This is a genomic window from Streptomyces sp. NPDC001980 (assembly GCF_040296885.1).
Lineage (GTDB): Bacteria > Actinomycetota > Actinomycetes > Streptomycetales > Streptomycetaceae > Streptomyces.
Genome location: NZ_JBEOYD010000028.1, coordinates 55,511 through 111,107 on the forward strand (window position 1 = coordinate 55,511; position 55,597 = coordinate 111,107).

The window sequence follows — 55,597 nt, forward strand, 5'->3', positions numbered from 1 at the left end:
GGAGAAGCCGGTGACCACCCGGCTGATCTTCGGCGGCGTCTCGGGCGACTGGAAGCACTCGCTGCGCAACAAGCTGGTGCCCGGCGCGCAGAAGTACCTCGGCGACGAGTCGCTGCGCTGGCCGATGCGGAACATCGGGCAGATCAGCGCCGACGCCTGGACGGGCATCCCGACCTCCGGGTTCAACATGCTGTGGCTGCTGGACTTCCTGGACGTCAGCCCGACCCTGGACCTGATCGGCTTCGACTTCTACGAGAGCGGCGCCTACCGCGTGCAGGAGGCCATGAAGCTGGCCATCACCTCCGTGCACGAATACACCAGCGAGAAGGATTGGGTCATGCAGCGGGCCCAGAGCGTGACGGACATGAGGATCTCCCTGCGATGACGACCACCTTCACCTCGGCGATACCGAACACCGACGCGAGCGCCCTCACCAAGAAGCGCCGGATCGCGTTCGCGTCCTACGTGGACGAGAACTACCTGCCCGGCTTCCTGGTCCTGCTGCGCAGCCTCGCCCTGTCCAACCCGGGCGTCTGCGAGGACTTCGTCGTGCTCTACGACGACCTGCGCCCGGCCTCCATCGCCAAGATCCGCGCCCTGCACCCGCGGATCGTGCTGCAGCGGGTCAACGACACGCACTACGACTCGTACGTCAAGGGCGACCAGGACAACTACCTGGTCCGCAAGGCGTACTTCATCCTCGACATCTTCCGGCTGCGCGACTACGACACGGTCATCACCCTGGACACCGACATGGTCGTCCTCGGTGGTCTCGGCGAGCTCCTGGAGCTGCGCGAGGGTCTCGCGGCCGTCCCGCAGTTCTTCTACGGGCAGCACAAGCTGAACTCCGGTCTTCTGGTGATCCAGAAGGAGTACCTGTCCGACGAGTTCTGCGCGAAGATCGACAAGGCCGGCCGCAGCGGCGAGTACGAGCTGGACAAGCACGACCAGGGCATCCTGAACGCCGTCCTGGACGGCGACTTCGTGCGCCTCGACGCCAAGTACAACTTCGTCAAGCGGCGGCTCTCCGGCGACCTCCCGGTCCCGGAGGACACCAAGATCCTGCACTTCACCGGGCGCCACAAGCCCTGGCAGGGCGGCGAGGCCGGCTACGCGCAGGCCGAGGACCGCTGGCGCGAGTTCGAGCTGACCGACGCCGAGTTCCACGCGGCCTACTTCGCCTCCTCCGGCGGCCTCCACCACGACCTGGTCGTCCACTTCGGCGCCCCGCACGTCAAGCGCACCGGTGACGTCGAGATCGCCCGCAAGGTGGCCGCCGCGCACATCGCCTCCGGCGACTACCAGGACGCCGTCGACGTCATGAGCAGCGTCCGCATCCCGCTGGACGAGGCCTGGCCGCACGAGGTGCTCGGGCACGCCCTGATGAGCGTCTCGCGCTACGACGAGGCCAAGACCCAGCTGCTGCTCGCCAGCGCCGCCCCCAACCGGGCCGCGACCGCCTTCGCGCGGCTCGCCCAGATGGCCTGGGTGCACGGCGACAACACCGAGGCCCTCCGGTACGCCACCGCCGGCCTCACCGTCGACCCCACGCACCGCTCCAGCCGCCTGTGGGCCCAGCGCGCCGCCGCCGTCCCCTCCCAGGAGCAGGGCAGCGCCGAGGACCAGCTGGCGCACGTCGCGTTCTACATGGACCGGCAGGGCAACGCGGGCGACAAGCTGCTCCCGGAGACCGTCCGGCTCGGCTTCGGCCCGGACACCACCTCCCGGCGCTGGCACTCGGTGCACGCCCACCGCTACTTCGACAAGGCCGCCCTGGAGCGCGTCAACGCCCGCCGGGGCCTGGTCATCGGCGGCGGCGGTCTGTTCATCCCGGACACCATGCCCAACGGCAACAGCGCCTGGCAGTGGAACGTCCCGGACGAGCACCTGCGCGCCATCGACGTCCCGATCATGATCTACGCGGTCGGCTTCAACGCCTTCGACGGCCAGTCCTACCGTGCCCAGCGGTTCAACGAGAGCCTGCGGCTGCTGGTCGAGAAGTCCTCCTTCTTCGGCCTGCGCAACCACGGCTCCATCGCCAAGGTCCGCGGCATGCTCCCGCCGGAGCTCCAGGACAAGGTCGTCTTCCAGCCCTGCCCCACCACGGTCATGCGCCAGCTGGTGACCGGCTGGACCGACCCGGCGTACCGCGAGGACACGGTCATGCTCAACGCGGCCTACGACCGCGCCGGGCTGCGCTTCGGCCATGACTACGCGCACTTCCTCGCCGAGATGGCCAAGGCCGTCCGCAAGATCGGCGAGCACACCGAGGTCAAGTGCGTGGCGCACTCCCTCGACGACGAGAAGATCGCCTTCGACCTGCGCCGCGAGCACGGCATCTCGCTGCCGGTGATCCCGATGTACGACTTCTCCAACGACGAGATCCGCGAGACGTACGCCAAGACCCGCCTGGTCATCGGCATGCGCGGGCACGCCGGCATGATCCCGTTCGGGGTCGGCACGCCGATCATCTCGCTCATCTCGCACCCGAAGATGGCGTACTTCCTGAACGACATCGAGCGGCCCGAGTGGGGCGTCTCGGTGCACGAGAAGAACCTCGGCGAGATCCTCACCGAGCGCGCGATCGGCATCCTCGACAACCACAGCCGCACCGTCGCCGACGTGCACGACCGGCAGGAACAGCTGTGGAAGGTCACCCAGGACAACGCTGCCACGATCAAGAAGATCCTGGGCCGGTGACACCGAAGGGGCGGGTCCGCTCCGGACCCGCCCCATGGGCAGCGCCCCGTAAGGGGCGCGGGGAACTGCGCGACCAGCCACGACGGCGCCGCAGACGACATGCCACGGCGCTTCCAGCGAAGCGCTTGGCGAAGCGCCTAGCGGCGCACGACCCGGCGCAGGTTGCGTGCCTTGCGCGCCATCCGGCGGACGGTCGCGTTGCGCAGCGGGAACGTCAGCTGGGACGGCACCCCGCCGGGCAGCCCGAGCGAGGTCAGGCGCTTCCGCTTGAAGTAGCGAATGGTGGTGTCGTTCAGGTGCTTCGTCAGGTACCGCTCGGTCTCCGCGCGCAGCTGCGGGTAGATCTTCGGCTGCATCGCGAAGCCCACCGCGCGGATCAGCTCGCCGAGCGCCTCGACGCTCAGCCGCGGACGCTGCTCCTCGACCGCCTTGCGGTCGGTCAGCTCCGGGATCAGCGCGTCGACGACGGTGACCGGGACGCGGTTGCTGTTCTCGTACGGGGTGAGCTTGTCGAGCAGGGTGTCGGTGCCGACGCAGGCGGTCGGCAGGCCGTACAGCGCGGACGCGGTGAGCAGCGCGGTGGAGAAGCAGCCGACGACCAGGGCGGGACGCATCCGCTGGTAGAGCACCTCGGCGAGGACCGTGGTGTCCAGGACGGTGAGGTCGACCTTGAGCTTCTCGGCCTCCTGCTCCAGGGTGCGGGCGAACCGGGCCGGGGCGGAGGGGTGCGGCTTGAACACGACCTTGGTGTGGCCGAGTTCGACGGCGCCCTTCAACATCCGGACGTGCAGGTTCTCCTCCTGCTCGGGGGAGAGGATGCCGAGCGCGGAGAGGTACTGGCCGAGCAGCAGGGCCGGTTCCTCGATCTGCGGGAGCTCGTCGCCGCTGGGCGAGAGTTCGGCGAGCACCTTGGTGAACGCCGCGGTCGGCACGACCTCACCCTCGACGCCGAACTCGGTGAGCAGCATCGGCTTCAGGCCCGGCACCAGGTCGAGGTGGAGGACCCGGTCGACGCGGGTGCCGACCAGCGGGTCGATCTTGTTGCGGGTCGGGCCGTAGCTCATCAGGCCGTCGGCGTAGACCGTGACCGGGGCGCCGGTGAAGATCTGGGTGAGGCTGAGCGAGGGGTTGACCTGGATCGACTCGACGGCGAACTCGACGTCGTCGTCGCCCAGCTGCCACTCGTGGCGCAGGAAGCGTTCCCACAGCGGGAAGTCCTCCAGGCGCGGGGCCCAGCCGCCCGGGTGGAACGGGAAGATCGTCTCGTTGTACGAGATCACGTCGTCGAAGCGGTCGCGCAGCCGCTCGAAGCCGGGCGCCTCGTCCAGGCCCGGGGTGGTCTCGGGGGTCGCCGCGTTGTTGCAGACCAGCAGGATGCGCCGGTCGGCCGGGCGGAAGGCGCCGGAGTCCAGGGCGGCGGCCAGGGTGGCCGTGCCGTAGAGGGTGGACGCCTGGAAGATCTGGGTGGTCACGCGGCGGCTCCCGCGGGGGCGGGACGGCGGCGCAGCCGGCGCAGCTTGGTGGCGCGCTGGAGGTCCATGGAGTCCAGGGCCTCGTCCAGCACGTCCTGCGGCATGCGCCGCAGTGCGGCCGCACTCATGGATTTCAGCTTCTTCGCCACCGCGGGCTCGAACCTTTCGATGGATCCCAGGTGATGGGAAATGATGGCGCAGTAGGTACGGACGGCCTTCGGCAGGAGTTCCTTCGCGTCGGCGTCCTGTGCGGTTTCCTCGATCACCTGGTCGAACGCGCGAATGAAATCGAGCTGACGGACGTCGCCGATCTGCGTGAGTGACGAGGCTACGCCACGCCGGTAGAAGACGCCGAGCAGGTTCACCGCCGCGAAGGACCCGGCCTCCCGGTGCAGCTTCCAGATCCACGGCCGGTCCTCGGCCGTGCGCAGCCCGTCCGTGAAATGGACGAGCCCCTTGTCCACCAGACGGCGGTGGTAGACGCCCGCCCACGCGTAGGCGTAGTCGACGGAGGTGGACCGGTCGGCGGGCAGGATGGCGTCCCGCGGGTTCATCACGACGTTCCGGCGGCCGACCGGCACCCGGGTCACGACCCGGGCGCGCGCGGTGCACTGCACATGGTCGGTGCGGACGAAGTCGCAGCCCAGCGACTCGATTGCGTCGACCAGCTGGGGGTAGTAGCCCGGCGCCAGCCAGTCGTCGCCGTCCAGGAAGGTCACGTACTCGCCGCGCGCTTTGTCGATGCCGGTGTTGCGCGCGGTGGCCAGACCTCCGTTCAGCTCGTGTCTGACATGGACCGCGCCGGGGAGCTCGCGCTCGGCCCGCGCGAGAATCTCTGGTGTCCCGTCGGTCGAGCAGTCGTCGACGAGAATGAATTCGAAGTCCTCACGCGCGTTCGCGCGCAGGCTCCTCAGGGTGTCGGGCGCGTATTGCTGCACGTTGTAGAACGGCACGATGACGGAGAGCTTGACCACGTGGAGGACGTTAGGCGGACGCCCGTCATCCGTCTTGACTGTCGCCTTGAATCCAGGTGAACGACGCGTGGCGAAGCTGTGAACCAGGCAATTTTCTGGGCTTATCCCGAGCTGATTCCCCATCCGGAGATGTGTTGTTAACCTTTTGTTGGATTCGGGTTCGGGAGTTCCTCGGAATCGCTTCCTAGCGTCTTGGATGTGCCAGCAAGTGCAACGAAGTCCCTGCGGGTGGCCGTCCTGGCGGATTCCGATACTCGGTGGAAGTGGGGGGCGCTCACCGCGAAGCGCCTGATTCCCAACGAAAACGACAATTCGGACATTCGGCTCGACGGCTACCTCCTGCGCGGCCGTGCCACCCCGACCGCCCGCCAGCTCCAGGAGGTCGGCGTCCACGCGGACTCGCTCCGCGAGGTCACGGCCGTCGAGTTCCTGAGAGAGATGGACCAGCAGTCGTACGACATCCTCGTCCTCTCCCTCGTCGGTGGCGGGACGCAGGCCATGCTGCACGGGCTGCGCAGCGCGTGGGCCGGCCGGGAGAAGCGGCCCGTCGTCGTCACCGGCTATGTCGGAGTCGTCTACGAGAAGCTCGCCGACGGTCTGCTGCTGCGGCACGGCGCGGACCTGGTCCTCGCCAACTCCCGCCAGGACGCCGACCGGTTCCGGGCGGTGTACGACGGAGTCGGCGCCGACTCCTCGTCGGTGACCGAGGTCGCGCTGCCGTTCCTCGGCGGGGCGCCCTACGAGGGCGAGCACGACCCGTACACCGTGGTGTTCGCCGCCCAGCCCTCCGTCCCGGACAGCCGCAAGGACCGTACCTACCTGCTCAACCGGCTGATCGAGCACGCCCGCAAGCACCCCGAGCGGGAGGTGCTGCTCAAGCTGCGCTCCAAGCCCGGCGAGCACACCACCCACATCGAGGAACTGCCGTACCAGAAGCTGGTCCAGGGCAAGGACGTGCCCGCCAACTTTCGGCTGGTCTACGGCCACATGGGCGAGGTCCTCGACCGCACCGACCTGCTTGTCACGATGAGCTCGACGGCCGCCCTGGAGTCCCTGCACCGCCGGATCCCCACCGTGGTCCTCACCGACCTCGGCATCCGCGAGGCGCTCGGCAACCACCACTTCGTCGGCTCCGGCTGCCTCGCCTCCTGGGACCAGCTCGACGCCGGACACCGCCCGGCGCCCGACGCCGAGTGGGTCTCGCGGCAGGGCGTCGCCGCTGACGGCAGCTACGCCACGGCCTTCGACGCGGCCCGCGAACGCATCGCGAAGCTGCTCGCGCGGCCCGGTGGGCTGCCGCCCCTGAACCCGTACTACACACCCGAGACCGCGTCCGGTTACCTGCCCGGCATCCTGGCCCGCCACCACCTCGGCCCCGACGGCGTCCCGCTTCCGGGCGCGCCCGCCGCCGACAAGGCCCCGGGCCCCGTCCGCCAGATCGTGCGCCGGGCCGCACGCGGCGCCTACCGCCACGGCGTCCAGCGGGTGGCCCCCGTGATCCGACGAATGGGAGAGCTGTGAGCGACCGGATCCCGCGCCAAGGAGCCTCGCTCCAAGCGTCCGAAGGAACTGAGCCGATGTCCCACCCCGAAGGGGCCGTAGTGCCCCGCGTCCTCGCCGTGATCCCCGCCAGGGGCGGCTCCAAGGGCGTGCCCGCCAAGAACCTCGCCCCGGTCGGCGGCGTCCCGCTGGTCGCCCGCGCGGTCCGCGAGTGCGTCGCCTCCCGCCTGGTCACCGACGTGGTCGTCTCCACCGACGACCAGGCGATCGCCGCGGCCGCCCGCTCGGCCGGCGCCGAGGTCGTGCTGCGCCCCGCCGCCATCGCCGGTGACACCGCCACCTCCGAGGCCGCCGTCCTGCACGCCATGGACGCCCACGAGGCGCTGCACGGCGCCACGGTCGACGTCGTGCTGCTCGTGCAGTGCACCAGCCCGTTCATCGTCCGCGAGGACATCGACGGGGTGGCCGGCGCGATCGTCGACAACGGCGCCGACACCGCCCTGACCGTGGCCCCCTTCCACGGCTTCGTCTGGCGCGACGAGGTGCACGCCCCGGTGCCGGTACCGGCTACGGGTGACGCCGACGAGGCCGCCGCCAGCGGCGGCTTCGGCGTCAACCACGACAAGTCGTTCCGCCCGCGCCGCCAGGACCGCCCCCAGGACTTCCTGGAGACCGGCGCCGCCTACGCGATGCGCGCCGACGGCTTCCGCGAGCACCAGCACCGCTTCTTCGGCCACACCGAACTGGTGCGGACCGACCCCGCGCGCGTCCTGGAGATCGACGACCCGCACGAGCTGGCCCGCGCCCGCGCCCTGGCCCCGCTCTTCGACGCGGACCGTCCCGGCGCGCTGCCGACCGCCGACGACGTCGACGCGGTCGTACTGGACTTCGACGGCACCCAGACCGACGACCGGGTGCTGATCGATGCCGATGGAAAGGAGTTCGTCTCCGTGCACCGCGGCGACGGACTCGGCATCGCCGCCCTGCGCAAGAGCGGGCTGAAGATGCTGATCCTCTCCACGGAGCAGAACCCGGTCGTCGCCGCCCGGGCCCGGAAGCTACAGATTCCGGTCCTGCACGGCATCGACCGCAAGGACCTCGCCCTCAAGCAGTGGTGCGAGGAGCAGGGCATCGCTCCCGAGCGCGTGCTCTACGTCGGAAACGACGTCAATGACCTCCCGTGCTTCGCCGTAGCCGGCTGGCCCGTGGCGGTCGCGAGCGCCCACGACGTCGTACGCGGCGCCGCACGTGCGGTCACCACCCTCCCCGGCGGTGACGGCGCGATCCGAGAGATCGCCAGCTGGATCCTCGGCCCCTCTCTCGATTCCCTCCCGAAGTAAGGACACCCCACAGTCATGAGCAACTCCCGCCTGCGCCAGTTCGGTTCCCGTGAGGTCGGCCCCGGCAAGCCCGTCTACATCTGCGGCGAGATCGGCATCAACCACAACGGTGAGCTGGAGAACGCCTTCAAGCTGATCGACGTCGCCGCCGAGGCCGGCTGTGACGCCGTCAAGTTCCAGAAGCGCACCCCGGAGATCTGCACCCCGCGCGACCAGTGGGACATCGAGCGCGACACCCCCTGGGGCCGCATGACCTACATCGACTACCGCCACCGCGTGGAGTTCGGTGAGGACGAGTACCGTCAGATCGACGAGTACTGCAAGAGCAAGAACATCGCCTGGTTCGCCTCCCCGTGGGACACCGAGGCCGTCGCCTTCCTGGAGAAGTTCGACATCCCCGCCCACAAGGTCGCCTCCGCCTCCCTCACGGACGACGAGCTGCTGAAGGCGCTGCGCGCCACCGGCCGTTCGATCATCCTCTCCACGGGCATGTCGACCCCGAAGCAGATCCGCCACGCGGTCGAGGTCCTCGGCTCCGAGAACATCCTCATGTGCCACGCCACCTCCACCTACCCGGCGAAGGCCGAGGAGCTGAACCTCCGCGTGATCAACACGCTGGAGAAGGAGTACCCGAACGTTCCGATCGGCTACTCCGGCCACGAGACGGGCCTGCAGACCACCCTCGCCGCGGTCGCGCTCGGCGCCACCTTCGTCGAGCGTCACATCACCCTCGACCGCGCCATGTGGGGCTCCGACCAGGCCGCCTCGGTGGAGCCGCAGGGCCTCACCCGCCTGGTCCGCGACATCCGCATCATCTCCGAGTCCCTCGGTGACGGCGTCAAGAAGGTCTACGACTCCGAGCTCGGCCCGATGAAGAAGCTGCGCCGCGTCACCGGCGTCGTCGCCGAGGCGGAGATCGCCGCGGCCGCCGGCGAGCCGGTCCAGGTCTGAGCCCGAGTCTGATTGATGTGTTACGACGACGGGACGGTCGTACGTCGATGAGCCCCCGCGCCGGGAACACCGGCCCCCACACACTCGCGTTCGTCGAGAGTCCGGTGCAGCTGCTGAACGTGCTGGAGTGGGCGCATGTCCATGCCCTGCGCGGGTCGGCGGACCCCGTGCCGACCGTACCCGGACAGGTACGGCGCCCGGCATCCGGCATATCTGCACCCGGCGCGGAACTCACGATCGTCGTCCTGTCCCCGACGGACCCCATGACCCGGGGCCAGCTGCGCCGCATGGCGGACCTGGCCCGGGACGAGGGATACCGGGTCCGCTGGGAGGAAGCACGGGGCGGCACCACCGCCCCCTTCCAGACGATCGGCGGCCTGGCGGGCTCCCTCCGCCGGGCCGACCGCATCGTGATGGGAGACCCGTTCTCCCGCTACGTACAGCTTCTGCTGACGATCACCCGCGCCCGTGACCTGGTGGTGGTCGACGACGGCACGGCGACGATGGAGTTCGTCGCCCAGCTGGCCCGTGGCGAACGCCTGGTCCGCTGGCACCGCAAGGGCGGCCGGCCCGGCGCCCGGGACCTGCTCTTCGCCCCGGTCTCCTCCTCCGCCCGCCGCCGCCTCACCCCGAGCGCCCGCCGCCGGGTGGAGGTCTTCTCCTCCATGCCGATGACGGAGACCCCGGCCGGCGTGACGGTCACCGCGAACGACTTCGGCTGGACCCGCGCCCGCTTCGGCCCGCCGCGCATCACCAAGGGCGCCGACATGGTCGGCACCTCCCTGGTGGAGACGGGCGTCGTGGACGGCGAGCGCTACCTGGAGGCCGTCCAGACCCTGGCCAAGGCGCACGGCGCGACCCGCTACTTCGCGCACCGCCGCGAGAGCACCGAGAAACTCCACCGCCTGGCCGCCGAGACGGGCCTGGAGATAGTCCGCCCGGACCTCCCCCTGGAACTGATCGCCCGCCGCGGCCCCATCGGCCGTACGATCCTCAGCTTCCCCTCGACGGTCGTGCACACCCTCCCGCTGGCCCTGGCCGGCACGGGCGTCCGCGTGGCCGTCTGCGACATCGACCCGGCGTGGCTGACGGAGAACGCGTCCCCGCGCGCCCAGGGCTTCCTGTCCGGGGTCACGGGGACGGCGAAGGACGTACACCGGCTGGCGACGGTCGCCGGCCCGGCCTAGGGCGCTCGGAGGGCTCGGCAGGTTCAGAAGGGGTAGTGGGCGTGCTGGGAGGCGAGGGTCACCCAGCGGGTGTTGGAGAACGCCTCGATGCCCCAGCGTCCGCCGAAGCGGCCGTAACCGGAGGCCTGGACGCCGCCGAACGGGGCCTGCGGCTCGTCGGCGACGGACTGGTCGTTGATGTGCACGATGCCGGTGCGGACCCGCCGGGCCACGGCCAGCCCATGGGTGGCGTTCTCGGTGATGATGCCGCAGGTCAGCCCCTGCTCGGTGGCGTTGGCGAGGGCGACGGCCGTGTCGTCGTCGGGGAAGCTCTCCAGCACGCAGACCGGGCCGAAGACCTCCGTGCGGTAGAGGTCCGCGGCCTCGGGCACGTCGGTGAGCACGGTCGCCGGGTGCACCGCGCCCTCCGGTTCCCCGCCGCCGGCCAGCACCCTGGCCCCCTTCGCCACCGCGTCCCCGACCAGCCGCGCCACGCGATGCGCGGAACGCGCGCTGACCAGCGGGCCGACGACGGTACCCGGATCGCCCGGGTCCCCTGCCCGCAGCGCGGCGACCTTCGCGGTGAACCTGCGGGAGAACTCCTCCGCCAGTGACTCGTGGACCAGGACACGGTCGCCGGACATGCAGATCTGCCCGGAGTTCATGAACACGCTGAAGGCGACCGCGTCGACCGCGTACTCCACGTCCGCGTCCGCCAGCACGATCACCGCGTTCTTGCCGCCCAACTCCAGTACGGCGGGCTTGAGATGGCGGGCCGCGAGGCCGCCGACGATCCGGCCCACCTCGGTGGAGCCGGTGAAGTTCACCGCCCGCACCCGCGGGTCGGCGACGAGCACCTCGGCGATCTCGGGCGCGTCCTCGCGGGCGTTGGTGACCACGTTCAGCACGCCGTCGGGCAGCCCGGCCTCCCGCAGCACGTCGGCCACCAGCAGCCCGCAGGCGATCGGCGCGTCCTCGCTGGGTTTCACCACCACCGTGTTCCCGGCCGCCAGCGGCGCCGCCACCGCCCGCACCCCGAGGATGACCGGCGCGTTCCACGGCGCGAACGCGGCGACCACGCCCAGCGGTTCACGCACGGCCAGGCCCAGCGCGCCCTGCTCCTGGGCGCTCAGCACCTCCCCGCGCGGGGCGGTGACCGCGGCCGCCGCCTCGCGCAGGATGTTCGCGCCGAGCGCGACGTTGAAGTACGCCCAGGGCCGGGTGCCACCGGCCTCCTCGGCCATCAGCCCGGCCACCTCCTCGCCCCGCGCGTCCAGCAGGTCGGCGGCCCTGAGGAAGATCGCCCGGCGGGCGAAGGGCGCGAGCGCCGCCCACTCGGCGAAGGCCGCGTCGGCGGCGTCCACCGCCCGCCGTACGTCCTCGGGACCGGCGGCGGCGACGGTCGCGTACACCTCGCCGGTGTACGGGTTGAGGTCTTCCTCGGTGCGGCCGGACGCGGCGGGCACGTCCTTGCCGCCGATCAGCAGGCCACGGGTGACGGTCATGCGAGCTCCTCGGGTGCGGGGCGTGAGTCGGGTGCGGGGCGTGAGTCGGGTGCGAGCGGCCGGTCGGGACGCACCGCCACCTCCAGCAGGAGCGGTGCGGCGCGGTGTGCCAAGTCCGGCAGCAGCGCGTCGAGTTCGGCGAGCAGGGTGGGCCAGTCGGTCACCCGGCGGGCCGGGCAGCCCAGCGAGCGGGCCAGTCCGCAGACGCTGACCTCCTCGAAGGCCGGCCAGGGCGGTTTGCCGCCGTGCCGGTCGGCGAGCTGGTCCATGACCGCGTAGCGGCCGTTGGCCAGCACGACGAAGAGCGCGCCGACGCCGTAGTGGGCCGCCGTCCACAGGGACTGGATCTGGTAGAGGGAGGATCCGTCGCCGACGACCGCGACCACCGGCCGCTCCGGGGCGGCCATCCGGATCCCGATCGCGGCGGGCAGCGCGAAGCCGAGCCCGCCCTGCGCCGCGCTGAGGAAGCCGAGCGGCTGCCGGGCCGGTACCAGCGCGTGCAGGTCGGGCCGGCTGGAGGGGGTCTCCTCGACCAGGACCGTGTGCGGCGGCAGCCGCTCGGCGAGGGCGGCCAGGACCTGTGCGGCACGCATTTCCTCGCCCTCGCGCGGGGGCCGCGGCGCGGCCGGCCGGCCGAGGGCGGGCATCGGGGTCTCGGATCGGTCCCGCACGCCGGCGGCCAGCTCGGCGCAGAACGCCGGCAGCGGTGCGACGACGGCCAGTTCGACGGGCGCGCGCTGGGCCTCGGCCGGGTCGTCGGTGACGATCGCCAGCCGCGTCCCGGCTCCGGCCAGGGGGCCGTCCTCGTACAGGTTCTGCCGCAGCATGGGTGCGCCCACGGCCAGGACCAGGTCGAACGGGGCGAGCGCGGCGCGCAGCCGCCCGCGTTCGGCGGGCAGATGCCCGGCGAACAGGGGATGGTCCTGCGGGAAGCCGGCCCGCGCCCCGAACGGCTCCTGCCACACCGGGCAGCGCAGCCGCTCGGCCAGCACGGTCAGCGCCTGCCAGGTCGCCACGTCGTCCGCGCCCGCTCCGACCACCAGTGCGGGACCGGCGGCCGCGTCCAGCAGGGCGGCCACCTCCCGGACCGCGTCGGCGTCGGCGCCGGTGGCCTGCCGCAGCGCGCTCGGGGCGGGCACCGGGAGGTCGTCCGCCGGCTGCGCCCAGTCGTCCATCGGCACCACCACCAGCGCCGGCCCCCGCCCGATGCGCGCCGCGTGGGCCGCCCGGCCGATCGCGCCGGGCACGTCCTGGGCGCGCACCGGCGTCTCCACCCGTACCGGATAGTCACCGGCAAGTCCCGCCAGCCGCCCGGCGAGGAAGGGCTCCTGGGCGAGGTGGCGGCGGTCCTGCTGGCCGACCAGCACCACCAGTGGGGCCCGGTTCTCCCGGGCGGTGGCCAGGGCGCCCACGGCGTTGCCGAGCCCGGCCGTGGTGTGCAGCAGCACCAGCGCGGGCTCCCGGCGGGCGACGGCCCAGCCGGTGGCGGCTCCGACCACCGACCCCTCGTGCAGGGCCAGGACGAAGTCGAGGTCGTCGGGCAGGTCGGCGAGCAGCGCCACCTCGGTCGAACCCGGGTTGGCGAAGAGGGTGGTGAGGCCGTGCAGGCGCAGGACGTCGAAGGCGGCGTCTCGCACAGTACGCATGGTGGGGGGTTCCTCTTTCGTGACGGGGATTCCGGTGCAGTGACGGGAGTTGTGGGACAGGGCGTCCATCAGGTCGGCGTTCCGCCGCCGCGGCGCGGGTCGCGTACCGGTATCAGCAGGCAGAACCCGGCGACGATGATCGCGGCGTCCAGCCACACGGCCGCCGTCCAGCCGCCGGTCTGGTCGCGGAGCACCCCGCCGACGGCGGGCGACAGCACGGCGCCCGTCTCGCCGATGAGGTTCTGCATGCCGAAGGCCGAACCGCGCAGCCGCGGCGGGGCGAGCTCGGCGGTGAGGGCGTGCCCGATGGGCTGCAGCGCGTTGAAGAACAGGCTCGCGGTGAACAGCAGCACGCCCATGACCAGCAGCGACGGTTTGCCGGCGGCGGCGAGGTACCAGGCGAACACCACGGTGAGCACGGCCTGTATGCCGGTGAAGGACAGCAGCATGGGCTTACGGCCCCAGCCGCGGCGCACCGCGAGGTCCGAGAGCCAGCCGCCGGCCGGGAAGCCGAGGATGCCGGCGCCCGCGTTGAAACCGGCGGTCAGCGCGGCGCTCGCGAAGGAGGAGTGGGCGGCGCCCGCGACGATCGACACCGACCAGAAGCTGAAGAACCACAGGTTCCACAGCACCGCGATGTACGAGAGGTAGATCAGGAAGAGGCTGCGGTTCTTCAGGACAGGACCGAGTTCCTCGCCCTTGCGGGCCAGGGCGAACAGCACCACGCCGACGGCGAGGACGACCTCCAGTACGGCGATCCACAGATCCGACAGACCGGCCTGGGTGCCCAGCTCGTAGACGGCCATGATCAGGGCGAGGGAGACCGCCGAGTATGCGGCCAGGTGCAGCGTGGCGCGGCCCACCACGCGGGCGTTCAGGTCCCTGCGGAACCGCCAGCCGAGGGCGACGGCCGCGAGCAGGGTGGCGGTGCCGAGGATGTAGAAGGTCATCCGCCAGGCGTCGACGTCGGGCAGCCACAGCTTGCCCAGGTCGATGAAGTTCGGTGTGAAGACGGTGGCGATGGTGATGCCGAGGGCCAGACCGGTGATGACCACGCCCAGGCCGAGGCTGCGCTCGCGTTCCGGGGTCGTCTCGGTGATGACCGTGCGGTCGTTGGAGTAGTAGGCGCCCTCCCCGAGGCCGGTGACGACGCGTACGACGATGAACGTCACGAGTCCGCCGACGAGCCCGGTGACGAGGGTGGCGACACCGGCCCAGACGAGGCTGACCACGATCAGCGTCCGGTGGCCGTACCGGTCGCCCAGGTAGCCGCCGGGGAACTGGGTGAGCATGTAGCCGGCGAAGAACAGGCCGCCGATCAGGCCGCCCAGCGCGTAGGGGCGGTCGGCGTGGGCGAGGAAGCCGACGTTGTTGTTGATCATCCAGGTGACGACGGGGCCGGTGACGGAGCGGTCGGCCGCGCTCACCGTCCAGCCGAGCATCAGCAGCAGCCACAGGCTGTGCCAGGGCTTGATCCTCCGGCCGGACGCGTCGGCGGCGGCTCCGTCGGGTTCGGCGGACGCCACGGGGGGTGGGTTGTCTGCGGTTTCGGACTGCATGGCGGCTCTCCAGGGCGGGCGGGGATCGGACCGGGTGGCAACCGGACCGGGCGGGGATCGGACCCGGGCGCGGACCGGACCGGGTGGGGACCGGACCGGGCGAGGACTGCCGGTGCCTTTCGTGGGCCCACCGTAGAAAGAACTCCCACGCTGCGGAACAACCTGAACTAGAGTTTCTGCTATGTCGAAAAACGACGAAGCCCTCGATGCCACCGCCCGGGACCCCTACGGCGCCGCCTCCGTGGCCAACGCCCTGCGCACGCTGCTGTTTCTGCGCGGGCGCGAATCCGTGCGGCTCACGGACGTCAGCGATCACCTGGGCATCGCCCGTTCCACGGCACACCGCCTGCTCTCCACCCTGCGCACGCACGGCTTCGTGGAGCAGGAGCTCGGCGGAAAGCGGTACCGGCTCGGTCCCGCGCTGCTCGCACTGGCGCGCGGCATGGTCGACGAACGGGCGCTGATCCGCATCGCGCGCCCGCATCTGGAGGCCCTGCGCGAGGCCACCCAGGAGACGGCCAACCTGCTGGTCCTCGACGGACCCGACGCCTTCTTCCTCGACGGGCTGGAAGGTCTGCGCACCCTGCGGGTCGCGCCGCGCACGGGCGATCACCTGGCCGCGTACGGCGCGGCCGGAGGCAAGGCGCTGCTCGCCGAACTGCCCCCCGAGGCGGTACGGATGCGCTACCCGCAGGGCCTCAGCCGCCTCACCCCCCACACCCTCCCCGACCTCGACGCCCTCCTGGCCGACCTGGCCGTCAGCCGGGCCCGGGGATACGCCCTCAACTTCGACGAGAGCGTCGCCGAGGTGCATGCGATCGGCATGCCGGTCCGGGACTCCGCCGGACTGTGCGTGGCCGCCATCACCGTCTCGGCACCGGGCACCCGGCTCGGCCACGCCGACATCGAGGGACTTCTTCCGCCGCTGCGCAAGGCCGCGGCCGACATCGCCGCCGACCTGGGGTGAGGCCCGCGGCGGCTGTCGGGCGTCCTCACCCCAGGTCGGCAGTGATGGGCCGCGGCGGCCGTCGGCGTCCTCACGCCACGGTGATCACGGCCTTGCCGCGGGCGTGCCCCTGCTCCACGTGCCGGACGCCCGCGGCCGTGTCGGCCAGCGGGTAGCTCCGGTCGACCACCGGAGCGAGCCTGCCGGCCCCGATGAGCGAGGTCACGGCGAGCAGGTCCTCGTGGACCGGCCCGTCCGGGACCGTGGGAACGAGCGGGCGCAGCCGCTGCCGGACGAACGGGTCGACCGTCGCCACCCGCAGCAGCGGGCCCATCGCCCCGAAGACATGACCGGGCGCCCCGCCGCCGTTGGCGACCAGCGTCCCGCGCGGGGCGAGGGCCCGGCGCAGCCGGCCGAGCGGACGGCCGCCCACGTTGTCGAGGACCAGGTCGTAGCGCTCGCCCCGGTCGGTGAAGTCCTCCCGCGTGTAGTCGACGACGTGCGCCGCGCCCAGCGAGCGCACCAGCTCGACGTTGCGCGTGCTGCACACGCCGGTGACCTCCGCGCCGAGGGCCACGGCGATCTGCACGGCGAAGGTGCCGATGCCACCGCCGGCCCCGTTGACCAGCACCCGCTGCCCGGCCTCGGCCCGGCCCACGGTCCGGATCCCGCGCAGCGCGGTCACCGCCGCCATCGGCACGGCCGCGGCCTCCTCGAAGGTGAGCCCGGCGGGCTTCGGCACCAGCAGGTCGGGAGTGGTGCACGCGAACTCGGCGAACGCGCCCCGGCAGAAGCCCAGCACCTCGTCGCCGGGCCGCACTCCGTGGACGCCGGCGCCGACCGCCGCCACCTTCCCGGCCGCGTCGATCCCGGCCACCCGGGACCTGGGCCGGGTCAGCCCGACACCGCCCAGCAGCCGGGCGACGTACGGGTCACCGCGGAGCATGTGCCAGTCGTACGGGTTGAGCGCGGCGGCGTGGACCTGAACCAGCACCTGGCCCGCGCCGACCTCCGGCGACTCGATGTCCGCCAGCCGCAGGACGTCCGGCGGCCCGAACCGCTCCTGAACGATCGCCTTCATCGGGATCTCCCCCCTTGTGGTGTACGGCGTACACCCCCTTGGTGGCAAGGTAGGTGTACGCCGTACACTCGTCAAGGGGTTGAGGAGACTCCCGGCGGTCCCGGGGGTCCCGGGGTCAGACAGTGTTGAGGCGCAGCCGCTCCAGGCCGTCCAGCGTCAGGTCCAGGGCGAACTCGAACTCGAACTGGTCGTCGCAGCCGGAGCCGACGATCGACTCCGGGTCGTGGGCGACCGCCATGGCCAGCTCGGTGAGGTGCGGGAAGCGCGCGGCCATCTCCTCGGCCGGCAGCGCGTCCGCGTCCGGGGCCCGGCCGGGCTTGTCCTCGAACAGCTCCTGCGAGAAGCCCAGCAGCCGGCTGCCCATCACATGCAGGGCGTGATGGACCAGGCCGACCGGGAACCCGCCGGCCCGGAAGATCCCGACCATCGAGTCCAGGTAGGCGAGGAGCGCGGGGGTCGGGGTGGCCCGCGCCTTCATCCGCGCCTCGATGACCTCGGGCGCCCACGGGTGGCGCAGCAGCATCCGGCGGGCCGACAGCACCCGCCGCCGGACGGCGTCCTTCCAGCCGATCCCGTCGGCCGGCGGGTCGATCTCCCCGACGAGGACGTCGATCATCCCGTCCAGCAGCTCGTTCTTGTTGGCCACGTGCTTGTACAGCGCCATGGGAACGACACCGAGCGCCTGCGCGATCCTGCGCATGCTGAGCGCGTCGACGCCCCCTTCGTCGGCGAGGGCGACGGCCGCGCCCAGCACCCGCGTCCGGCTCAGGGGCATCCGCGGCTGCGCGACGGCACCGGCCTGCGTGGCCATCTCGACCAACCCCTCTCACCAGGGAACGCGCTTCTCACCAGGGAACGCGCTCGCCCGACGAATCTACAGCGCCCGCCGAACGCGTCGGCCCGGTCACCGCCAGGTCGGCATGACCTCGGCCGGGTACCGGGAACCGGCCGCTCCCCGCGGCAGGATCTCCTGGATCCGGGCGAGGTCCCCGGGCGTCAGGTCGACGCACGCGGCGGCCACGTTCTCCGCCACCCGACGTGGGCTGCGGGTACCCGGGATGGGCACGATGTCGTCGCCCTGCGCGAGCAGCCAGGCCAGCGCCAGCTGGGTGACCGTGCAGCCCTTGCTCTCCGCCAGTCCGGTCAGCTCGCGGACGGCCGCGACGTTCTTCTCGTAGTTGCCGGGCCGCCAGCGCTCGTCCATGGTGTGCCGCATGTCGTCGGCGTCGTACTCCGCGGCCGGCTTGACGGCGCCGGTGAGGAAGCCGCGCCCGAGCGGGGAGTACGGCACGAAGCCGATGCCCAGTTCCCGGACCACGGGCAGGATCTCGGCCTCCACGGCCCGTTCGAACACCGAGTACTCGGTCTGGAGCACCGAGACCGGGTGGACGGCATGGGCGCGGCGGATGGTCTCGGGCCCGGCCTCGCTCAGCCCGAAATAGCGGACCTTGCCTTCGGCGATCAGCTCGCCGACCGTACCGGCCACGTCCTCGATGGGGACGTCGGGGTCCACGCGGTGCTGGTACAGCACGTCGATGCGGTCCGTGCCCAGGTGCCGGAGGCTGTTCTCGGTGACCTCCCTGATGTGCTCGGGACGGCTGTCCAGGGCGCGGCCGATCCGGGTCGGATCGGAGAGGTCGAAGCCGAACTTGGTCGCGATCAGGACCTCGTCGCGGTAGCCCTGCACCGCGCGCCCCAGCAACTCCTCGTTGCTGCCGGTACCGAGGCCGTACAGCTCGGCCGTGTCGAAGAGGGTGACCCCGAGTTCGTGGGCCCGGTGGAGGGTGGCGATGCTGCTCCGCTCGTCCGGGGTGCCGTACGCCATCGTCATGCCCATGGTGCCGAGACCGATCGCGCCGGCCGTGAGGCCCTGGGTGCCGAGGGTGCGCCGGGGAAGGTGTGTGGTGTGCTCAGCCATGCCGTCCACGCTAGGGACGAGCCGCCCGGGAAACATGGGCCGTCGCTCGCATAGAATTGCCTGATCCTCTCAGGAGCGGAGTGCACTGTGCTGGACCGACTCGTCGAGGCCATCGACCGGCACTGTGTGGCGTCGGGCACGGACACCGCGGTTCCCCGGCTCTCCCTGGCCGCGGTCGACGAGCCCGTCGAGCCCGCCCATCTCCTCTACGAACCGGCGATCTGCTTCGTCGCCGCCGGCACGAAGCGCACCACCGCGGGCGAGCTGGTCCGGGTCGCCCGCCCCGGCGAGATGCTGCTCACCACCATCGACCTGCCCGTCACCGCCGATCTGGAGCAGGTGCCGTACCGGTCCGCGTCCCTGCGTCTCGACGGCGAGGCGTTCACGGAACTGCTGGTGGAGCTGGACGAGACGGGCCGGCCCGACCCGGCGGCCGGCTCCGCGCACGTCGCCGCGCCGATGCCCCCCGAACTCGCCGACGCGGTCACCCGCTGGGTCCAGCTCCTCGACACCCCCGAAGACATCCGCCCGCTCGCCGGCCGTATCGAGAGCGAGATCCTCTACCGGCTGCTGCGCAGCACCCTCGGCCCCGTCCTGCGCCAGTGGTCGCTGGCCGACTCCACCACGACCCGGGTGCGCGAGGTGGCCCGCTGGATCCGCGCCCGTTACGCGGAGCCGCTCAGCATCGACGAGATCGCCGCGGCGGCGCACATGAGCGCGGCCAGCCTGCACCGGCACTTCAAAGCGGCCACCGGCATGAGCCCGCTCAAGTACCAGAAGCACCTGCGCCTCCAGGAGGCCCGGCGCCGCCTGGCCGTCGGCGACGCCACGGCGGCCCAGGTCGCCCAGGTCGTGGGCTATGTCAGCCCCACCCAGTTCAACCGTGAGTACCGCACCGCCTACGGCCTCCCGCCCGTCCAGGACGCGGCCCGCCTGCGCGCAGGACTGGCCCGGACCGGTCCCGCGCCGAAGTGACTGTGACCGCGCTCACGCCTCTCGTCGTCACATCTCCCTCCCCGGGTCCGTCGGTGCAGTGACAGCGGCACCGAAGCGCTCACTGAGGAGACGACGATGGAAGCACGTTCGATCACGACAGAGGTTCCGATGACCCCGCGGATGTCCGACGACCCCGCGCAGCTCGTCCCCGAGCTGGCGGACGTGTCGGCGGCACTGTTCCGGGCCACCGGCAACGGCTCGGTACCGCGCCCCACCATCAGCCTGGTCCAGCTGCGGGCCGGTCAGATCGTCGGCAGCACGTACCTGACCGTCCTGCACACCGGGTTCCTGCGCAAGGCCGGGGAGTCGGAGGAGCGGATCACGTCGGTGGCGTCGTGGCAGGACTCGCCGTACTTCACGGCCGCGGAACGGGCCGCGCTGGCCCTGGTGGAGGCGGTGCTCCAGCCCTCGGCGGACGGCGAGCGGGTCTCCGACGAGCTGTACGCGCAGGCGGCCGAGGTGTACGAGCCGAAGGCCCTGGCCACCCTGATGTTCGTGATCGGCCAGGTCAACTTCTTCGTCCCGGTCGCCCTGATCGCCAAGCCGGTACCGGGGCGGGCGTTCAACGCACCGTGGAAGTGAGGCGGTAACCCGGGCATGGCCGGCCGTGCGGTCGTCGTAGCCGTGATCGACGGCTTCCAGTAGGTCCTGTCGGAACGGCACGGTGGGCGGGCGCGTTGGGGGTACGCGCCTGCCCGTAGCCGTACTGACCGTATTGGGCATACTGTCGACCGATCGTTTGATCGCCGCGCAGTCGCCGTCGCCGTCCGGGGGGCCGGCCGGAAAGCGGTGGTCTCCGAAAACGCGCGGAGTGGGGGATTGCTGTGGGGCTGATGGACCGCATCCGCGGTGAGTTCATCGACATCATCGAGTGGACCGACGACGGCCGCGACACCATCGTGTGGCGCTTTCCGCGCTACGGCAACGAGATCAAGATGGGCGCCCGGCTCGTGGTGCGCGAGTCGCAGGTGGCCGTCTTCGTCAACGAGGGCCGGCTGGCCGATGTCTACCAGCCCGGCACGTACACCCTCTCGACCCAGAACATGCCGGTCCTGTCCACCCTGAAGGGCTGGAAGCACGGCTTCGAGTCGCCCTTCAAGGCCGAGGTCTACTTCGTCACCACCCGGCAGTTCACCGACTTCAAGTGGGGCACCCAGAACCCGGTGATCCTGCGGGACGCCGAGTTCGGCATGGTCCGGGTCCGTGCCTTCGGCACCTACGCCGCCCAGGTGGTGGACGCCGCCGCGCTGCTGCGCGAACTCGTCGGCACCGACCCGCAGTTCCGCACCGAGGAGGTCGGCGAGCACCTGCGGCAGCTGATCGTCTCCAAGCTGGGCTCCGCGCTCGGCTCGTCCGGCGTGCCGCTCCTTGACCTCGCCGCCCGGCAGGACGGCATCGGGCAGCAGCTGGCCAAGGCGCTGACCCTGGAGCTGTCCGCCACCGGCATCGCCATCCCCCGGTTCCACATCGAGAACATCAGCGTCCCGCCGGAGGTCGAGGCGGCGATCGACACCCGCTCCCGGATGGCGATCACCGGCAACCTGGACGACTACGCCAAGCTGCAGGCGGCCGACGCGATCCCGATCGCCGCCGCCAATCCCGGCACCGGCGGCGAGGCTCTCGGGCTGGGCGTGGGCATGGCGCTGGGCCAGCGGATCGTGCAGAGCACGTCAGGTGCGACCGCCGCCGCAGTCCCGCCGCAGCCCGCTCCCGCCCCCTCCGACGTCCCGCCGCCGCTGCCCACCGCGCCTCGCTGGTTCATCGCGGTCGGCGGACAGCAGCAGGGCCCGTACGACGAGAGCGCGCTGGCCGGGCAGGTGGCGGCCGGCCATCTGACCCGGACCACGCTGGTCTGGCGCAGCGGGCAGCCCGCCTGGCAGCCCGCGGACCAGGTCCCGGAGCTGACCCCGCTGCTCGCCGACGTCCCGCCGCCGCTGCCCCCGCAGGGCTGAGATCCGCCAACCGGACCCCCGGCAACAGGTCACAAGGAGAAGTGAGTTGACGGATCAGGACGTCGCGCCGACGCCCGACCGGGCGTTCCAGTGCGAGGCGTGCGGCGGGGTCAGCGAGTACGCGCCCGGGACCTACGCGCTGCGCTGCCCGTACTGCAAGCACGAGCAGGACATCACGCCGGTACCGCGGCAGGTGACCGAGCACCCGATCGAGGAACTGGCCGCGCTGCCCCGCCGGGCGGCCGCGCCGGGCCGGGTGAAGGTGTACACCTGCCCCGGCTGCCACGCGGTGACCGAGAGCGACACGCTCAGCGACAAGTGCCAGTTCTGCGCCACCCCGCTGGTCTCGGACGCCTCCGGTACCGAGCGTGTGGTGCCCGAGGCGGTACTGCCCTTCGGAGTGGGCCGTGAGCAGGCCCGTGAGGCGCTGGCGAAGTGGACCACGTCCCGCTGGTTCGCGCCCGACGAACTGAAGAAGGTCACCGAGGCGGAGACCTTCCGGGGCAGCTACCTGCCGCACTGGACGTACGACGCGCAGACCACCACCCGGTACACCGGCGAACGCGGCGAGCACTACTGGGTGGAGGAGGAGGACTCCGAGGGCCGCAAGCGCCAGGTGCGGCACACCCGCTGGCATCACACGTCCGGGACCGTCGGCCGGTTCTTCGACGACGTGCTGGTGCCCGGCAGCGGCCAGGTGCCGGTGAAGGAACTGGACAAGCTGACCCCCTGGCCGCTGGCGGAGACGGTTCCCTACCAGGAGGAGTACCTGGCGGGCTTCCGCACCGTCCGGTACGACGTCGAGCCGGAGGCCGGCCTGGAGGCGGCGAAGGCGCGGATGGCACCGGTGATCCGCGCCGACTGCAAGCGGGACATCGGCGGCGACGAGCAGCGGGTGCACTCGGTCTCCACCTCCTACAGCGCCCTCACCTACAAGCTGGTGCTGCTGCCGGTCTGGTTCCTGACCTATGTCCACGCCGGCAAGGCGTGGCCGGTGATGGTCAACGCCCGTACCGGCGAGGTCATCGGCGAACGGCCGTACAGCGCGCTGAAGATCACCCTGGCGTCGGTGGGCGCCGCGCTCCTGATCGCCCTGGTGGTGCTGCTCGTGGTGATGCTGCGCCATTGAGGACGATGATCCGGAGCGACCTGGTTCGCAGCGCATTTCGGGACCGTCGCCCACGCGGCCGACCTGACGGTAGCGTGATCGACATGACGGCTGAGGGCGAGACGGCAGCGGGCGAAGCCCTGGTCGGCGGCATGGTGAACGCGGGCGCGGTCTTCCGCCACGGTGCCGTGGTGGAACGCCCGGCGCCGCGCACCGCACCCGCTCTCCATGCCCATCTCCTCGCACTCGCGGAACACGGGTTCGATGCAGCTCCGAGGCCGGTCCGTCTCACCGCGGACGGACGCGAGCAGCTGACCTTCATCCCCGGCGACGTCGCGCTACCGCCGTTTCCGCGCTGGGTGATGACCGAGACCGCGTTGCAATCGGTGGGAAACCTGCTGCGGCGCCTGCACGACGCCAGCGCGGCCATCGCGGTCGACGAACGCGTCGAGTGGCCCCGATCCCTGGCCGACCCGGCGGGAGGAACGATGCTGTGCCACAACGATGTGTGCCCGGAGAACGTCGTCTTCCGCGACGGCCGTGCCGCAGCCCTGATCGATTTCGACTTGGCTGCCCCCGGACGAGCAGTGTGGGACGTCGCCATGACCGCCCGCTACTGGGTTCCCATGCTCGATCCCGCGTCCGCGGCAGCTCTCCATCCCGCGGGACTGGATGCCCCGACGCGACTGCGGATCCTCGCCGACAGCTACGGTCTCTCCCCACAGGAGCGCGGTGAACTGCCCGGCGTCATCGAACAGGCCACCGCATCCTGCCGGGCCTTCGTCGCAGCCCGAGTCGCCGACGGTGACCCCGTCTATACCCAGGCGCTGTCCGAGCGCGGTGGTTGGCAGAGGTGGGACCGCATCCAGAGGTGGCTGGTGGCTCACCGCGATGTTTTCACGGCTGCCCTGTTGGACGCTGTGGAACGATGATCGGCATGGCTGGTCAGGTCTGGGTGTCACTCATATCGGTGGGCGGCGTTGTCCTCGGCGGCGTGTTGTCCTACCTCGTCCAGCACAGGACTCAGCAATCCGCGGAACGTGCCGAACAGCAACGCCGGCGGATCGCGTTGTCGGAGACCCGACGGGCGGAACGGCTGGCGCTGCTGGAGCGGTTCATCGAGGTATCGGCAGAGGCGGATCGGCTCCTCCGCATCCAGTTCCCGCTGCCCGTGCACGACGCCGCACACGCGCCCTTTCTCGACCTCAACAGGACCGTGTGGCACGGCCTGCCCGACGGTGAGAGCGTGCGGGACCACCTGGAGGACAACCGGTCGGTGTTCCTCGACGCGGCCCGCGAGGTCATGGGGTAGCGCACCGCTGACTTCCGTGGATCTCAACCTCACATACGTCCTTGAGGGCTCCGACGAAGGGGGCGAAGGACGCGGGCGGGAAGGTGAGGGTGCCGGCGGTGGGGTCCTTGGAGTCGCGGACGGATATGCGGGTGGGGGAGTTCGCTATCTCTACGCAGGAGTCGCCGTCGCCGGGTCCGGAGTAGGACGACTTCCGCCAGGTGTCCATGCGGGGTGCCTCACAGCTCTTTCGCCAGCTTGCGGATGAAGTCACGTGACCGCTCGGGGTCGAGCGACGCGGCCTCCACCTTATGAAAGAGCGTTCGAAAGGCGCCCAGCTGTGCCTCGGAGTCGATGAAGGCGGCGCCGTGCGGGCCGTCGCGCACGACGGTGTCCAGCTTCGGTACGGCGCCTCCCGCGTAAGTCATGGCGCTCGCGGCGCTGGTGAACCCTTCCAGACGGAAGGGGATGACGCGGACGGTGACGTGTTCCGCTTCCGAAGACTCCACCACATGCGTGAGTTGAGTCCGCGAGGTGTTGCGGTCGCTGACCATGATGCGCAGCGCGGCCTCGTGGATGACTGCCTCGTACGGGGTCTGCGCCAGGGTTGCCGCGCGGCGCATGCGATGGCGAACGCGCAACTCGACTTCCTCGGCGGGGAGTTCCGGAACTCGATCGGAGAAGACGGCGCGTGCGTAGTCGGCCGTCTGGAGAGGCCCGGGAATGAACAGGAACTGGACCTCTTGCAGGAACGTGGCGTGGTGCTCAAGTTCTGCGAGGTTGAGGAACGGCGTCGGCAGCAGTCCCCGGTACTCCTCCCACCAGCCCTTGGTGCGGTCGGTGGCCATGGTCACCAACGCGTCGATCAACTCGGCGTCCGCGCAGGAGTAGTTCGCGGCGAGGCGGCGTAGCCGCTTCTCGCTCACGCCCGCGATGCCGGACTCGATCTGGCTGATCACCGGAGCGGTGACCCCGAGCAGAGCTGCTGCCTCCCGTGCCGTGAGGCCTGCCGCGTCCCGGAGCCTGCGCAGCTCGACCGCCAGTCGCAACTGGCGCGCTGTCGGCTCGCTCCTCAGTGCCATCGGCTGCCCTCCCAAAGCGCTTGAGCGCGTGGCTCGTTCGGCGTCACTTTACGGGAGCGGCTTGCGATGCATAAACAATTAGCCCTACCGTCGGTGACGTAACGCACACGCTGCGGAAGTGCACCGCACCGTTCTCGTGCGGCGATGCCACCGTGCGTGAAATCCCCTTCATCTGACCGGAGTTGATGACGCATGCCCGAGACCTGGGACTACACGCTCTACGTTCCCAACGACCCGAGAGCGGTGACGGTCTGCCGTCGCACCCTGCGTCTGATCCTGACGATGCACGGGTTGATCGGTCTCGCCGACACCGCGGAGCTGCTGGCGGCGGAGCTGGTCTCCAATGCCGTACGGCACACGAAGGGGCCGGCCGCGCTGAGGGTGCGGCGCTCCCCGGAGGGTGTCGTGTGGATCGGGGCGTGGGATGCGGATCCCGTGCCTCCGGAGCCGCCGGGGTCGTCGGGGGTGGTGACGGAGCTCGAAGAGGAGGGGCGGGGGTTGGGGCTGGTGGTGGCGTGTGCCGACTGCTGGGGCTGGCAGCCGTCCGCCCGGTTCGGGGAGCGGGGCAAGTACGTGTGGTGTGAGCTGGGGGTGGCGTGATGACGGTGGCGGAGCAGGTGCGTGAGGAAGGTCGTGAGGAATCTGGGCCCAGCGCGCAGTGCACGTCACGGACGCCGCGGAGCTGTTCGTCGGGGGGGGGTGAACGTCGGGCCCGGCCGGGGTTTGCGGGGCCGGGTGCTGCGTGCTTGCCGTCGGCTGACGGGCGCGGACGCGGTGGCAGGTGTCCGGTTGCCCGTCCTGGGAAGTCGGGGGGTGCAGCCCGTCGCGTACGGTCGCGGCGCGGACGGAGGGCGGCCTCACGTGCGTACCGTCGGAGTGGAGGAAGAGCTTCTTCTCGTCGACCCGGAGTCGGGTGAGCCCAAGGCGTCGGCCCCGGCCGTGCTGGCGCGGGCCTCGCTGGTCGATCCCGGGCAGGAGGTGTTCGAGAAGGAGCTCTACGGGCAGATGCTGGAGTTCGCCACCCGTCCGCAGTCGGACATGGCGGAGCTGGGGGAGGAGATCGTCCGGTGTCGTAAGGAGGCCGCCCGGCTCGCCGGGGAGCTCGGGTGTGCCGTCGTCGCGCTCGCCTCGTCGCCGCTGCCGGTCAGCCCCTCCATCAGTGTGAACCCGCGCTACCAGTGGCTGGCCGAGCAGTACGGCATCGCCACCCGGGAGCAGCTGGTGTGCGGATGTCATGTGCACGTTGCCGTGGAGTCCGACGAGGAGGGGGTGGCGGTTCTCGACCGCGTGCGGCCGTGGCTGCCGGTGCTCGTCGCGATCAGCGGGAACTCGCCGTTCTGGCAGGGCAGTGACACCGGGTACGCCAGCTACCGCAGCCGGGTGTGGTCGCGCTGGCCGTCCGCCGGTCCGGCGGAGCTCTTCCGGTCCGCCGAGCGCTACCACCGGCTGGTGGCGGACATGGTGGCCACCGGAGTGATCCTGGACGAGGGGATGGTCTACTTCGACGCCCGGCTGGCCCGGCGCTATCCGACCGTGGAGATCCGGGTCGCGGATGTCTGCCTGCGGGCCGAGACCGCCGTCCTCGTGGCCACCCTCGCCCGCGCGCTGGTGGAGACGGCCGTGCGGGAGTGGCGGGCCGGGCGGGAGCCCGTCGACCACGGGGTGGGGCTGCAGCGGCTGGCCGGCTGGCGGGCCGCGCGGTCGGGGCTGGGCGGGGAGCTGCTCGATCCCGGCACCCTGCGGCCCCGGGCGGCCCCCGCCGTACTGGAGTCACTGCTCGCGCACGCCCGGGAGGCCCTCGCCGGCAGCGGCGACCTGGCGGCGGTGGAGGAGGGCGTGGAACGGCTGCTGCGGCACGGCAACGGCGCCGACGAGCAGCGAGGGCTGCTGGCGGGCGCCGGGAGCCTGCGGGACGTCGTCACGGGGTGCGTGCACCGTACTCAGGGGTGAGGCACTGGAGCTCAGGGTTGAGGCACCGGAGCTCAGGGTTGAGGCACCGGAGCTCAGGGTTGAGGCACCGGATCGCCGCACCCCGGCCGGTGCCCGCTCAGCCCGGCTTGCGGGCCAGGACGAACGCCCGGGGCATCTTCTGCGACCCCACGGGCTCCCGGATCAGCGTCGCCGCCACCTCCAGGCCCGCCTTGGCGAGCATGTCGCCCACCGCGTACGCGGGGCGCCAGTAGTAGCGCAGGTCGATCTCGTGGCCGAAGCGTTCGGTGAGGTGGAGGCCGGGTGTGTCGCCCTTCTGGAAGGACAGCAGGACGTGGCCGCCGGGGACCAGGACGCGGTGGAAGCCGGCGAAGGTCGCGGGGAGGTGGTCGTCGGGGACGTGGATGATCGAGTAGAGGGCGAGGATGCCGCCGAGGGTCTCGTCGGGCAGGTCCAGGGACGTCATGGAGCCCCGGTGGAAGCGGACGGCGGGGTGGGCCTCGCGGGCCAGGGTGACCATGGCGGGGGAGAGGTCGATGCCGAAGGTCTGGACGCCCAGGTCGTTCAGGTGGGCGGTGATGTGGCCGGGGCCGCTGCCCAGGTCGGCCACGGGGGCGGTGCCGTTCGCCTTCACCAGCGCGGCGAAGGCGGCAATCATGGACATGTCTACCGGTAGGTCCGGGATGCCGGGGAAGGCGGCGGAGTAGTCCTTGGCGATCGTGTCGTAGGACGTACGGGTGGTCTGTATGAAGTCGGTCGTCTCCGAGTCCGTCACGGTCGCGCACGCTACCGGGCGGGCGCGGACCGCGTGGCGAAGTCGCGGTTGCGGCTCGGTCCCGTTTCGGTGGGTGGACAGGACGGGCGTGATCGTCGCCTGCCGTGGTATGCGTGGAAGAGGAAACATACGTGTTACCCAGCCACGTCCGAGGTCATGCGTCCGCGGTCAGATTTTCTTCCCCTAACGGGCTGAACTTTTGTTGATCTCGGGTCAGTTGACCCTTCGGGCGTCCTACCCTTCAGAGGGTGAAGCAATTGATGTCCACAGAGACCGAGGCCGACCTTCCCGGGGATGTGCTCCCCGGCGTGCTCAGCGAGGAACTGCACGCCGAACTCGTCGCCTTCCGCCGCGACCTGCACATGCATCCCGAGCTAGGCAATCAGGAGTTCCGCACCACGGCCGCCATCAAGGAACGGCTGGAGAAGGCCGGTCTCCGGCCGCGCGTCCTCCCGTCGGGGACCGGACTCATCTGTGACATCGGACCGCTCGGGGACGGGCTTCCGGTGCTCGCCCTCCGGGCCGACATCGACGCTCTGCCCATCCCGGACATGAAGACCGAGTGCTCGTACCGGTCCACCGTGCCGGACCGGGCGCACGCCTGTGGGCATGACGTGCATACGACAGTGGTGCTGGGCGCCGGACTGGTTCTCGCCGAGCTGCACGAGCGCGGGCAGCTGCCGCGGCCCGTACGGCTGCTCTTCCAGCCCGCCGAGGAGGTGCTGCCCGGCGGCGCCGCCGACGCCATCGAGGCCGGGGTGCTGGACGGGGTGGGGCGGATCATCGCCGTGCACTGCGACCCCCGGGTGGACGTGGGGCGGATCGGGCTCAGGACCGGCGCCATCACCAGCGCCTGCGACCGGGTCGAGGTGGCGCTGGACGGCCCCGGCGGGCACACCGCCCGGCCCCATCTGACGACCGACCTGGTCACCGCCGCCGCCCGGGTGGCCGTCGACGTGCCGGCGCTCATCGGGCGGCGCGTGGACAGCCGGAGCGGGCTCGCCGTGACCTGGGGCCGGATCGAGTGCGGGCACGCACCCAACGTGATCCCCCAGCACGCCGAGCTGTCCGGGACCGTGCGCTGCCTGGATCTGGAGGCCTGGCGGACCGCGCCGGACGTCGTGCACGCGGCGATCGACGAGGTCGCGACCATGCACCGTGCCAAGTCCGAGATCAACTACGTGCGCGGGGTGCCGCCGGTCGTCAACGACCCGGTGATCACCGAACTGCTGCGGGACGCGATGACCGCCCGGCGCGGCACCGACTCCATCGAGACCACCGAGCAGAGCCTCGGCGGCGAGGACTTCTCCTGGTACCTGGAGCACGTGCCGGGCGCCCTGGCGCGGCTCGGGGTGCGCACGCCGGGCGAGCGGACCGCGCGCGACCTGCACCAGGGTGACTTCGACGCCGACGAGCGGGCCATCACCGTCGGGGTGGAGCTGTTCACGGCCGCCGCCCTGATCGACGCGACCATGTAGTCGTATCGACGGGAGTCGTATCAGACGGCGGGAGAAACGGTCAGCTTCGCCGCACGTCACGCACGTCCCACAGGGGGCGGAGGGGTGCCCGGTCGGTACCCCTTCGCCCCCTTGTGTCACCCCGCCGTAACCGACGGCCGCCGCTTGTAACCCGGAGTCGGCACGGTTCGATAACGGCCCGGAGAAACCCCGTTCCCCTCCCCTTCTACGCGCGTTACTGTGCGCCGAAATCGCCACCGAGGGTGGACGGTTGGGGAAGCGGGCCGGCGACGGTGCCGTGGGGACGAAGGGGTGCTTGCTGTGCGTTATATCTCGGGTCGGAGGACTCGGTTCTCCCAAGCTGCGGTGACCGTTGCCGTCATCGCCCTCGCGGCCGCCGGGTGCGGCAAGTCCAGCTCGGACAGCGGTGCGACCAGCACCAACTCGTCCGGCAAGTACAACGGCAAGGGCATAGGCCTCGCCTACGACATCGGCGGCAAGGGCGACCAGTCCTTCAACGACGCCGCCTACGCCGGCTTCGAGAAGGCCGAGAAGGACTTCGGCATCGGCGGCTCGGACATCGAGCCGCAGGACGGCGAGTCCGACGCCGACAAGGTGCAGCGCCTCAACACGCTCGCCAAGGCCGGTTACAACCCGATCATCGGGGTCGGCTACTCCTACGCGCCCGCCGTCAAGGAGGTCGCCGCCAAGTACCCGAACATCACCTTCGGCATGATCGACGACTCGACGATCCAGGCGAAGAACGTCGTCGACATGGTGTTCGCCGCCGAGCAGTCCTCGTACCTGGCCGGTGTCGCGGCCGCCTCCGCGACCAAGAAGGACCACATCGGGTTCATCGGCGGCGTGGACATCCCGCTGATCCACACCTTCGAGGCCGGGTTCGACCAGGGCGCCAAGTCCGTCAACCCGAAGATCAAGATCGAGTCGCAGTACCTGACCCAGACCGCGGCCGAGGGCGGCTTCTCCAGCCCTGACAAGGGCAAGACCGCCGCCCAGGGCCAGATCGACTCCGGCGCCGACGTCATCTACCACGCGGCCGGCCTGTCCGGTCAGGGCGTGATCGAGGCCGCCGCCTCCGACAAGGTCTGGGCGATCGGCGTCGACTCCGACCAGTACGCGCAGGACGCCCTCGCCAAGTACAAGGACTACATCCTCGGCTCGGCGCTGAAGAACGTCGGCGGCGCCGTGTACGACCTGGTGAAGTCGGTCTACGAGGGCAAGCCGGAGAGCGGTGTCGTCAACGGCACCCTCAAGACCGGCGGCGTCGGCTTCGCGGACACCAACCCGAAGTACAAGGCCATGACCAAGGTCGTCGCGGCCGTCGACAAGGCCAAGCAGGACATCATCGACGGCAAGGTCACCGTCAACACGAAGTAATGCGACATATATAAGTCGCCGGGTGAGCGGCCGTACCGATGTGTACGGCCGCCCGCGCGTCGTCGCAGTCAGTGCGCCCCTTGCCTCCTGCAAGGGGCGCACTGCTGTCCGTAGCCTTGGCCGTGACTGTGGCCACAGCTAGATAACGGACCGGACATTGGGGGTTTTCCGTCTGGTCTACGCGCGTTACGCTGCCGCGGAACCAGCGCCTGGTTTGGGCGCTTGCACGAAGGAGTCTCGTTCCATGCGCCGGGTGTCCCGAATCGCCGTTGCGGGCGTTGCAACCGCAGCCCTTGCCGTCACCGTTTCAGCGTGCGGCAGCTCGTCCAGCTCGTCCACCGGCAAGGCCGGCGCGTCCAAGGGTGTCGGTCTCGCGTACGACGTCGGCGGCAAGGGCGACCAGTCCTTCAACGACGCCGCGTACGCCGGCTTCCAGAAGGCCGACAAGGAGTTCGGCGTCGCCGGCCGGGACATCGAGCCGCAGGACGGCGAGTCCGACGCGGACAAGGTGCAGCGGCTGGAGACCCTGGCCAAGTCCGGCTACAACCCGGTGATCGGTGTCGGCTTCGCCTACGCGCCCGCCGTCAAGGAGGCCGCCGCGAAGTTCCCGAAGGTCACCTTCGGCATCATCGACGACAACCAGGACCAGGCGAGCAACATCGCGGACATGGTCTTCCACGAGGAGCAGTCCTCGTACCTGGCCGGTGTCACCGCCGCGCTGACCACCAAGTCGAACACCGTCGGCTTCGTCGGCGGCGTGGACGTCCCGCTGATCCACAAGTTCGAGGCGGGCTTCGAGCAGGGCGTCAAGGACACCAAGAAGAACGTCACGGTCAAGGCCCAGTACCTGACCCAGACCGCGGCCGAGGGCGGCTTCTCCAGCCCCGACAAGGGCGAGGCCGCCGCCGAGGGCCAGATCGGCGCGGGCGCGGACGTGGTCTACGCCGCCGCCGGCCTCTCCGGCCAGGGCGTCATCAAGGCCGCCGCCGCGCACAAGGTGTGGGCGATCGGCGTCGACTCCGACCAGTACAACCAGGCCGCGCTGTCGAAGTACAAGAACTACATCCTGACCTCGGCCCTCAAGAACGTCGAGGGCGCGGTGTACGACCTCGCCAAGTCCGTGATCAAGGACAAGAAGCCGCTGTCCGGTGACATCCGCGGCTCCCTGAACAACGGTGGCGTCGGCCTGGCCGACTCCAACCCGGTCTTCAAGAACAACGCCACCCTGCAGGCCGCGATCAAGAAGGCCGAGGCCGGCATCAAGGACGGCTCCATCACGGTCAAGACCTCCTGACCCAGGGGTCATGACCTTGTCGTAGGCATGGTCAAAAGAACGCTGTAATGGCAGCGTTACGGCCACGGAACGGGGTGCGGGAAGGATGTTCTTCCCGCGCCCCTGCCATAGATCCGGGGACCTCGACGGGGCCCCGGGCGCGGATCCGAGAGTTCGGTCAGGAGACTCGGGTGCGGGTCCGGGTGATCGGTCGGTGAGCCCGGGCGGGTGTCCGGGAGATCGACGGAGATCCCGGGGATCGACGGCAGGGGCAACCCCCGTTCGCGCGGCAGAATGCTCGGAACGGATCGAGAGTCGAAAAAGCTCGGTCAGGTCCGGGCACTATTTAAAGCAGGGGCGCTACGCGCGTAGAGCGACCCCTTTTCCGAGGAGAGTGCGCCATCGACGCGTCCAGCAGCCCTCCGCTCACCGCAGAGACGACAGCCGCGGTCGAGCTGGCGGGGATCACCAAGCGATTCCCGGGTGTCGTAGCCAACCACGACATCCACCTGTCCGTCCGCAAGGGCACCGTGCATGCCCTGGTGGGCGAGAACGGGGCCGGCAAGTCGACCCTGATGAAGATCCTCTACGGCATGCAGAAGCCGGACGAGGGCACCATCGCGATCGACGGCGAGCAGGTCTCCTTCTCGTCCCCGGCCGACGCCATCGCGCGCGGCATCGGCATGGTCCACCAGCACTTCATGCTGGCGGACAACCTGACGGTCCTCGAGAACGTCGTGCTCGGCAGCGAGAAGCTGTACGGCATCGGCGGCAACGCCCGGAAGAAGATCAAGGAGATCTCCGACCGGTACGGCCTCGGCATCCGCCCGGACGCCCTGGTCGAGGACCTCGGCGTCGCCGACCGGCAGCGCGTGGAGATCCTCAAGGTCCTCTTCCGCGGCGCCAAGACCCTGATCCTCGACGAGCCCACCGCCGTCCTCGTCCCGCAGGAGGTCGACGCACTCTTCGACAACCTGCGCGAGCTGAAGTCCGAGGGTCTCTCGGTCATCTTCATCTCCCACAAGCTCGGCGAGGTGCTGTCCGTCGCCGACGACATCACCGTCATCCGGCGCGGTACGACGGTCGGCACCGCGATCCCGTCCGAGACCACCCCGCGCCAGCTCGCCGAGCTGATGGTCGGCAGCGAGCTGCCCACCCCGGAGACCGCCGAGTCCACGGTCACCGACAAGGCCGTCATCACGGTGAAGAACCTCACCGTCCACGCCAGCGGCCCCTCCCTCGGCGAGGTCGGCGCGCAGCCCGAGACCGCCACGGTCGGCTCGGCCGGCGCCACCGCCCGCGGTGACGTCCTCGACGAGGCCACCGCCCCCGGTGCCGCCAAGCGCGTCCTCGACGACGTCACCTTCACCATCCACGCCGGCGAGGTCATGGGCATCGCCGGCGTCGAGGGCAACGGCCAGACCGAGCTGATCGACGCGCTCATCGGCACCCGCAACGCCGACTCCGGCTCGATCGAGTTCCTCGGCGAGGACGTCACCCCCTGGGGCACCCGCAAGCGCCGCGAAGCCGGCGTCGGCTACATCCCCGAGGACCGGCACCGCCAGGGCCTGCTCCTTGAGTCCCCGCTCTGGGAGAACCGCATCCTCGGCCACGTCACCGAGAAGCCCAACGCGAAGGGCTTCTGGCTGGACATCAAGGGCGCCCAGGCCGACACCCGCCGGATCGTCGAGGAGTACGACGTCCGCACCCCCGGCATCGACGTCACCGCCGCCTCCCTCTCCGGCGGCAACCAGCAGAAGCTGATCGTCGGCCGCGAGATGAGCCACAACCCGAAGTTCCTGATCGCCGCCCACCCCACCCGCGGTGTGGACGTCGGCGCCCAGGCGCAGATCTGGGACCGCATCCGGGACGCCCGCCGCGAGGGCCTGGCGGTGCTGCTGATCTCCGCCGACCTGGACGAGCTGATCGGCCTGTCGGACACCCTGCGGGTGATCTTCGACGGAAAGCTGGTCGCGGACGCCGACCCGGCCACCATCACCCCGGAGGAGCTGGGCTCCGCCATGACGGGTGCCGCGTCCGGCCACCTGGAACACGTAGAGACCGCCCCAGAAGGACACGAAGGCGCCGACGGTCCGGAGGACGAGGCCCGATGAAGAAGTTCGACAAGGAGCGGGTGCTCCTCGCGGTGGCCGGCCCGGTCATCGCGCTCGTCCTCGCGATCGCCCTGACCTCGATCGTCCTGCTGGCCTCGAACCGCAACCCGTTCGAGCCGTACGTGCTGATGCTCCAGCAGCTGCCGTACTCGGACATCCAGGTCCTGATCATCAACCAGGCGGCGATGTACTACATCGCGGCCATCGCGGTCGCCCTCGGCTTCCGGATGAACCTGTTCAACATCGGCGTCGACGGCCAGTACCGCCTCGCCGCCGTGATGACGGCCGTGGTCGGCGCCAACGTGGGCCTGCCCGCCTTCCTGCAGATCCCGATGCTGCTCCTGGTCGCCATGCTCACCGGCGCCTTCTGGGCCGGTATCGCGGGCGTCCTCAAGATCACCCGCGGGGTCAGCGAGGTCGTCGCCACGATCATGCTGAACGCCATCGCCACCAGCGTCATCGGCTACGTCACCCTCTCCAACGTGTGGGGCGTCCAGGTCGGCAACAACATGACGACCGGCGTGATGAAGAAGTCCGGCTGGTTCCCCGGCATCAACCTGGGCTCCGACGTCGGCGACATCTACGGCATGGTCTTCGTCGCCATCGCCCTCGGCATCGGCTACTGGCTGGTCCTCAACCGCACCCGCTTCGGCTTCGACCTGCGCGCCACCGGCGCCTCCGAGTCCGCCGCGGCCGCCTCCGGCGTCGACGCCAAGCGCATGGTCCTGATCTCCATGCTGATCTCCGGTGCCGTCTCCGGCCTCGCGGGCCTCCCGCTGCTGCTCGGCGACTCCCACACCTACAGCCTCGACTTCCCGGCCGGCCTCGGCTTCACCGCCATCGGCATCGCCCTGCTCGGCCGCAACAACCCGGGCGGCATCGCCTTCGCCGCCCTGCTGTGGGCCTTCCTCGACAAGGCCTCGCCCGCCCTCGACTACGCGACCCCGGTGGCGTACGAGAAGGAGATCGCCACGATCATGCAGGGCCTGATCGTCTTCTCCGTCGTCATCTCCTACGAAGCCGTACGGCAGTGGGGTCTGCGCCGCCAGCAGCGCCAGGTCGGCGCGGAGCTCGCCGCGGCCGCCGCCAAGAACACCAAGAAGGAGGTGGCGGCCTGATGTCCACCGCGACCATCGCCAAGCCGCAGGCGAAGCAGCCCGGCAGGGGCGGCCGCCGAATCTCGCTCCCGGTACTCCTGCTGGTCATCGCCGGCGTACTGGTCCTCACCTCGGCCGTGCGCATCATCACCGGCGCCGAGGGCATCACCTCGACCGGCCAGATGTCCACCGCGCTGCGCCTCGCCGTCCCGATCGGCCTCGCCGGTCTCGGCGGTCTGTGGGCCGAGCGCGCGGGCGTCGTCAACATCGGCCTCGAAGGCATGATGATCCTCGGCACCTGGTTCGGCGCCTGGGCCGGCTACCAGTGGGGCCCCTGGGTCGGCGTCGTCTTCGGCATCCTCGGCGGCGCGCTCGGCGCCCTGCTGCACGCCGTCGCCACCGTCACCTTCAACGTCAACCACATCGTCTCCGGTGTGGCCCTGAACATCCTCGCCCTGGGCGCCACCCGCTACCTGTCGAAGTTCACCTTCGAGAACGCCGAGGGCGGCTCCTCCAAGCAGTCCCCGCCGATCGACTCACTCGGCACGTTCAGCGTCCCGGGCCTGTCCGACTGGCTGGACACGCTCAACCAGAAGCACTGGTTCTTCATCTCCGACATCGCGGGCCTGGTCGGCGGTCTGCTCACCGACCTCTCGCCGCTGACGGTGATCGCGGTGGCCCTCGTGCCGATCACGTGGTGGGTCCTGTGGCGCACCGCCTTCGGCCTGCGCCTGCGCTCCTGCGGCGAGAACCCGGTCGCGGCCGAGTCCCTCGGCGTCAACGTCTACAAGTACAAGTACATCGCGGTGATCATCAGCGGTGGCTTCGCCGGCCTCGGCGGCGCGTTCCTCTCGATCGTCGCCTCCAACGTGTACCTCGACGGCCAGACCGCCGGCCGCGGCTACATCGGTCTCGCCGCGATGATCTTCGGCAACTGGATGCCGGGCGGCCTCGCCCTCGGCGCCGGCCTGTTCGGCTACACCGACAGCCTCAACCTGCGCGGCGGCACGGTGAACGTCCACGCGCTGATCCTGCTGCTCGCGATCCTGCTGGTGTTCGGCGCCGCCTACCTGGCCTGGAAGAAGAAGTACGTCCCGGCCGTCATCACGATCGTCATCTCGGTCCTGATGTTCATCTGGTACGCCTCCACCGACGACGTCCCGCGTCAGCTCGTGACCGCGACCCCGTACCTCGTCACCCTCCTCGTCCTCTCGCTGTCCGCGCAGTCCCTGCGGATGCCGAAGGCGGACGGTCTGCCGTACCGGAAGGGACAGGGCAAGTGACCGCCGCGGCCGCCGGCTTCGACTGGGAGGCCCTGCGGGCCGAGGCACGGGAGGCCATGTCCCACGCCTACGCCCCGTACTCCGGCTACCCGGTCGGGGTCGCCGCCCTGGTGGACGACGGCCGTACGGTCTCCGGCTGCAACGTGGAGAACGCGTCGTACGGCCTCGGCCTGTGCGCCGAGTGCGGACTGGTCTCCGAGCTGCAGCGCACGGGCGGCGGCCGGCTCACCCACTTCACCTGCGTGGACGGCACGGGCGGGCTCCTCGTCCCGTGCGGCCGCTGCCGCCAGCTGCTCTACGAGTTCGGCGGCCCGGACCTCCTCCTGGACACCCCGGAGGGTGTCCTGCCCCTCTCCGAGATGCTGCCCCAGGCCTTCGGCCCGGCCCATCTCACCAAGTAACTCCCGTACGGCCCCTTCCGGTTGGGAGGGGCCGTACGCATCGCACTTCTCCGAAGGGAACGCCATGGCCACCATGGACGCCGTCTCCGTCATCCGCACCAAGCGCGACCGCGGTGAGCTCAGCGACCAGCAGATCGACTGGGTCATCGACGCGTACACGCGCGGCGAGGTCGCCGACGAGCAGATGTCGTCGCTCGCGATGGCCATCCTGCTCAACGGCATGAACCGCCGCGAGATCGCCCGCTGGACCGCCGCGATGATCGCGTCCGGCGAGCGCATGGACTTCTCCGCCCTGTCCCGTCCGACGGCCGACAAGCACTCGACGGGCGGCGTCGGCGACAAGATCACCCTCCCGCTCGCGCCCCTGGTGGCGGCCTGCGGCGCGGCCGTCCCCCAGCTCTCCGGCCGCGGCCTCGGCCACACCGGCGGCACCCTGGACAAGCTGGAGTCGATCCCCGGCTGGCGCGCCCTGCTGTCGAACGAGGAGATGCTGTCGGTTCTGGACTCGACCGGCGCGGTGATCTGCGCGGCGGGCGACGGCCTGGCCCCCGCCGACAAGAAGCTGTACGCGCTGCGCGACGTCACCAGCACGGTCGAGGCGATCCCCCTGATCGCCTCCTCGATCATGTCGAAGAAGATCGCCGAGGGCACCGGCTCCCTGGTCCTGGACGTGAAGGTCGGCACCGGCGCCTTCATGAAGACCATCGAGGACGCCCGCGAACTGGCCTCGACCATGGTGGGCCTCGGCACCGACCACGGCGTGAAGACGGTCGCGCTCCTCACCGACATGTCCACCCCGCTCGGCCTGACGGCGGGCAACGCCCTGGAGGTCCGCGAGTCGGTGGAGGTCCTCGCCGGCGGCGGCCCCGCGGACGTCGTCGAACTGACCCTCGCCCTGGCCCGCGAGATGCTCGACGCGGCCGGCGTCCGCGATGCCGACCCGGCGAAGGCACTGGCCGACGGCTCGGCGATGGACGTCTGGCGCCGGATGATCGCGGCCCAGGGCGGCGACCCGGACGCGGCGCTCCCGGTGGCGAAGGAACAGCACGTGATCAAGGCGCCGTCGGCCGGTGTCCTGACCCGCCTCGACGCCTACGACATCGGCGTCGCCGCCTGGCGCCTCGGCGCCGGCCGGGCCCGCAAGGAGGACCCGGTGCAGGCGGGCGCGGGCGTCGAACTCCACGCCAAGCCCGGCGACACGGTCACGGCGGGCCAGCCCCTGCTGACCCTGCACACGGACACCCCGGAGCGCTTCGAGTACGCGCTCCAGGCGGTCGAGGGGTCGTACGACATCGGGGCGGCGGGTGCGGAGTTCACGGCGTCGCCGGTGGTGCTGGGGCGCATCGCCTGATCAGGAGGTCTCTCGATCGGGTGAACGGGACCGGTGGACCTGCGCCGGTCCCGTTCGGCATGTCTGATGGGCCCATGGGAGTGTTCGAGGCCGACTGCATCGTGGCTGACAGCGAGTGGGACGAACTGGTCTGGATCTGGCAGCAGACGGATGTTCCCAAGGGCTGCAAGGTGGAGATCATCGATGGGCTCGTCGCGGTGACTCCGCTGTCCGCCAACGCCCACCATGGCATTGCCGAGCGGGTGCAGCGCCGCCTCTACGAGGCGATCCCGCAGGACTGGGGCATCTATCAAAGGCTGGGCATGGCCGTGCCGTCCCGACTGAGCCTGTACATGCCGGACCTTGCTGTGGTGCCGGAGAAGGCGCTCGCCGGAGACGCCTGCTTTGTGCCGATGAACAGAGCCGCACTCGTCGTGGAGATCACCTCGAAGGCCACCGTGACCAACGATCGGACTCACAAGACCGCAGGCTGTGCCGAGGCGGATGTCCCGCTGTACCTCTTGATCGACGGCCTGGCACCGGGCGGCCCTACGATCACGTTGTACGGCGAACCGAGGGACGGCGTCTATCGGGTCTTGCGCGCGTGCAAGTTCGGCGACCCCATCAAGCTGCCGGAGCCGTTCGACCTCACGATCGACACCGCCGAGTTCCCTGTCGACTGACGGCGCGTCACCCCAGCAGCGCCGCCACCACGACCAGCACCGGCACCGCCAGCACCGTCGACAGCAGAATCGAGTCCCTGGCCAGTTCCTCGCCGACGCGGTAGGTGCTGGCGTACGTGTACAGGTTCTGCGCGGCCGGCAGCGCCGACGTCACCGTCACGTCGAGCAGGGGCGCCCCGCGCAGGCCGAAGACCGCCGACGCCAGGGCCCAGGCGGCGAGCGGCTGGCCCACCGACTTCAGGGCGACCGACAGGAACACCGGGTGGCGGTCGCGGCCCCGGCCCGGCGGGGTACTGCCGCGCAGCGAGATGCCGAAGGCGAGCAGGACCGCCGGCACGGACATGTTGCCGATCAGGGTCAGGGGGTCCATGACCGGGCCGGGGACGTGGATCCCGAGCCCCGAGACCGCCACTCCGCTGAGGGAGCCGACGGCTATCGGGTTGCGGAGCGGCGTCAGCAGCCGGCGCCTCCAGGGGCCCTTCTCGCCCATGCCGGCCACGTCGAGGATCGTGAGCGCGACCGGGGTGAGGATCACCACCTGGAAGAGCAGCACCGGTGCCACCAGGGACGCGTCGCCCAGCACGTACACGGCGATCGGGATACCGAGGTTGCCCGAGTTGACGTAACTGGAGCACAGCGCGCCGATCGTCGTACGGCCCACGCCCCAGTGCCGTACGACGCCCACCGCCACGAACGCGCCTGCCGCGGCGGCCGTGCTCAGGGCCGTCACCAGGAGGCGGCTGGAGAAGATCACCGCCAGGTCGGCCCTGGCGAGGGTGGTGAAGAGGAGGGCGGGGGAGGCGACGTGGAAGGCGAGCTTGGTGAGGACCTCGCGGCCGTTCGCCCCCAGGTGGCCGCCGCGGCCGAGGACGTAGCCGACGGCGATGACGACCGCGATGACCGCGAAACCGCTCAGCACTCCCTGCACGGGACCGCCTTGCGGGAGAGGAGGCTGTCGGAGGTACCGGGCGCTGCTGATCCGTGGGGCATACAGCCAACCCTCTGGGTCGGTCAGGTGCAGGTCAACGTTGTGACCCTTGTGATCTTCGCGACCGTACGGAAGGCGGGGTGCCCTAGCGATGAGTTGTCAGACCCTCGGCGGTCTACTGGTCGTGGATGCCGTGACCCCCGCCGTGCTCATGCTGTCGGGCCCCGTCGCCAGGGACGAGGTGCCGGGGCTGTGCGACGCCGTGCGTGAGCTGCTCGGGGCGGGCGGGGCCGGGCCGGGCCGCCGGGTCGTCGTCTGCGATGTCGGCGGGCTCGGACCGCCCGGCCTGGCGGCCGTCGACCTGCTGGCCCGGCTTGAGCTGGCGGCCCGGAGGGCCGGCGGGCGGATCCGGCTCCGCGACCCCGACCCGGCCCTACGCTCGCTCCTCCGGTTCGTCGGTCTCGGCCTCCAGGTGGAGGGGGAGGTCGAAGAGCGGGAACCAGCGCTTGGTGTCGAGGAAGAAGTGGAACCCGGTCAGCCGGCCGTCTGAGATCTCCAGGACCTGGACGGACCAGGGGCTCCAGCCGCCGGTGTCCGGGTCGGGCTTGTACTGGGCGAACCCGGGCAGGCCGTTGACCCGGACCGGGAACAGCCGCGAGCCCTCGCAGGCGGAGCCGATGGTGGTCATGAAGCCGGTGATGTCGTCGTGGCCGGTGAGCCACAGGTCGAACGGCGGCATCGTCATGATGGCGTCCTCGTGGAGGAGCGCCGTCAGGGCGGTCATGTCGTACCCCTCGAAGGCCGCGACATAGCGCTCCAGGAGCTTCTGCTGCTCCTCGTCGAGCGGGTCGGAGACCTCGGCGGCGGCGCCCGACTGCCGCTGCTCGGACAGGGTGGCCCGGGCCCGCTGCAACGCGCTGTTGACCGACGCGACGGTCGTGCCGAGCAGCTCGGCCACCTCGGTGGCCTTCCAGGCCAGCACCTCGCGCAGGATCAGCACCGCCCGCTGCTTCGGCGGCAGCTGCTGCAACGCGGCCATGAAGGCCAGCCGGATGGACTCCTTGGCCACGGCCGCCTCCGCCGGGTCGTCCACGGTCGGCAGCACGCGCGCGTCGGGCACCGGCTCCAGCCAGGTGTTGTCGGGCCGGGGGGAGAGCGCGGCCTGGGCGAGCGGCGTCGACTCGCTGAGGTCCATCGGCCGGGCCCGTTTGTTGCCCGCGGTGAGCATGTCCAGGCACACGTTCGTCGCGATCCGGTACAGCCACGACCGCAGGCTGGAGCGGCCCTCGAACTTCTCGTAGCTCCGCCAGGCCCGCACCAGGGTGTCCTGCACCGCGTCCTCGGCCTCGAAGGACGAGCCGAGCATGCGGTAGCAGTACCCGGTCAGCTCGGTCCGGTGCTTTTCCAGTGCGACGTCCAGCTCCGCCGTCGCCGTGCCGTCGGTCATCTTTCGTCCACCCACCCCTGTGGCCGTTCCTGTCCGCGCGCCGTTGCGCACCAGCACTTCGGAAGCTACCGCAGGGGACTGACAATGGCCCCAGGAGTGGGGAAACGTGCGGGTGAGGAGTGGTGCGCCCAAGGGGGTGGGGTGCGCGGCCGGGGGGCGGGTGCGGCGCCGTCGTGGCTGGTCGCGCAGTTCCCCGCGCCCCTGAAAGAATTCAGTGGGCGTTCGCCAGTACCTGGCGGCGGGCTGCCACAGAGCCCAGGACCGTGATGGTCACGACGCCCAGGATCGCGAGCAGTCCCACGCCGACCGTTCCCGACCAGCCCTCTGCATGGAAGGCCAGCGCGCCCACCGTGCTGCCCGCGCTGGAGCCGATGTAGTACGCGGACTGGTAGAGGGCCGAGGCCTGGGCCCTGCCGTGGGTGGCTGTCTTGCTGACCGCGGAGGAGGCGACCGCGTGGCCCGCGAAGAAGCCCGCGGTGATCAGGACCAGGCCCAGCAGGACCAGGGGGAGCGAGTCGGCCAGGGAGAGGAGGAGGCCGGTGGCCGTCGTGCCGCCGGCCAGGTAGAGGGCGCCGCGGCGGCCCAGGCGGCCGACCAGGCGGCCCGCCGTCGACGCGGACACCGTACCGACCAGGTACACCAGGAAGATTGAGCCGATGATGCCCTGGGGGAGCGAGAAGGGCTCCTGGGTCAGGCGGTAGCCGATCACCGTGTAGACGCCGCCGAAGACGGTCATGAAGAGCGCACCGATCGCGTACAGGCGGCGCAGCAGCGGGTCGGCCAGGTGGTCGCGGACCGTGCCGAGCAGCCGGCGCGGGTGCAGCGAGCCCGCCTTGAAGTGCCGCGGCGCGGGGAGGAGCAGCCGGAAGGCGACGGCGCAGCCGACCGCGATCACGCCGATCGTGCCCACGGCCACCCGCCAGCCCCACTCCTGCGCGACCCAGCCGGTGATGACCCGGCCGCTCATCCCGCCCACGCTGTTGCCCGCGACGAACAGACCGATCGCCGTGACCAGCGCCTTCGGCCGGACCTCCTCGGCCAGGTACGCCGTCGCCGACGCGGGCAGACCGGCCAGCGCCGCGCCCTGGACGGCACGGAGCACGACCAGCACGCCGAGGGAGGGCGCGATGGGCACCAGCAGGCCGACGGTCACCGCGACCGCCAGCGAGGCCGTCATGACCGTACGGCGTCCGAACCGCTCGGAGAGGGCGCTCATCGGGATGACGAACAGCGCCAGACCGCCGGTCGCCGCCGCCACCGTCCAGCTCGCGTCGCTCGCGGACACGCCGTAGCCGTCCGAGATCAGCGGGAGCAGGGCCTGCGTGGAGTAGAGGAGGGCGAAGGTCGCGACACCGGCGAGGAAGAGCGCGAAGCTCATCCGGCGGTAGCCGGGACCGCCCGGGGTCAGCCGGGAGTCGGCGGCGGGGACGGACGGGACGGCGCCCACGGTGGTGGACGCCCCGGTACTGGCGGGAGACATGCTTCGAACGTACGGACCCCCTCGCTGATCCGTCCAATGCATGGAATCGCCATAATCGTTCCCATGGAGCATCAGCAGAGGTCAGCGGGGCGCCTGTCACCGGACAGTGACACAGAAGACATGACGATGTTGCTGGCTCCACGCCTCGCGTACTTCGCCGGCGTGGCCCGCACGGAGCACGTCACCAGGGCCGCCCAGGAGCTGAACGTCCCCCAGTCCACCCTCTCCCGCGCGATGGCCCGCCTGGAGCAGGACCTGGGCGTCGACCTCTTCAGCCGGCACGGCCGCACCGTCTCCCTCACCCCCGCCGGCCGCACCTTCCTCACCTCGGTCGAGCGTGCCCTCGCCGAGGTCCGGCGCGCCGCCGACGAGGTACGCGCCGACGCCGACCCCACGACGGGGAAGGTCGCCTTCGGGTTCCTGCACACCATGGGCGCGGAGACCGTACCCGGCCTCCTCCAGGCCTTCCGCGTCGACCATCCCCGCATCCGCTTCAGCCTCGTCCAGAACTACGGCGAGGCGATGCTCGAGAAGCTGCGGGCGGGCGAACTGGACCTCTGCCTCACCTCCCCGGTACCGGACGCCCCGGACCTGGCCGCCCGCCGCCTCGACGAACAGAAACTCCGGCTGGTGGTGCCCGCCGACCACCCGCTGGCCACCCGCAGGCGCATCCGCCTCGCCGAGGCGGCCGACGAGACCTTCGTGACCCTGGAACCGGGCTACGGCCTGCGCCGCATCACGGACGACGTGTGCAAGGAGGCCGGCTTCAAGCCGAGGATCGCCTTCGAGGGAGAGGAGGCGGAGACCTTGAGGGGCCTGGTGGCAGCCGGTCTGGGCGTCGCGCTGCTCCCCCCACCCGCCTTTCCCCGCCCGGGAGTCGTCGAACTGACGGTCACCGCCCCGCGAGCGGTGCGAGAGATCGGCCTGGCATGGCTGGAGGGCCACCCGGACACGCCCCCAGTGGCCGCCTTCAAGAAGTTCCTGCTTTCAAGGCGGGGGAGTCTCCTTCCCTAGGGGCGCTGGGGGTACCCCCGGCCGAAGGCTGGGGGAGGAACTGCGCAAAACCACCCACCGCCCGCGCCCCGAAGCCGACATCAGATCCTACGAAGCGACCGTCCGAAGCCCGCGGCAAGTGGCATCCGCAACCCGATCGGCGGCGGCGCAGCCAGCGCGTCCTCCACCGGCCGCGACACCGCATGCCCGTACAACGCCCCCATCACGAAGTCCGAAGCGAGCGCGAGGACTTCGTCCCGGTGCTGATGCAACCCGTGGCCGTCCGAGTGCACCTCGAACCGGCACACCTCCCGGTTCGCCTTCTTCGCCCGCGACGCCAGCCGGAACGACAGCTCCGGATCGGTCCGTTCGTCGTTCGTGCCGTGCACGACCAGCACCCGCCGCCCCACCAGCTGCCGAACCGGTTCCTCGGGCGCCGCCACGTCGTCCTCGGGCAGCCAAGGGGCGATGGAGACGACGGAGTTGACGGCCTCGTGCCCGCCCGCGTGCAGCGCGGCCCGGCCGCCCATCCCCACGCCGAGCAGGCACACCGGAACGTCGCCGTACCGCCGTACCACCTCGTCGGCCGCCCAGCCGGCGTCCCCGGCGAGGTTCGCCTCGCTGCCGTTCCACCCGCGATAGCGGTAGTGCACGACGTGCGCGGCCAGCCCCTCGTCCCGGCCGTCCCGGGCGAGGCGGCGGCCGAGCGCGCGGACGAAGGCCGTCGCCCATACGAGGGACGGCCGGCGCGCGGAGACCTCCTCCCCACCGGGGAGGAGCAGGACCGCGCCGCTCACCGTCGTCGGCTCCTGGCCGACTGCCCTGCTCAGGCTGGCCGTTCGGACCGGCGTCGCTTGCTGTGCCATGACAGAACAGTGTCAGAAGAGGCGGTGTACGCGACCCGTCCGTGCGGTCACCATTGCGTATCGACGGAAACGGAAATCTCCGAGTACCGAGCGATCTACGCGCGTAGGAGTTACAGTGCGGAAATGACGAGCCAGAGCACCGCGAACACCCCGACGCCGGACCAGATCCGCCGGGCGCCGAAGGTTCTGCTGCACGACCACCTCGACGGCGGCCTGCGTCCGGGCACCGTCGCCGACCTCGCCCGGGAGACCGGGTACTCCGGCCTCCCCGAGACCGACCCGGACAAGCTCGGCATCTGGTTCCGCGAGGCCGCCGACTCCGGTTCGCTGGAGCGGTACCTGGAGACGTTCTCGCACACCGTCGGTGTCATGCAGACCCGGGACGCCCTGATCCGGGTCGCCCGCGAGTGCGCCGAGGACCTCGCCGAGGACGGTGTCGTCTACGCCGAGGTGCGGTACGCCCCCGAGCAGCACCTGCAGCAGGGGCTGACCCTCGAAGAGGTCGTCGAGGCCGTCAACGAGGGCTTCCGGCAGGGCGAGGCCCTCGCCCGGGAGAACGGCCGCCGGATCCGGGTCGGCGCCCTGCTCACCGCCATGCGGCACGCGGCCCGCTCCCTGGAGATCGCCGAGCTCGCCAACCGCTACCGGGACCTGGGCGTCGTCGGCTTCGACATCGCCGGCGCCGAGGCCGGCTACCCGCCCACCCGGCACCTCGACGCCTTCGAGTACCTCAAGCGCGAGAACAACCACTTCACCATCCACGCCGGCGAGGCCTTCGGACTGCCGTCCATCTGGCAGGCGTTGCAGTGGTGCGGCGCCGACCGGCTCGGGCACGGGGTGCGGATCATCGACGACATCCAGCTCCACGAGGACGGCACGGTCAAGCTCGGCCGGCTCGCGTCGTACGTCCGCGACAAGCGGATCCCGCTGGAGCTGTGCCCCAGCTCCAACCTCCAGACCGGCGCCGCCGACTCCTACACCGGGCACCCGATCGGGCTGCTGCGCCGGCTGCACTTCCGGGCCACCGTGAACACCGACAACCGGCTGATGTCCGGCACCAGCATGAGCCGGGAATTCGAGCATCTCGTCGAGGCGTTCGCTTACACGCTCGATGACATGCAGTGGTTCTCCGTCAATGCGATGAAATCAGCGTTCATTCCTTTCGATGAACGACTCGCCATGATCAATGACGTCGTGAAGCCCGGGTATGCGGAGCTGAAATCCGAATGGCTGTTCCGGCAGACCGCCTCCACCAGCGGTTCTGCGGATCCGGAGAGCTGATCGGCCATCCCGGCGGGGCACGGAATGCGGACGGGCCTTCACCGGCCGTCCGTATTTCGGTGTTTGCGGCGGACGACCCGGCATGTTTACGGTCGTGGACCGCTCAGCGTGTTATTGATCCCCGTCTCCGTATTCCAAGGACGCATTGACGATGAAGCAGTCTGCTGCCAAGACCCTCGGTGTCGCCGCCCTCGGTGCCGCCTTCGCCGCTGCCGGCGCGGGCGCGGCCAACGCGGCCCCGGCCGTCCCGGACTCCTCCCAGGCCCTGGACACCGTCACCAAGACGCTGCCGGCCGAGAACGTCTCCAAGGCGCTGCCGGGTGCCGGTGAGGCCGTGGCGCAGGGGCAGAGCGCCCTCGGTGCCGGAGTGACCGCCGTCCAGCCGGCCGCCAAGCAGGTGCTCGCCAAGCAGGTGCTCGCCGGCGGCCCGACCAAGCCCGTCGCCGGCCTCCTCGGCGGCCTGCCGGTCCAGGGCCTGCCCACGCACGGCCTGCCGGTGAACGGGATTCCGATCGGCTGACCTCTCCCCAACCGATCGGCAACGCCTTTGGGGCGCCCCGGAAACGTCCGGAGCGCCCCAACGGCGTTGCCGTACCGCCTGATCACCAGGCGGTGGCCTTCTTCTCCGAGGGGAGGAGGATCCACAGCGCGATGTAGAGCAGGAACTGCGGGCCCGGCAGCAGGCAGGACAGCAGGAAGATCACCCGCATCGTGGTCGCGGAGGTGCCGAAGCGCCGGGCCAGCGCGGCGCACACTCCGCCGATCATGCGGCCATGGGTGGGGCGGGCGAGGCTGGACATCTGTGGCTCCTTCGTGAGCGTCCGGTGCGAGGCGGCCCTTCCGGCCCCTCGTCTGCCCTCAACGCTACGGAGACGAACCGGGTCGAAGCGTCGCTCTACGGGGCGATCCCGACCCTGGGAATCGTCGGGGTGCGACCCTGAGCCGCTTCCTCCTGGGGGAGGGCGGCGGGCCGCCGCCGCTCACCCCGCCGGCGGAGCCGGGCGCGGGCCGCCGGCACCACCGCCAGATGCGCGATCACCACGCCCGCCGTGTTGAGCAGGATCGAGTCGACGTCCACCACCCGGCCGGGCACCCCGGTCTGCAGCAGGGCTATGCCCATCGAGATCAGCGCGCCCGCGGCGGCCGAACTGATCAGGGAGGCGAGCGGGGAGACCCGGAGCTTCCCGTGCGTCATCGGCAGCAGCACACCCAGCGGCGCGAGCAGCGCGAGCCCTTCGCCGATCCGGTGCGCCGCCTCGCGCCAGCCGAGCGCCAGGTCGGCGCGGATACCGGCGAGGGGGTGCAGGTTGGCGGGCATCACCCAGGGCACGTCCAGCGGCCGCAGCATCAGCCAGGCGACGAACACGAGGTGTGCGACAAGGAGGACACCCCCTGCCACACGGACGCGGATCGCGGCGCTGCCGCCGATGGAGCCTTGACGCTGCACGCCCCCCTAGACGCGCCCGCGCACACGATCGGTTCCGGATAGGGCGGTGAGGCCTCAGACACACGGTGCCGTATCGATATGCGGCGCCGGCAGCGCCCCGTCAGGGGCGCTGGGGGTGCCCCCGGCCGAAGTCTGGGGGAGGACTGCGCGAGCAACCTCACACAACCGGCACCCGCCCCACAACCCTCCCCGGCACCCCCTTAGGCGCCCAAACGCCCCGTCACCCGGAAGCCACCTCAGTGGACGGGGGCCGGCTGCCACTCGGAGAGTTCCGCACCGCGTCCGTGCACTCGTACCGCCGCAACGGCTCCGTCCCCGGCCCGCCCAGGATCACCGACCCGTCCCCCTCCGCGGCCGCCGAATCGGACAGCGTGCACACGATCTGGGCGAGCGCGTACGACGTCAGCTGCGGCGGCGACGTGCTCAGCCGCAGCGTGTCGTCGGGATCCCCGGCCCGCGGTCCCCAGACGCTCATCCCGCCCCGCACGTACGTCGTGTAGCCCGCCGCCTTCTCGGCGGCCGACGGCGTCTCGGCGAGCTGGTCGAGCAGCCCCTGGGCGACGATCACCCGCCGCTTGGCGTCCGCCGAACCGTCCGGGACCCGCACCTGGCGGTCGACGGTCACCAGCGACGAACTGCACAGCAGGAACACCTGCACCGGCACCCCGCGCTCGTCCTGCGCGGACAGGTCCGGCTGGGTCATCGAGCACGGCACCCGCGAGGGCGCCCCGCCGAAGTCGGTCGGCACCTCGGTGGCCCGGATCCCGCACCCGGAGAGCGCCAGCGCCAGCCCGGCGACGGCCAGCAGCGGCGCGCCGTGCCGTCGTACCGTCAGTCTTCGTACGTACATCAGGCGCCCTTCTCCCCGGCATCCCCGGCATCCCCGGTGCCCCCGGCGTCCTTGCTGTCCTCCGCCAGCCGCGAGGGGTCCCGCGGCAGCCGGAACGTGAACACCGCGCCGCCCTCGGGGGAGTTCGCGGCGGTGATGGAGCCACCGTGGATGCGGGCGTTCTCGGTCGCGATGGACAGGCCCAGGCCGCTGCCCTCGGAGCGCGGCCGGGAGGCGCTGGCCTTGTAGAACCGGTCGAAGACATGCGGCAGCACGTCCTCCGGGATACCCGGACCGTGGTCCCGTACGGCGACGACCAGGTCGCCACCTTCCTCTTGCTCCATCCGCACCGACACCCGCACCGGCGAACCGCCGTGCTTGAGCGCGTTGCCGATCAGGTTGGCGAGGATGACGTCGAGGCGGCGCGGGTCGAGGCGGGCGTGGATGCCGCGCTCGGCGTCCAGCTCCACCGCGTCCAGCCAGGCGCGGGCGTCGATGCAGGCGGTGATCTGGTCGGCGATGTCGACGTCGTCGAGGACGAGACGGGCCGTACCGGCGTCGAAGCGGGTGACCTCCATCAGGTTCTCGACGAGGTCGTTGAGGCGGCGCGTCTCGCTGACGACCAGCCGGACGGCGGGCTCGATCATCGGGTCCATCGACCCGGACTCCGCCTCCAGCTCCTCCTCCAGGATCTCCGTCACGGCGGTGATCGCGGTGAGCGGGGTGCGCAGTTCGTGGCTCATGTCCGCGACGAACCGCCGGGACGCGTCGTCCCGCGCGGCCATGTCGTCGACCCGCTTCTCCAGCGCCTCGGCCGCGTCGTTGAACGTCCGGGAGAGATCGGCGAGTTCGTCCGTCCCCGAGACCCGCAGCCGGGTGTCCAGCTTGCCCTCGCCGAGCCGCCGGGCGGCGACCCCGAGCCGGTGCACGGGCTTGAGCACGGTCGTGGCGGCGGCCTGCGCCAGCAGCGCCGAACCGATGAGAGCGAGCCCCGTGGCGATCCCCAGCGACCACGCCAGCGAGTTGAGGTCCTTCGCCTCCGGCTCCAGGGACTTCATCATGTAGCCGGTCGGCCCGCCGCCGATCAGCCGCGTCCCGGCGACGAGATACGGCGTGCCGTGGTCGACGACCCGCTGCCAGTACAGGTGGTACGCCGACTTGTTGCTGTCGGTCACCTTCTGCTGCTTGTCGACGGCCTTGCGCAGCGAGGTCGGCACGTCGTCCAGCGCGAACGCGCTGAGCCCGTCCGAACTGCCGTACACCGTCTTGCCGTTGCTGTCCTGACCGACCAGCAGCACGCTGAACCGCTGGCTGCTGTTGGCCATCTGCCCGGCCGTACGCTGCAGTTCGTCCTGCGTCGGGTGCACCGGCAGCGCTCCGGCCCGGTTCTGCATCTCCTGCTGGAAGTCGCGCAGCACGGCGTCCTGGGTACGGGTGAGCACGGCCTCGCGGTTGAGCCAGTACGCGATGCCGGACGCGGACACGGCGGCGGTCAGCGCGACGAGCCCGAAGACGACGACGAGCCGCAGCCGCAGACTGGTGAAGCGCAGCCGGGACATGGCTCCCCTGCGATCCGCGGCCCAGCCGCGGAGACCCCCCTGCCGGTCCGTCACTGAGGGGCGTCCAGGCGGTAGCCGACACCACGCACGGTACGGATCAGGGTCGGGGACGAGGGCACGTCCTCCACCTTGGCGCGCAGCCGCTGCACACACGCGTCCACCAGCCGGGAGTCACCGAGGTAGTCGTGCTCCCAGACCAGCCGCAGCAACTGCTGCCGGGACAGCGCCTGCCCGGGGCGCCGGCTCAGTTCGAGCAGCAGCCGCAGCTCGGTCGGCGTCAGCTGGAGATCCTCGCCGTTCTTCGTCACGGTCATCGCGCTGCGGTCGATGACGACGTTGCCGAAGGTCGCCGAGTCGGTGGACTCCCGCTCGCCGCGCCGCAGCACGGCCCGGATCCGGGCGTCGAGCACCCGCCCCTGGACCGGCTTCACGACATAGTCGTCGGCCCCGGACTCCAGGCCGACCACCACATCGATGTCATCGCTGCGCGCGGTCAGCAGAATGATCGGCAACTGGTCCGTGCGCCGGATCCGCCGGCACACCTCGAAACCGTCGATGCCGGGCAGCATGACATCGAGGACGATCAGATCGGGCCGCTGCTCACGCAACAGCTTCAGACCGTCCTCACCGGTCGCAGCGGTGGCCACCCGGTGCCCCTGGCGCGTCAGAGAGAGCTCCAGGGCCGTGCGGATGGCGTCGTCGTCCTCGATCAGCAACAGGGAAGGCACGGGCTCATTCTGGCCCATGCGGGCCCTGTCGTACGACCTGTGCGGCGCGCAGCTCCTCGCAAACCTCTGTAGCGCCACCACCTGTGCACTCTCTGTGTCCGTTCTGTGCCGGACCCCTGTGACAGGTCTGTGACAGTCGGCGGATACGGCCGTGAAGGTGGCCCGGCAGTCTTTTCGGCACAGGCAAGCGAGCGAACGCGGCGAGCGGCCCGAGCAAGCCGAACTACCGGAAGTCCACGACGGGGGGCGCGAGATGAACACGCTGATCAGCCACAGCACCAGCGCAGTGATCACGCGTCTGCACGACGTGAACCGGGGTTCCGAGAAGTCCGGTGCCGTGAGCGGGCGGGGGTGCGCTCGCGGCACCGGACGTCAGCACACCGGCTACATGACGGTGGTTGACAGCTTCACGGGGGAAGCACACGGGGGATCCGCCTACGGGGAGGACACGGGGGAGCGCCGCTCGCTGACCGAGGCGGAGTTCACCGCCTACGTCCAGGAGCGCCGCGCCTCCCTGTACGCGACCGCCTACCACCTGACCGGCGACCGCTACGAGGCCGAGGACCTGCTCCAGAGCGCGCTGTTCTCGACGTACCGGGCGTGGGACCGGATCAGCGACAAGGCGGCCGTGGGCGGTTACCTGCGCCGCACCATGACCAACCTGCACATCAGCGCCTGGCGGCGCCGCAAGCTCAACGAGTACCCGACCGAGGAACTGCCGGAGACGCCCGGCGACACGGACGCGATGAGCGGCACCGAGCTGCGCGCGGTCCTGTGGCAGGCGCTGTCCCGGCTCCCCGAACTCCAGCGCACCATGCTGGTCCTGCGCTACTACGAGGGCCGCACGGACCCGGAGATCGCGGAGATCCTCGACATCAGTGTCGGCACGGTGAAGTCCAGCATCTGGCGGTCGCTCCGCCGGCTGCGCGAGGACGAGGTCCTCAGCTTCGGCCGTGACGAGGAGGACGCCTTCGGGGAGCTTGTCGCCTGAAGGTACGGGGATCCGGGGGGATCCTGACGGGGGAAACCGGGGAAACCCGGGGAACGGGGGTCCGGGGGGACCCACGGGGAACACGGGGGAAAACGGGTCCGGGGGGACCCGGGGGGAAGCACGGGGGAGGAGCTCCGCCACGGGGGACACGGGGGTGTTCGGCGGAGCGACGGGGGAAGCGGGACTGGAGGGCCGGGGGGTCCATCCAGTCCCGCTTTTTTCTGCCCTCTCCGCGGCTGTTACGCCGGTGCCTGTGTCCGGTCCCGGCTCTGCCGGCCCACCGCTGCCGCCGCCATCCGGCCCAGCGCCTCGTCCCGGTCGCACGGGTACGCGCCCAGTGCCACCTGGCGGGCCACGATCGTGCGCTCCGCCCGCATCAGCCGCCAGCCGCGCCGCAGCAGGAACGGCACCGACTTGCGGCCCTCCTTGAGATCGCGCAGGAACCGGCGCCGGAACGTCTTCACCGGGCCCCGGCTCAGGCAGAGCGCGTCGGCCAGCAGGCCCAGTTCGCGGCAGCGCTCCACGATCTCGGCGGCGAAGATGCCCTCGGCGAGGAACAGCGGGGTGCGGCCGATGTCCAGCGTCTCGGCGCCGGTGCGGGCGCTCAGTGCTATGTCATATACCGGTACGGGCGCGGCCCCCGTGGCACACAGCCGGCCGATCGCCTCGACCGCGACCTCCGCGTCCCAGGACTCCGGGTGGTCCCAGTCGATGTCCGAACTCCCCGCCACCAACGGCAGAGTCGGGTCGTCGCCCTCCTTGTAGAAGTCGTCGAGGCGCAGGACGGGAAGCCCGGAACGGGCGGCGACCAGTGACTTGCCCGAGCCGGAGGGGCCGCACAGCAGCACGACGCGGGCGGGGGGCGGAGGATGAATGCTCACGGAACACCAGTTTGACGCATGGGGGGCCTCCTGCCGACCCCGCGGGTCGGCTTTGGAGCGTGAGTCACACCTCAACTACCCTGTGTCCCGACACGATTACCCTGAGTACCAGAAGGTGGCCCCAGCGATGCCCCGACACGCGTCCTCCCCGACCCCGACCGCCCGGCGCGCCCTGACCGCCCTCGCCACGGCAGGTGTGGCGCTCGGCGCGGGCGCCGCGACGGCCGCCGCGGACACCCAGCCCGCGGTGGACGTGGTCCGGACCCGCCCCACCTCGCTCGGCCACATCGACCCGCAGGCGGGCCTGCAGGTGCTGGGCGCCATGCTGCCGTACGTCACCGGCCCGGTGGCGGGGCTCAAGCCCAACCCGCTCGCGGGCACGGGAGTCGACCCGCTGGACAACGGGGTGGGCACGCAGCTGGCCGACTTCAAGCCGCTGACGTCGAAGATGGTGACGGGGCCGGTGGCGCAGGCGCCGTCGATCGGGGCGGTTCCGGTGGTGGGGCGGGCTCTGAGGGGCTGAGCGCCCCGTTGAGGGGCGCTGGGGGTCCCCCAGCCGAAGCCTGGGGGAGGAACTGCGCGACCAGCCGCATGCGGCCCGCAGTTCCCCACCCGGAGGGGCGCATCAGTACGAAGAACCGGACGCGCCCAGCGCCCCCGTCGGATGCCACACCGTCTTCGTCTCCAGGAACGCCGTCAGGCGGTCGGTCCCGGGCGTCGCCGTCCAGTCGTCCACAGGCTGTGGACGCAGGACGCGCTTGAGGTTGTCGGCCGCCGCGATCTCCAGCTCCTTGGCCAGCACCTCGTCGGCGCCCGCGAGGTCGATCGCGTTGACGTCCTGGTGGGCGGCGAGAGGGGTGGCGATCTCCGTCGTACGGCCGGAGAGGACGTTGACGACTCCGCCGGGGACATCGGAGGTGGCGAGCACCTCGGCGAGGGAGAGGGCCGGGAGCGGCGCCTTCTCGCTCGCCACCACGACGGCCGTGTTGCCGGTGGCGATCACCGGGGCGACCACCGACACCAGGCCCAGGAACGACGACTCCTGGGGGGCGAGGACCGCCACCACGCCCGTCGGCTCCGGCGTCGAGAGGTTGAAGAAGGGGCCGGCGACCGGGTTGCCGCCGCCGACCACCTGGGCGATCTTGTCGGTCCAGCCGGCGTACCAGACCCAGCGGTCGACGGTCGCGTCCACGACCGCGGCCGCCTTGGACTTGCCGAGGCCCTCCGCGTCGGCGACCTCGCGCACGAACTGGTCGCGGCGGCCCTCCAGCATCTCCGCGACGCGGTAGAGGACCTGGCCCCGGTTGTAGGCCGTGGCCCCGGACCAGCCGCCGAACGCCTTGCGCGCGGCGACGACCGCGTCCCGGGCGTCCTTGCGGCTGGACTGCGGTGCGTTGGCCAGCCAGTTGCCCTTGGAGTCCGTCACCTCGTACACCCGGCCGCTCTCGGAACGCGGGAACTTCCCGCCGACGTACAGCTTGTAGGTCTTGAAGACAGACAGGCGATCAGACATCGAGGTATGCCTCCAGGCCGTGGCGACCGCCCTCGCGGCCGAAGCCCGACTCCTTGTACCCGCCGAACGGCGAGGTCGGGTCGAACTTGTTGAACGTGTTGGACCAGACGACACCCGCGCGCAGCTTGCCCGCCACGGCGAGGATGCGGGAGCCCTTCTCGGTCCAGATGCCCGCCGAGAGGCCGTACTGGGTGTTGTTGGCCTTGGCGACGGCCTCGTCCGGAGTGCGGAAGGTGAGGACGGACAGGACCGGACCGAAGATCTCGTCCCGCGCGATCGTGTGCGCCTGGGTGACGTTCGTGAAGAGCGTCGGGGCGAACCAGTAGCCGGCGGAGGGGAGTTCGCAGGCCGGGGACCAGCGCTCGGCGCCCTCCGCCTCGCCCTGGTCGGCGAGGGTGGTGATGCGGGCCAGCTGCTCGGCGGAGTTGATCGCGCCGATGTCGGTGTTCTTGTCCAGCGGGTCGCCGAGGCGGAGCGTGGACAGGCGGCGCTTGAGGGAGTCGAGCAGCTCGTCGTGGATCGACTCCTGGACGAGGAGGCGGGAGCCCGCGCAGCAGACCTGCCCCTGGTTGAAGAAGATCCCGGTGACGATGCCTTCGACGGCCTGGTCGATGGGGGCGTCGTCGAAGACGATGTTGGCGCCCTTGCCGCCCAGCTCCAGCGTGAGCTTCTTGCGGGTGCCCGCGACCGTGCGCGCGATCTCCTTGCCGACGGCGGTGGAGCCGGTGAAGGCGACCTTGTTCACGTCCGGGTGGGCGACGAGCGCGGCGCCCGCGTCGCCGTAGCCGGGGAGGATGTTGACGACGCCCTTGGGGAGGCCCGCCTGGCGGCAGATGTCCGCGAAGAAGAGGGCGGAGAGCGGGGTCGTCTCGGCGGGCTTGAGGACCACCGTGTTGCCGGTGGCGAGCGCCGGGGCGATCTTCCAGGCCAGCATCAGGAGCGGGAAGTTCCACGGGATGACCTGGCCGGCGACGCCCAGGGGGCGCGGGTCGGCGCCGTAGCCCGCGTGGTCGAGCTTGTCGGCCCAGCCCGCGTAGTAGAAGAAGTGCGCGGCGACCAGGGGGAGGTCGGCGTCGCGCGTCTCCTTGATCGGCTTGCCGTTGTCCAGCGTCTCCAGGACGGCCAGCTCACGGCTGCGCTCCTGGATGATGCGGGCGATGCGGAAGAGGTACTTGGCGCGCTCGGAGCCCGGCAGCGCGGACCACTTCTCGAAGGCCTTGCGGGCGGCCTTCACGGCCCGGTCGACGTCCTCGGCGCCGGCCCGGGCGACCTCGGAGAGGACCTCCTCGGTCGACGGGCTGACCGTCTTGAAGACCTTGCCGTCGGCCGCGTCCGTGAACTCGCCGTCGATGAAGAGGCCGTAGGAGGGCGCGATGTCGACGACGGAGCGGGACTCGGGCGCCGGTGCGTACTCGAATGCGGTGGTCATCTTTTCCTTGGCCATGGTGATCAGTCCACCGTCACGTAGTCGGGGCCGGAGTAGCGGCCGGTGGCCAGCTTCTGACGCTGCATCAGCAGGTCGTTCAGGAGCGAGGAGGCGCCGAAGCGGAACCAGTGGTTGTCCAGCCAGTCCGCACCGGCGGTCTCGTTGACGAGAACGAGGAACTTGATCGCGTCCTTGCTGGTCCGGATCCCGCCGGCGGGCTTGACCCCGACCTGGACGCCGGTCTGCGCCCGGAAGTCGCGCACGGCCTCCAGCATGAGGAGGGTGTTCGCCGGCGTGGCGT

Annotated in this window: 54 protein-coding genes and 1 pseudogene (2 of these 55 cut by a window edge); 30 read left to right on the plus strand and 25 right to left on the minus strand. The window is 70.9% G+C overall.

Features of this window, described 5'->3' with window-relative positions:
• Positions 1 to 385: the 3' portion of a glycosyltransferase family 29 protein gene (locus ABT137_RS34200; RefSeq protein WP_351715001.1), read on the plus strand. It extends 1,076 nt beyond the left edge of the window; only the last 385 of its 1,461 coding nucleotides appear in the window; its start codon lies beyond the left edge, outside the window; its stop codon occupies positions 383 to 385.
• Positions 382 to 2,700: a glycosyltransferase gene (locus ABT137_RS34205; RefSeq protein ID WP_351715002.1), complete on the plus strand. Its 2,319-nt coding sequence runs from the start codon at positions 382 to 384 to the stop codon at positions 2,698 to 2,700. The genes ABT137_RS34200 and ABT137_RS34205 overlap by 4 nt, the downstream gene beginning before the upstream one ends.
• A 137-nt stretch (positions 2,701 to 2,837) precedes the next feature.
• Here the strand turns inward: ABT137_RS34205 and ABT137_RS34210 are convergent, their stop codons facing one another.
• Positions 2,838 to 4,172: an alpha-2,8-polysialyltransferase family protein gene (locus ABT137_RS34210; RefSeq protein WP_351715003.1), complete on the minus strand. Its 1,335-nt coding sequence runs from the start codon at positions 4,170 to 4,172 to the stop codon at positions 2,838 to 2,840.
• Complete coding sequence (locus ABT137_RS34215) at positions 4,169 to 5,146, minus strand: glycosyltransferase family 2 protein (protein WP_351715083.1); 978 nt, start codon at positions 5,144 to 5,146, stop codon at positions 4,169 to 4,171. The genes ABT137_RS34210 and ABT137_RS34215 overlap by 4 nt, the downstream gene beginning before the upstream one ends.
• 198 nt (positions 5,147 to 5,344) lie before the next feature.
• Here ABT137_RS34215 and ABT137_RS34220 point away from each other — a divergent pair, with 198 nt between their 5' ends.
• Genes ABT137_RS34220 through ABT137_RS34235 form a run of 4 tightly spaced genes read left to right on the plus strand, consistent with a single transcriptional unit; the run spans position 5,345 to position 10,124 of the window.
• Positions 5,345 to 6,667 carry a DUF6716 putative glycosyltransferase gene (locus ABT137_RS34220; RefSeq protein WP_351715004.1) on the plus strand — a complete coding sequence of 441 codons (1,323 nt, stop codon included), beginning with the start codon at positions 5,345 to 5,347 and terminating at the stop codon, positions 6,665 to 6,667.
• A gap of 56 nt (positions 6,668 to 6,723) precedes the next feature.
• Positions 6,724 to 7,986, plus strand: a complete 1,263-nt coding sequence (locus tag ABT137_RS34225; protein ID WP_351715005.1) for a cytidylyltransferase domain-containing protein — start codon at positions 6,724 to 6,726, stop codon at positions 7,984 to 7,986.
• A 15-nt stretch (positions 7,987 to 8,001) separates the two neighbouring features.
• Positions 8,002 to 8,937: an N-acetylneuraminate synthase family protein gene (locus tag ABT137_RS34230; RefSeq protein ID WP_351715006.1), complete on the plus strand. Its 936-nt coding sequence runs from the start codon at positions 8,002 to 8,004 to the stop codon at positions 8,935 to 8,937.
• A gap of 47 nt (positions 8,938 to 8,984) precedes the next feature.
• A complete protein-coding gene (locus ABT137_RS34235; RefSeq protein WP_351715007.1) occupies positions 8,985 to 10,124 on the plus strand; it encodes a hypothetical protein in 1,140 nt (379 codons plus the stop codon).
• A gap of 23 nt (positions 10,125 to 10,147) precedes the next feature.
• On the opposite strand, the gene ABT137_RS34240 is transcribed toward ABT137_RS34235, so the two are convergent.
• The 3 genes from ABT137_RS34240 to ABT137_RS34250 form a co-directional block, all read right to left on the minus strand.
• Entirely contained in the window at positions 10,148 to 11,608 is a 1,461-nt protein-coding gene (locus tag ABT137_RS34240) for an aldehyde dehydrogenase family protein (RefSeq protein WP_351715008.1), read from the minus strand.
• The gene (locus ABT137_RS34245) at positions 11,605 to 13,254 is read right to left on the minus strand and encodes a thiamine pyrophosphate-dependent enzyme (RefSeq protein WP_351715009.1); all 1,650 of its coding nucleotides are present in this window, start codon (positions 13,252 to 13,254) and stop codon (positions 11,605 to 11,607) included. Before ABT137_RS34245 ends, ABT137_RS34240 begins: the two co-directional genes overlap by 4 nt.
• 68 nt (positions 13,255 to 13,322) lie before the next feature.
• On the minus strand, positions 13,323 to 14,780 hold the full coding sequence (locus ABT137_RS34250) for an MFS transporter (RefSeq protein ID WP_351715010.1): 1,458 nt from the start codon (positions 14,778 to 14,780) through the stop codon (positions 13,323 to 13,325).
• Between the two features lie 214 nt (positions 14,781 to 14,994).
• Here ABT137_RS34250 and ABT137_RS34255 point away from each other — a divergent pair, with 214 nt between their 5' ends.
• Positions 14,995 to 15,780 (plus strand): IclR family transcriptional regulator, encoded by a 786-nt coding sequence (locus ABT137_RS34255; RefSeq protein WP_351715011.1) that lies wholly within the window; start codon positions 14,995 to 14,997, stop codon positions 15,778 to 15,780.
• 70 nt (positions 15,781 to 15,850) lie between these two features.
• Here the strand turns inward: ABT137_RS34255 and ABT137_RS34260 are convergent, their stop codons facing one another.
• From ABT137_RS34260 to ABT137_RS34270, 3 genes are all read right to left on the minus strand, one after another.
• Positions 15,851 to 16,840, minus strand: a complete 990-nt coding sequence (locus ABT137_RS34260) for an NAD(P)-dependent alcohol dehydrogenase (protein ID WP_351715012.1) — start codon at positions 16,838 to 16,840, stop codon at positions 15,851 to 15,853.
• Between the two features lie 115 nt (positions 16,841 to 16,955).
• Positions 16,956 to 17,651, minus strand: a complete 696-nt coding sequence (locus tag ABT137_RS34265; RefSeq protein ID WP_351715013.1) for a TetR/AcrR family transcriptional regulator C-terminal domain-containing protein — start codon at positions 17,649 to 17,651, stop codon at positions 16,956 to 16,958.
• A gap of 93 nt (positions 17,652 to 17,744) precedes the next feature.
• Entirely contained in the window at positions 17,745 to 18,758 is a 1,014-nt protein-coding gene (locus ABT137_RS34270) for an aldo/keto reductase (RefSeq protein ID WP_351715014.1), read from the minus strand.
• An 87-nt stretch (positions 18,759 to 18,845) separates the two neighbouring features.
• Here ABT137_RS34270 and ABT137_RS34275 point away from each other — a divergent pair, with 87 nt between their 5' ends.
• The 6 genes from ABT137_RS34275 (at position 18,846) to ABT137_RS34300 (ending at position 24,126) form a co-directional block, all read left to right on the plus strand.
• Positions 18,846 to 19,733 (plus strand): AraC family transcriptional regulator, encoded by an 888-nt coding sequence (locus tag ABT137_RS34275; protein WP_351715015.1) that lies wholly within the window; start codon positions 18,846 to 18,848, stop codon positions 19,731 to 19,733.
• A gap of 96 nt (positions 19,734 to 19,829) precedes the next feature.
• Positions 19,830 to 20,336, plus strand: coding sequence for a carboxymuconolactone decarboxylase family protein (locus ABT137_RS34280; protein WP_351715016.1), 507 nt, complete (start codon positions 19,830 to 19,832; stop codon positions 20,334 to 20,336).
• Between the two features lie 251 nt (positions 20,337 to 20,587).
• Positions 20,588 to 21,706 (plus strand): SPFH domain-containing protein, encoded by a 1,119-nt coding sequence (locus ABT137_RS34285; protein WP_502984616.1) that lies wholly within the window; start codon positions 20,588 to 20,590, stop codon positions 21,704 to 21,706.
• Between the two features lie 46 nt (positions 21,707 to 21,752).
• Entirely contained in the window at positions 21,753 to 22,835 is a 1,083-nt protein-coding gene (locus ABT137_RS34290; RefSeq protein ID WP_351715019.1) for a TFIIB-type zinc ribbon-containing protein, read from the plus strand.
• A gap of 83 nt (positions 22,836 to 22,918) precedes the next feature.
• Positions 22,919 to 23,746: a phosphotransferase gene (locus ABT137_RS34295; RefSeq protein WP_351715084.1), complete on the plus strand. Its 828-nt coding sequence runs from the start codon at positions 22,919 to 22,921 to the stop codon at positions 23,744 to 23,746.
• Positions 23,743 to 24,126, plus strand: a complete 384-nt coding sequence (locus tag ABT137_RS34300) for a hypothetical protein (protein WP_351715020.1) — start codon at positions 23,743 to 23,745, stop codon at positions 24,124 to 24,126. Before ABT137_RS34295 ends, ABT137_RS34300 begins: the two co-directional genes overlap by 4 nt.
• Here the strand turns inward: ABT137_RS34300 and ABT137_RS34305 are convergent.
• Together ABT137_RS34305 and ABT137_RS34310 are read right to left on the minus strand one after the other, a co-directional pair.
• The gene (locus ABT137_RS34305; RefSeq protein WP_351715021.1) at positions 24,116 to 24,334 is read right to left on the minus strand and encodes a DUF397 domain-containing protein; all 219 of its coding nucleotides are present in this window, start codon (positions 24,332 to 24,334) and stop codon (positions 24,116 to 24,118) included. The two genes, ABT137_RS34300 and ABT137_RS34305, sit on opposite strands and share 11 nt — an antisense overlap.
• 10 nt (positions 24,335 to 24,344) lie before the next feature.
• Positions 24,345 to 25,187 carry a helix-turn-helix domain-containing protein gene (locus ABT137_RS34310; RefSeq protein WP_351715022.1) on the minus strand — a complete coding sequence of 281 codons (843 nt, stop codon included), beginning with the start codon at positions 25,185 to 25,187 and terminating at the stop codon, positions 24,345 to 24,347.
• 192 nt (positions 25,188 to 25,379) lie between these two features.
• Here ABT137_RS34310 and ABT137_RS34315 point away from each other — a divergent pair, with 192 nt between their 5' ends.
• Positions 25,380 to 25,787, plus strand: coding sequence for an ATP-binding protein (locus ABT137_RS34315; RefSeq protein ID WP_351715023.1), 408 nt, complete (start codon positions 25,380 to 25,382; stop codon positions 25,785 to 25,787).
• Between the two features lie 261 nt (positions 25,788 to 26,048).
• Entirely contained in the window at positions 26,049 to 27,137 is a 1,089-nt protein-coding gene (locus tag ABT137_RS34320; protein ID WP_351715024.1) for a glutamate--cysteine ligase 2, read from the plus strand.
• 12 nt (positions 27,138 to 27,149) lie between these two features.
• On the opposite strand, the pseudogene ABT137_RS34325 reads toward ABT137_RS34320, so the two are convergent.
• Together ABT137_RS34325 and ABT137_RS34330 are read right to left on the minus strand one after the other, a co-directional pair.
• Positions 27,150 to 27,218: pseudogene (locus ABT137_RS34325) on the minus strand (hypothetical protein); the annotation flags it as partial.
• A gap of 16 nt (positions 27,219 to 27,234) precedes the next feature.
• A complete protein-coding gene (locus ABT137_RS34330; RefSeq protein ID WP_351715025.1) occupies positions 27,235 to 27,891 on the minus strand; it encodes a class I SAM-dependent DNA methyltransferase in 657 nt (218 codons plus the stop codon).
• Positions 27,892 to 28,151: 260 nt separating this feature from the next.
• Between ABT137_RS34330 and ABT137_RS34335 the strand changes: the two genes are divergently transcribed.
• The 9 genes from ABT137_RS34335 to ABT137_RS34375 all read left to right on the plus strand — a co-directional run bounded on the left by ABT137_RS34335 (position 28,152) and on the right by ABT137_RS34375 (position 38,927).
• Entirely contained in the window at positions 28,152 to 29,369 is a 1,218-nt protein-coding gene (locus tag ABT137_RS34335; protein ID WP_351715026.1) for a M20 family metallopeptidase, read from the plus strand.
• A gap of 345 nt (positions 29,370 to 29,714) precedes the next feature.
• Complete coding sequence (locus tag ABT137_RS34340; RefSeq protein ID WP_351715027.1) at positions 29,715 to 30,746, plus strand: BMP family lipoprotein; 1,032 nt, start codon at positions 29,715 to 29,717, stop codon at positions 30,744 to 30,746.
• A 244-nt stretch (positions 30,747 to 30,990) separates the two neighbouring features.
• Entirely contained in the window at positions 30,991 to 32,040 is a 1,050-nt protein-coding gene (locus ABT137_RS34345) for a BMP family lipoprotein (protein WP_351715028.1), read from the plus strand.
• Positions 32,041 to 32,420: 380 nt separating this feature from the next.
• Positions 32,421 to 34,133, plus strand: coding sequence for an ABC transporter ATP-binding protein (locus tag ABT137_RS34350; protein WP_351715085.1), 1,713 nt, complete (start codon positions 32,421 to 32,423; stop codon positions 34,131 to 34,133).
• Positions 34,130 to 35,251: an ABC transporter permease gene (locus tag ABT137_RS34355; RefSeq protein ID WP_351715029.1), complete on the plus strand. Its 1,122-nt coding sequence runs from the start codon at positions 34,130 to 34,132 to the stop codon at positions 35,249 to 35,251. Before ABT137_RS34350 ends, ABT137_RS34355 begins: the two co-directional genes overlap by 4 nt.
• Positions 35,251 to 36,513 (plus strand): ABC transporter permease, encoded by a 1,263-nt coding sequence (locus tag ABT137_RS34360; RefSeq protein WP_351715030.1) that lies wholly within the window; start codon positions 35,251 to 35,253, stop codon positions 36,511 to 36,513. Before ABT137_RS34355 ends, ABT137_RS34360 begins: the two co-directional genes overlap by 1 nt.
• Positions 36,510 to 36,914 carry a cytidine deaminase gene (locus tag ABT137_RS34365; protein ID WP_351715031.1) on the plus strand — a complete coding sequence of 135 codons (405 nt, stop codon included), beginning with the start codon at positions 36,510 to 36,512 and terminating at the stop codon, positions 36,912 to 36,914. The genes ABT137_RS34360 and ABT137_RS34365 overlap by 4 nt, the downstream gene beginning before the upstream one ends.
• Before the next feature lie 73 nt (positions 36,915 to 36,987).
• Complete coding sequence (locus ABT137_RS34370; RefSeq protein WP_351715086.1) at positions 36,988 to 38,265, plus strand: thymidine phosphorylase; 1,278 nt, start codon at positions 36,988 to 36,990, stop codon at positions 38,263 to 38,265.
• A gap of 74 nt (positions 38,266 to 38,339) precedes the next feature.
• Positions 38,340 to 38,927, plus strand: coding sequence for a Uma2 family endonuclease (locus ABT137_RS34375; protein WP_351715032.1), 588 nt, complete (start codon positions 38,340 to 38,342; stop codon positions 38,925 to 38,927).
• Between the two features lie 7 nt (positions 38,928 to 38,934).
• Here ABT137_RS34375 and ABT137_RS34380 read toward each other — a convergent pair whose 3' ends face one another.
• Entirely contained in the window at positions 38,935 to 39,855 is a 921-nt protein-coding gene (locus tag ABT137_RS34380) for an AEC family transporter (RefSeq protein ID WP_351715033.1), read from the minus strand.
• A 151-nt stretch (positions 39,856 to 40,006) separates the two neighbouring features.
• Between ABT137_RS34380 and ABT137_RS34385 the strand changes: the two genes are divergently transcribed.
• Positions 40,007 to 40,405 carry an STAS domain-containing protein gene (locus tag ABT137_RS34385; protein WP_351715034.1) on the plus strand — a complete coding sequence of 133 codons (399 nt, stop codon included), beginning with the start codon at positions 40,007 to 40,009 and terminating at the stop codon, positions 40,403 to 40,405.
• Here the strand turns inward: ABT137_RS34385 and ABT137_RS34390 are convergent.
• Entirely contained in the window at positions 40,289 to 41,302 is a 1,014-nt protein-coding gene (locus ABT137_RS34390) for a sigma-70 family RNA polymerase sigma factor (protein WP_351715035.1), read from the minus strand. The genes ABT137_RS34385 and ABT137_RS34390 overlap by 117 nt on opposite strands.
• Positions 41,303 to 41,513: 211 nt before the next feature.
• Positions 41,514 to 42,782: an MFS transporter gene (locus ABT137_RS34395; RefSeq protein WP_351715036.1), complete on the minus strand. Its 1,269-nt coding sequence runs from the start codon at positions 42,780 to 42,782 to the stop codon at positions 41,514 to 41,516.
• A 63-nt stretch (positions 42,783 to 42,845) separates the two neighbouring features.
• Between ABT137_RS34395 and ABT137_RS34400 the strand changes: the two genes are divergently transcribed.
• Positions 42,846 to 43,796 (plus strand): LysR family transcriptional regulator, encoded by a 951-nt coding sequence (locus ABT137_RS34400; protein WP_351715037.1) that lies wholly within the window; start codon positions 42,846 to 42,848, stop codon positions 43,794 to 43,796.
• Between the two features lie 80 nt (positions 43,797 to 43,876).
• Here the strand turns inward: ABT137_RS34400 and ABT137_RS34405 are convergent, their stop codons facing one another.
• Positions 43,877 to 44,641, minus strand: a complete 765-nt coding sequence (locus ABT137_RS34405) for an alpha/beta hydrolase (RefSeq protein ID WP_351715038.1) — start codon at positions 44,639 to 44,641, stop codon at positions 43,877 to 43,879.
• 123 nt (positions 44,642 to 44,764) lie between these two features.
• Here ABT137_RS34405 and ABT137_RS34410 point away from each other — a divergent pair, with 123 nt between their 5' ends.
• Entirely contained in the window at positions 44,765 to 45,922 is a 1,158-nt protein-coding gene (locus ABT137_RS34410; RefSeq protein WP_351715039.1) for an adenosine deaminase, read from the plus strand.
• Positions 45,923 to 46,073: 151 nt separating this feature from the next.
• Entirely contained in the window at positions 46,074 to 46,442 is a 369-nt protein-coding gene (locus ABT137_RS34415; protein WP_351715040.1) for an ATP-binding protein, read from the plus strand.
• Positions 46,443 to 46,524: 82 nt separating this feature from the next.
• Here ABT137_RS34415 and ABT137_RS34420 read toward each other — a convergent pair whose 3' ends face one another.
• The 5 genes from ABT137_RS34420 to afsQ1 all read right to left on the minus strand — a co-directional run bounded on the left by ABT137_RS34420 (position 46,525) and on the right by afsQ1 (position 50,485).
• Positions 46,525 to 46,722 (minus strand): PspC domain-containing protein, encoded by a 198-nt coding sequence (locus ABT137_RS34420; protein WP_351715041.1) that lies wholly within the window; start codon positions 46,720 to 46,722, stop codon positions 46,525 to 46,527.
• 95 nt (positions 46,723 to 46,817) lie between these two features.
• Entirely contained in the window at positions 46,818 to 47,369 is a 552-nt protein-coding gene (locus tag ABT137_RS34425; protein WP_351715042.1) for a VanZ family protein, read from the minus strand.
• A gap of 220 nt (positions 47,370 to 47,589) precedes the next feature.
• Positions 47,590 to 48,219, minus strand: a complete 630-nt coding sequence (locus tag ABT137_RS34430) for a hypothetical protein (protein ID WP_351715043.1) — start codon at positions 48,217 to 48,219, stop codon at positions 47,590 to 47,592.
• Positions 48,219 to 49,811 carry an ATP-binding protein gene (locus tag ABT137_RS34435; protein ID WP_351715044.1) on the minus strand — a complete coding sequence of 531 codons (1,593 nt, stop codon included), beginning with the start codon at positions 49,809 to 49,811 and terminating at the stop codon, positions 48,219 to 48,221. The genes ABT137_RS34430 and ABT137_RS34435 overlap by 1 nt, the downstream gene beginning before the upstream one ends.
• A complete protein-coding gene (gene afsQ1, locus ABT137_RS34440; RefSeq protein WP_177232965.1) occupies positions 49,808 to 50,485 on the minus strand; it encodes a two-component system response regulator AfsQ1 in 678 nt (225 codons plus the stop codon). Before afsQ1 ends, ABT137_RS34435 begins: the two co-directional genes overlap by 4 nt.
• A gap of 253 nt (positions 50,486 to 50,738) precedes the next feature.
• Here afsQ1 and ABT137_RS34445 point away from each other — a divergent pair, with 253 nt between their 5' ends.
• On the plus strand, positions 50,739 to 51,476 hold the full coding sequence (locus ABT137_RS34445; RefSeq protein ID WP_351715045.1) for a SigE family RNA polymerase sigma factor: 738 nt from the start codon (positions 50,739 to 50,741) through the stop codon (positions 51,474 to 51,476).
• 239 nt (positions 51,477 to 51,715) lie between these two features.
• Here ABT137_RS34445 and ABT137_RS34450 read toward each other — a convergent pair whose 3' ends face one another.
• A complete protein-coding gene (locus ABT137_RS34450) occupies positions 51,716 to 52,357 on the minus strand; it encodes a uridine kinase family protein (RefSeq protein WP_351715046.1) in 642 nt (213 codons plus the stop codon).
• A 127-nt stretch (positions 52,358 to 52,484) separates the two neighbouring features.
• Between ABT137_RS34450 and ABT137_RS34455 the strand changes: the two genes are divergently transcribed.
• The gene (locus ABT137_RS34455; protein WP_351715047.1) at positions 52,485 to 52,880 is read left to right on the plus strand and encodes a hypothetical protein; all 396 of its coding nucleotides are present in this window, start codon (positions 52,485 to 52,487) and stop codon (positions 52,878 to 52,880) included.
• 102 nt (positions 52,881 to 52,982) lie between these two features.
• On the opposite strand, the gene ABT137_RS34460 is transcribed toward ABT137_RS34455, so the two are convergent.
• The 3 genes in view from ABT137_RS34460 to deoC are tightly spaced (at most 20 nt apart) and all read right to left on the minus strand, a layout consistent with a single transcriptional unit that may run on beyond the window.
• The gene (locus tag ABT137_RS34460; protein ID WP_351715048.1) at positions 52,983 to 53,870 is read right to left on the minus strand and encodes an aldehyde dehydrogenase family protein; all 888 of its coding nucleotides are present in this window, start codon (positions 53,868 to 53,870) and stop codon (positions 52,983 to 52,985) included.
• Positions 53,863 to 55,299 (minus strand): aldehyde dehydrogenase family protein, encoded by a 1,437-nt coding sequence (locus ABT137_RS34465; RefSeq protein ID WP_351715049.1) that lies wholly within the window; start codon positions 55,297 to 55,299, stop codon positions 53,863 to 53,865. Before ABT137_RS34465 ends, ABT137_RS34460 begins: the two co-directional genes overlap by 8 nt.
• 20 nt (positions 55,300 to 55,319) lie before the next feature.
• On the minus strand, positions 55,320 to 55,597 hold the 3' end of the coding sequence (deoC, locus tag ABT137_RS34470; protein WP_351715087.1) for a deoxyribose-phosphate aldolase. The gene runs 676 nt beyond the window's last position; only the last 278 of its 954 coding nucleotides appear in the window; its start codon lies beyond the right edge, outside the window; the stop codon is at positions 55,320 to 55,322.

What these genes read in the sequence shown, in the direction of transcription:
- ABT137_RS34205 (WP_351715002.1), top strand. Translation starts at nt 382, where the DNA reads ATGACGACCACCTTCACCTCGGCGATACCGAACACCGACGCGAGCGCC.
- ABT137_RS34225 (WP_351715005.1), top strand. Translation starts at nt 6,724, where the DNA reads ATGTCCCACCCCGAAGGGGCCGTAGTGCCCCGCGTCCTCGCCGTGATC.
- ABT137_RS34230 (WP_351715006.1), top strand. Translation starts at nt 8,002, where the DNA reads ATGAGCAACTCCCGCCTGCGCCAGTTCGGTTCCCGTGAGGTCGGCCCC.
- ABT137_RS34235 (WP_351715007.1), top strand. Translation starts at nt 8,985, where the DNA reads ATGAGCCCCCGCGCCGGGAACACCGGCCCCCACACACTCGCGTTCGTC.
- ABT137_RS34240 (WP_351715008.1), bottom strand. Translation starts at nt 11,608, where the DNA reads ATGACCGTCACCCGTGGCCTGCTGATCGGCGGCAAGGACGTGCCCGCC.
- ABT137_RS34245 (WP_351715009.1), bottom strand. Translation starts at nt 13,254, where the DNA reads ATGCGTACTGTGCGAGACGCCGCCTTCGACGTCCTGCGCCTGCACGGC.
- ABT137_RS34255 (WP_351715011.1), top strand. Translation starts at nt 14,995, where the DNA reads ATGTCGAAAAACGACGAAGCCCTCGATGCCACCGCCCGGGACCCCTAC.
- ABT137_RS34260 (WP_351715012.1), bottom strand. Translation starts at nt 16,840, where the DNA reads ATGAAGGCGATCGTTCAGGAGCGGTTCGGGCCGCCGGACGTCCTGCGG.
- ABT137_RS34265 (WP_351715013.1), bottom strand. Translation starts at nt 17,651, where the DNA reads ATGGCCACGCAGGCCGGTGCCGTCGCGCAGCCGCGGATGCCCCTGAGC.
- ABT137_RS34270 (WP_351715014.1), bottom strand. Translation starts at nt 18,758, where the DNA reads ATGGCTGAGCACACCACACACCTTCCCCGGCGCACCCTCGGCACCCAG.
- ABT137_RS34280 (WP_351715016.1), top strand. Translation starts at nt 19,830, where the DNA reads ATGGAAGCACGTTCGATCACGACAGAGGTTCCGATGACCCCGCGGATG.
- ABT137_RS34285 (WP_502984616.1), top strand. Translation starts at nt 20,588, where the DNA reads ATGGACCGCATCCGCGGTGAGTTCATCGACATCATCGAGTGGACCGAC.
- ABT137_RS34295 (WP_351715084.1), top strand. Translation starts at nt 22,919, where the DNA reads ATGACGGCTGAGGGCGAGACGGCAGCGGGCGAAGCCCTGGTCGGCGGC.
- ABT137_RS34300 (WP_351715020.1), top strand. Translation starts at nt 23,743, where the DNA reads ATGATCGGCATGGCTGGTCAGGTCTGGGTGTCACTCATATCGGTGGGC.
- ABT137_RS34305 (WP_351715021.1), bottom strand. Translation starts at nt 24,334, where the DNA reads ATGGACACCTGGCGGAAGTCGTCCTACTCCGGACCCGGCGACGGCGAC.
- ABT137_RS34310 (WP_351715022.1), bottom strand. Translation starts at nt 25,187, where the DNA reads ATGGCACTGAGGAGCGAGCCGACAGCGCGCCAGTTGCGACTGGCGGTC.
- ABT137_RS34315 (WP_351715023.1), top strand. Translation starts at nt 25,380, where the DNA reads ATGCCCGAGACCTGGGACTACACGCTCTACGTTCCCAACGACCCGAGA.
- ABT137_RS34335 (WP_351715026.1), top strand. Translation starts at nt 28,152, where the DNA reads ATGTCCACAGAGACCGAGGCCGACCTTCCCGGGGATGTGCTCCCCGGC.
- ABT137_RS34345 (WP_351715028.1), top strand. Translation starts at nt 30,991, where the DNA reads ATGCGCCGGGTGTCCCGAATCGCCGTTGCGGGCGTTGCAACCGCAGCC.
- ABT137_RS34355 (WP_351715029.1), top strand. Translation starts at nt 34,130, where the DNA reads ATGAAGAAGTTCGACAAGGAGCGGGTGCTCCTCGCGGTGGCCGGCCCG.
- ABT137_RS34360 (WP_351715030.1), top strand. Translation starts at nt 35,251, where the DNA reads ATGTCCACCGCGACCATCGCCAAGCCGCAGGCGAAGCAGCCCGGCAGG.
- ABT137_RS34370 (WP_351715086.1), top strand. Translation starts at nt 36,988, where the DNA reads ATGGACGCCGTCTCCGTCATCCGCACCAAGCGCGACCGCGGTGAGCTC.
- ABT137_RS34375 (WP_351715032.1), top strand. Translation starts at nt 38,340, where the DNA reads ATGGGAGTGTTCGAGGCCGACTGCATCGTGGCTGACAGCGAGTGGGAC.
- ABT137_RS34385 (WP_351715034.1), top strand. Translation starts at nt 40,007, where the DNA reads ATGAGTTGTCAGACCCTCGGCGGTCTACTGGTCGTGGATGCCGTGACC.
- ABT137_RS34390 (WP_351715035.1), bottom strand. Translation starts at nt 41,302, where the DNA reads ATGACCGACGGCACGGCGACGGCGGAGCTGGACGTCGCACTGGAAAAG.
- ABT137_RS34395 (WP_351715036.1), bottom strand. Translation starts at nt 42,782, where the DNA reads ATGTCTCCCGCCAGTACCGGGGCGTCCACCACCGTGGGCGCCGTCCCG.
- ABT137_RS34400 (WP_351715037.1), top strand. Translation starts at nt 42,846, where the DNA reads ATGGAGCATCAGCAGAGGTCAGCGGGGCGCCTGTCACCGGACAGTGAC.
- ABT137_RS34405 (WP_351715038.1), bottom strand. Translation starts at nt 44,641, where the DNA reads ATGGCACAGCAAGCGACGCCGGTCCGAACGGCCAGCCTGAGCAGGGCA.
- ABT137_RS34410 (WP_351715039.1), top strand. Translation starts at nt 44,765, where the DNA reads ATGACGAGCCAGAGCACCGCGAACACCCCGACGCCGGACCAGATCCGC.
- ABT137_RS34415 (WP_351715040.1), top strand. Translation starts at nt 46,074, where the DNA reads ATGAAGCAGTCTGCTGCCAAGACCCTCGGTGTCGCCGCCCTCGGTGCC.
- ABT137_RS34420 (WP_351715041.1), bottom strand. Translation starts at nt 46,722, where the DNA reads ATGTCCAGCCTCGCCCGCCCCACCCATGGCCGCATGATCGGCGGAGTG.
- ABT137_RS34430 (WP_351715043.1), bottom strand. Translation starts at nt 48,219, where the DNA reads ATGTACGTACGAAGACTGACGGTACGACGGCACGGCGCGCCGCTGCTG.
- ABT137_RS34445 (WP_351715045.1), top strand. Translation starts at nt 50,739, where the DNA reads ATGAACACGCTGATCAGCCACAGCACCAGCGCAGTGATCACGCGTCTG.
- ABT137_RS34455 (WP_351715047.1), top strand. Translation starts at nt 52,485, where the DNA reads ATGCCCCGACACGCGTCCTCCCCGACCCCGACCGCCCGGCGCGCCCTG.
- ABT137_RS34460 (WP_351715048.1), bottom strand. Translation starts at nt 53,870, where the DNA reads ATGTCTGATCGCCTGTCTGTCTTCAAGACCTACAAGCTGTACGTCGGC.
- ABT137_RS34465 (WP_351715049.1), bottom strand. Translation starts at nt 55,299, where the DNA reads ATGACCACCGCATTCGAGTACGCACCGGCGCCCGAGTCCCGCTCCGTC.